Origin of the sequence: Ewingella americana ATCC 33852 (genome assembly GCF_000735345.1) — a bacterium.
Taxonomy (GTDB): Bacteria; Pseudomonadota; Gammaproteobacteria; order Enterobacterales; family Enterobacteriaceae; genus Ewingella; species Ewingella americana.
Genome location: NZ_JMPJ01000058.1, coordinates 1 through 41,606, shown reverse-complemented (window position 1 = coordinate 41,606; position 41,606 = coordinate 1). Strand labels below are relative to the sequence as shown.

Here is a 41,606-nt window from a genome sequence, read left to right as displayed (position 1 = left end):
CGTCCGTTCGGCGCTTTTTTTGTGTCTGGCAATCAACAAACTAAGCCAGATATTGCAAACTGTCGCATTAGAAACTGTAGTTGAAGTTAGCGCCGTACAGCATCGCGGTACCTTTGGCTTGGAACTCATAGTTCGGCACGCCGTCAGCCACTTTCTCGCTGATGTTAACCGTCTGGCCGTGCATGTAAGACACACCCAGGTCAACCGACGCATCTTTGTTAAACGCATAAGTGGTACCGGCGCTTATCCAGAAACGGTCTTGGTCAGGAATCGAGATGGTGCGGTTATCTGCTGGAACCGGGCTATCATCGAAGGCGATACCGGTACGGAAGGTCCAGTTATCGTCATAGTAATAGGTGGTACCCAGCGCGATGCGGTAAGCATCGTGATAGTTTTCATCTTTCTGGAACAGCGTCTGGCCGTTGCTACCGGTAGCTTTCAGCTCTTGGAATTCGCTCCAGCTGGTGTAAGCCAAGCTGTAGTGAATCGCCCATTTCGGTGCCACTTTGTTATAACCTGAGATTTCCCACATTTCTGGCAAGTTCAGCGTTAAAGAGCCCGGAATTGTGCTGCCGCCGGTGCCGCCTGCCTGAACTGGGACGCTGTTGCGGTAATCACCTTTAAAGTCGATATCCACTTTGGAGCGGTAGGTGAAACCGTAGCGGTTATTTTCATCCACTTCATACAGGATACCGGCATTCCAGCCGAAGCCCCATTCGTCACCCTTCAGGTGAGCAATCTCGGTCTTGGCTGGCAATTGGCCGCGTGATTGGATAGGGCCTAGCTCACCCGCCGTGCGGCTGATTTTCGCTTTTGCCCATACAGCATCGAAGCCTAAACCTAAGCTGAAGTGATCGTTAACACGATACGCCGCGCTCAAGTTGTTGTTGATGGTGATCAGGTCGGTTTTGCCGCCTAAAGGACCTGCCGCGTAGTTGTCGTTGAACTCGGTCGCCAGACCGTAGTTGGAGGTGGAAGATGCGCCCAAGGCCCACTTGTCATTCAACGGCAGAATGAAGTGCAGGTTCGGCACCCACTGGTTTGGCGCGATGTTATCGGCGTCAGTGCTGTTGCCCGTAATTGGCGAGCGACCCGTAATGTTGACGTCAGGCGCGACGTAAATCGCACCGCCGGAGAAAGAAGGGCGATCAAACATGGTCATGGTTGCCGGGTTTCGGCTGCCGGATGCTGCGGTATCAGCAATGGCCCCTTCACCTGAAAACGAACGACCAAGACCGGCTGCGGTGTATTCATTTAACTGAAAACCGGCCGCATACACGTTTGAGGAAACAATTGCCACTGCAGCTGCCAGAGCTGATCTTTTCAACAGGTTTTTCTGGTTCATGACCAAAACCTCAATTTTATGTTTTTATCAAACAATGTTACATCAAGTAACAATGAGCGCGGGATTGTAGGGTTCGTTCTCAGTCTGACAAATCAGACCAGTGAGCGAAGTATAGGTCCGACCTGTACACATGTTGCAATGATGTTTCATGGATATTTCCAATTTGATGCCAGAAATTAGATCCGCTTAACAAAAAACATACAGCTCCGGCGGAACTTAATAACTCGAGAGTTAAAACTTGGTGACATTTATAACCTTTTGAATTTATTTCTGTGATATTAGTCACTTAAAAGACACACAAAAAGTAAGTGCTAGGCGTTGTGGCCGAGCAGGCGTAAAATAGTGGTGGAAAATACAACTTTGAATGACTAACAGGGCCGAGCGCTAAGGCGAAAATTTGGCCCAGGAGAAGATTATGTCCGAAGCAACTTTGTCATCGAAATCCACCCAACCTCTGCACTCCATTAACAAATGCGGCGCGGAAGAAACGGCGGCCTGCTGTTGTGTTGATGTCGGTACTATCATGGACAACACCGACTGCACCGCCTCCTACAGTCACGTATTTGCCACCGAAGCTCAGGCAAATGAGATGCTAAACAGCCTGACCGCCAAAGCGCGCGCGGTTGAATCTGAGCCTTGCGTGATTGATAGCCGAATTGAAAAGGTTGAAGGCGGCGTTGAGCTGAATATCGACTTCACTTTCTCATGCCAAGCCGAAACCATGATCTTCCAACTAGGGTTGCGCTAAACCCAACCTGCAAAATTCTCTCAGTTCTCCAAGCCGCGACCCCTGTGTCGCGGTTTTTTTTGCAGTCGCTCGCAGTTCCCTCCTTTAGCTATTTGCTAAATGTAAACATATGGTTAAAACTGACTTATCAGGTCTGACCTCTTAAATTGGAGTCCGTATGAATAAGGTTATCCCGCTGGTGACGCGTGAAGGCGATCGCATCGCGATTGTCGATGGTTTACGCACGCCATTCGCCAAGCAGGCCACGGCGTACCACGGCATTCCGGCGGTTGATTTGGGTAAGATGGTGGTCAGTGAGCTGCTGGCGAAAAGCGGCATCGACCCAAAAATTATCGATCAGCTGGTGTTTGGGCAGGTAGTGCAAATGCCCGAAGCTCCCAATATCGCGCGCGAAATCGTGCTCGGCACCGGCATGAGTGTCTCGACAGATGCCTACAGCGTCTCCCGCGCCTGCGCCACCAGTTTTCAAGCCGTGGCGAACGTGGCGGAAAGTATCATTAGCGGGTCGGTCAGTATCGGCATCGCCGGGGGCGCGGATTCCTCTTCGGTCTTGCCGATTGGGGTTAGCAAACGGCTGGCGCGCACCCTGGTTGATGTCAACAAAGCCCGCACGCTGTCGCAGCGTCTGGCGCTATTTAGCAAATTGAAATTCCGCGACTTACTGCCGGTGCCGCCCGCCGTGGCCGAATATTCCACCGGCCTGCGCATGGGCGATACCGCCGAACAGATGGCGAAAACCCACGGTATTTCCCGCCAGCAGCAGGACGAATTGGCGCACCGTTCCCACACGTTAGCGACTCAGGCGTGGGAGAACGGCTATCTCGATTCGCAGGTGATGGCCGCCCAAGTGCCGCCGTACCGCGACGTGTTGCAGAAAGACAATAATATCCGCACCCAGTCTGAACTGAGCCAATACACCAAACTTCGCCCAGCCTTTGATCGCCGCCACGGCACGGTCACGGCGGCCACCAGTACGCCATTAACCGATGGCGCGGCGGCGGTACTGATGATGAGCGAATCCCGCGCGCGCGAACTCGGCCTAAAGCCGCTGGGTTATTTGAAAAGTTTCGCCTTCGCCGCCATCGACGTTTGGGAAGATATGCTGTTAGGCCCGGCTTACGCCACGCCAATTGCGCTGGACAGGGCAGGGCTGACGCTCAGCGATTTGGACTTAATTGAGATGCACGAGGCTTTCGCCGCACAAACGCTGGCAAACATCAAAATGTTCGCCAGTGAGACGTTTGCCCGCGAGAAGCTGGGGCGTGAGCAATCCATCGGCGAAATAGACTGGGAGAGATTCAACGTGCTAGGCGGCTCTCTAGCCTATGGCCATCCTTTTGCCGCCACCGGCGCGCGCATGATAACTCAAACATTACACGAGCTTCGCCGTCGCGGCGGGCGTTACGGGCTGACCACTGCCTGCGCGGCGGGTGGTTTAGGTGCCGCAATGATTCTGGAGGCAGCCGAATGACCGACGACCTGTTCTTGCTGGAGAACCAGCCGGATTCTGCATTCAAACTGACCTTTACCAACCAGCACGTTGGCATCATCACCATCGACGTGCCGAATGAAAAGGTGAATACCTTAAAGGCTGAATTTGTTGAACAAATCGGCACGATTTTGCAGAAAGCCCAGCAATACTCGCAGTTGAAAGGCTTGGTGCTGATTTCCGGTAAAACCGACTCCTTTATCGCCGGTGCCGATATCAGCATGATCAGTAGCTGCCAAACGGCGCGCGAAGCCAGTGAGCTAGCCACCAAAGGCCAGACAGTGATGTCGCATATCTCGGCATTTCCGGTGCCGGTGGTGGCCGCTATTCACGGAGCCTGCCTTGGCGGCGGGCTAGAGTTGGCGCTGGCTTGCCATTCGCGAATTTGCTCCCTCGACGATAAAACGCAGCTTGGGCTGCCTGAAGTGCAGCTTGGCCTGTTGCCGGGCTCTGGCGGCACCCAGAGGTTACCAAGGCTGATTGGCGCGCCGAAAGCGCTGGATATGATGCTCACCGGGCGCAGTATTCGCGCCAAACAGGCACAGCGAATGGGGCTGGTGGATGACGCCGTGCCGCAATCCATTTTGCTGCAAACTGCCATTGAGCGCGTGCTGCAAGGGCGCAAAAGCCGCGCTCCGCTGCCTTGGCAGGCGCGCTTGGCGGGCGGCCCCTTGGGCAAAGCAGTGCTGTTCTCGGTGGTTCGCAAAAAGACCCGAGCCAAAACTCACGGCAACTACCCGGCTACCGAAAAGATCATCGACGTGGTCAAGCAGGGGCTGGATAGCGGGCGCACCAGTGGTTATCAGGCTGAAGCCGAAGCCTTTGGCGAGCTAGTGATGACGCCACAGTCGGCGGCGCTGCGCGGTTTATTCTTCGCTTCTACGGCCTTGAAGAAAGAGCGTGGAGCCGACGCCGACCCGCTGCCACTGCGCAGAGTGGGCATTCTCGGCGGCGGGCTGATGGGGGGCGGCATCGCCAATGTCACCGCCACGCGCGCGGGCCTGCCGGTGAGGATCAAAGACATCAATCAGGAAGGCATTCGCCACGCGCTGAAATACAGCTGGGATCTGCTAGAGAAGCGCGTTCGCCGTGGTCGATTGAAAAAGGCCGAGCAGCAGCGCCAGATGATGCTGATTTCCGGCACCATCGATTACAGCGGTTTTGAGCGCGTCGATTTAGTGGTTGAAGCCGTGTTTGAGGATCTACAACTCAAGCAAAAGATGGTTTCTGAGATTGAGCAAAATGCCTCTGAGCATACGGTTTTTGCTTCAAACACCTCTTCTTTGCCGATTCACGACATTGCGGCCACTGCCAGCAGGCCGCAGAACGTGATTGGTCTGCACTATTTCAGCCCGGTGGACAAAATGCCGCTAGTTGAGGTTATCCCCCATGCAGGAACCAGCGAGCAGACTATTTCGACCACCGTGGCGCTGGCGAAGAAACAGGGCAAAACGGCGATTGTGGTGGGTGACAGCGCCGGGTTCTATGTAAACCGCATTCTTGCTCCTTATATTAATGAAGCGGCGCGCTGCTTATTAGAAGGGGAGCCGATTGAACATATTGATAAAGCGCTGGTTGATTTCGGTTTCCCGGTCGGGCCACTGCAATTGCTGGACGAGGTTGGTATCGACGTCGGCACCAAAATCATTCCGATTCTGGTCAATGCCTTGGGTCCGCGCTTTGCCGCGCCGCGTGCGTTGGATGCCGTGCTGCAAGATGACCGTAAAGGGCGCAAAAACGGCAAAGGCTTCTATCTCTACGAGGATAAAGGCCGCCCGGCGAAGAAGAAACAGGCTGACCCGGCGATTTACCGTTTGCTCAACCTGTCGCCAAAACAGCAGCAGGGCGGGGAGCTGATTGCTCGTCGCTGCGTGATGCTGATGCTCAACGAGGCGGTGCGCTGTCTGGACGAAAATGTCATCCGCAGCGCCCGCGATGGCGATATTGGTGCGGTGTTTGGCATCGGCTTCCCGCCGTTCCTCGGAGGGCCGTTCCGCTACATCGACCAACTCGGCGCGGCAGAAGTGCTGAAAACCTTGCAGGGCCTCCAGCAGCATTATGGCGAGCACTTCGCGCCATGCTCGGGCCTGATACGCCGGGCGCAGGAGGGCAGCCGCTTCTATTCATGAGGCTGTTGGCCATGATGCAGTTGACTTGAAAAAGCGGCGGATGATGAAAAGCTTTCATGCCGGGATTATTGCGGCGCGCATGAAAGCTCATCATCCTGTGACAACGATCACGGCTAAGGCAGCGTTTTCGCGGGAATCTGGCAAGGTCTGTTTCTAGATACTGTAATGAGTCAGATAATGCCTCTGTGCGAAAAGAAATATTGTGAGCTGCTTAGGCAGTGATGAGCTTTACAGCAAGCGTTTGAAATACATCCAATATGATTAATAAGTAGGCAAACTAGTTTACAAGTGGAATCAGTTGATGTAAAAAACAGCGTTTTCTTTACGTGAAGTTTCAGGCAAAATGCCCGGCCGCCATAGAGAGACGGCGCGTTAGGTGGCTGTGGTTTGCCCTTCAGGCTTTCAACGAAAGCATCGGGCAAAGGGTGATACAGCACGCAAGGCGTTTCTGTATAGCGCTATTTTTGTTAACAAAAGCGGTGCAATATGCAAGTTGTGATTATGCGTCACGGTGAGGCAGCTCTTGAAGCAGCCAGTGATTCGGCAAGACCTCTTACCGAGTGCGGATGTGACGAATCAGTACATATGGCGGCGTGGCTGAAAGGTCGCGCAATCAATATTCAGCGTGTTTTGGTTAGCCCGTATCTACGTGCGCAGCAGACGCTGGAAAAAGTGAAACAGGCAATCGGCTTGCCCGACGAGGTGGAAGTTCTGAAAGAACTGACTCCGGGTGGGGATCCGGCCATCGTCGCGCAAGAACTTCATGCGCTGGCGCTGGAGGGCGTGAGCAGCGTGCTGGTGGTCTCACACCTGCCGCTGGTGGGCTATCTGGTCGCCGAGTTGTGTCCGGGGGTTTGCCCGCCGATGTTCGCCACCTCAGCGATGGCCAGCGTAGAGTTAGACGCTGAAACCGGCAAAGGCACCTTCGACTGGCAGTTCAGCCCTTGTCAGGTGATGGCGAAAGTCTAAAACCTTGCTCCGCTAGAAATGAAAAAGCACAGCTCAGGCTGTGCTTTTTTGCTTTCTACTTTTGCCAATCGGCGGGCGAGTTACAGCTCTTGCTGCTTATCATCCAGCTCAATCAACACTAACAGCGCGGCAGTTCCGCCCAGCTCTTTGGGTGCTTGATGGAAGGCTAACACGTCAGGGTGCTGCGCCAGCCACAGCGGCGTCTGCTGCTTGAGAATGTGCTTGCCGTGACCGTGCATCACGCAGGCGCAGTGTACGTGCTCGCGGCGACAGGCGGCAATCAGCGCGCCCAGCTCCTGCTTGGCTTCGTGCTGAGTCAGGCCGTGCAAATCGAGGAACAGCTCCGGCGAGTAGTCGCCGCGGCGCAGCTTCTTTAACTCGAAATGGCTGACATCCGGGCGCACGTGGCGCACCGGGCCTTCTTCCTGCAACATCGGCTGGAATTCGTCGGAGAAGTAGTAAGTCGCATCCACCTGTTCTTGTAACAGCTTTTTCGGCGACACCTCGGTCACTTTTTTACGCACCGGACGATGAGTAATAGTGTCATTTTGCAGGCGTTTAATCCCCGGCACGGCTTCACGGAAAAGCAGCTTTTCCTCCGGGCTTAGCGCATGTTTTTTCTTCATGGATTCATCATCATTCTTAGTTCATTTTCACAGTGTACCTGCGCATTAGTCGAGGGTTAACTAAAACTCAGACTTAAATTCCCATCACTTCTCGCAACAACTGCCTATAGCTGCTGATTTGTCCCCGGCTTCGTGGCAAACTATGCGGCAAATTAGGTACTGTAAACCCACGGTTAAAGGGCTGTTAAAAGCCAGCCTGCCGTCAGGAGAGAAAATTGGACAAAATATTCGTAGATGAAGCCGTAGGCGAGCTTCACACCATTCAGGACATGCTGCGTTGGACAGTAAGCCGCCTGAACGCCGCTAATGTTTATTATGGCCATGGTACCGACAACCCGTGGGATGAAGCCGTGCAGCTGGTGCTGCCAAGCGTGTTCCTGCCGCTCGACATCCCAGAAGACATGCACACCGCACGCCTGACCTCAAGCGAGCGTCATCGCATCGTTGAGCGCGTGATCCGCCGCGTTAACGAGCGTGTGCCGGTCGCCTACCTGACTAACAAAGCCTGGTTCTGCGGCATGGAGTTCTACGTTGACGAACGCGTGCTGGTGCCGCGCTCACCGATTGGCGAACTGATCGACAATCGCTTCTCCGGCATCCTGCGCGACAAGCCGCAGCACATTCTCGACATGTGTACCGGTAGCGGCTGTATTGCCATCGCCTGTGCCTATGCTTTCCCGGAAACGGAAGTCGACGCGGTAGATATCTCTGCCGACGCGCTGGCGGTTGCCGAACGCAATATCGAAGCCCACGGCGTCGAGAACTGGGTCACTCCAATTCGCTCCGACCTGTTCCGCGAACTGGTGTCATTGCAGTACGACCTGATCGTCACTAACCCGCCATACGTTGACGAAGAAGATATGTCAGACCTGCCGCAGGAATATCGCCACGAGCCTGAGCTGGGCTTGGCTTCCGGCACCGACGGTCTGAAGCTGACTCGCCGCATTCTGGCCTGTGCGCCAGACTACCTGACCGAGCAGGGCGTGCTGATTTGTGAAGTGGGTAACAGCATGGTACATCTGATGGAACAGTACCCAGAGATTCCATTTACTTGGCTGGAATTCGAAAACGGCGGCGACGGCGTATTTATGCTTACTAAGCAGCAGTTGCTGGATTGCGCAGAGTATTTCACTGCTTACCGCGACTAAAAAATTTTGGGTGACGGGCCTCGCAGCCGGTCACCTCATCAAATAAACAACATAATGGTTAAGGAGCCGTGATGGCAGGGAACAGTATTGGGCAGTTTTTCCGCGTCACCACTTTTGGCGAATCCCACGGCGTGGCCTTGGGTTGCATCATCGACGGCGTGCCACCGGGCATTCCGCTGACCGAAGCCGATTTACAGCACGATCTTGATCGTCGTCGTCCGGGCACGTCGCGCTACACCACCCAGCGCCGCGAACCGGATCAGGTGAAGATCCTCTCCGGCGTGTTCGAAGGTGTCACTACCGGCACCAGCATCGGCCTGATCATTGAGAATACTGACCAGCGTTCTCAGGATTACAGCGCGATTAAAGACGTTTTCCGTCCGGGACACGCTGACTACACCTACGAGCAGAAATATGGCGTGCGCGACTATCGCGGCGGCGGCCGTTCTTCTGCCCGTGAAACCGCCATGCGCGTTGCCGCAGGTGCCGTCGCCAAGAAATATCTGGCGCAAAAATTTGGCGTAAAAGTCCGTGGCTATCTGGCACAGATTGGCGATGTCAGCTGTGAGTTGAAAGATTGGGACTTGGTAGAAACCAACCCCTTCTTCTGCCCGGATGAGTCCAAGCTGGAAGCATTGGACGAACTGATGCGCGAGCTGAAAAAGGCCGGTGACTCTATCGGCGCGAAAATTACCGTGATGGCGGAAAACCTGCCAGCGGGCCTCGGCGAGCCGGTCTTCGACCGTCTTGACGCTGATTTGGCTCACGCGCTGATGAGCATCAACGCGGTGAAAGGCGTGGAAATTGGCGACGGTTTTGCCGTAGTCACCAAGCGCGGCAGCGAAAACCGTGACGAAATCACACCAAACGGCTTTGAAAGCAACCACGCAGGCGGCATTCTCGGCGGTATCAGCAGCGGTCAGCCGGTTATCGCGCATATTGCGTTGAAACCGACCTCTAGCATCACCGTTCCGGGGCGCACCATTAACCGCGAAGGGGAGCAGGTGGAGATGATAACCAAAGGTCGCCACGACCCTTGCGTTGGTATCCGCGCCGTGCCAATCGCCGAAGCGATGATGGCTATCGTGCTGATGGACCACTTGCTGCGTCAACGTGCTCAAAACGGTGATGTGAACTCAAGCGTTCCGCGTTGGTGATTGGCTAATCAAAGGTGGTAAACCGATGAAACCTGCTTTCATGACGGCAAATCTGTTCAAAACGGCCTGCGCTGGCCTGCTGGCGCTGGCGTTTTGCGCGCCCGCTCTGGCGGTAACGCCTTGGCAAAAAATCACCCATCCGGTGGCGGGAACGCCGCAGGCTATCGGCGGTTTCGCCAATGGCTGCCAGATTGGTGCCCAGCCTCTGCCGCTGAATTCGCCAAATTATCAGGTGATGCGCACCGACCAGCGCCGCTATTTCGGCCAGCCTGACCTGCTGGCTTTTATCAAACGTCTGGGACTTCAGGCGACGGATAAAGGTCTTGGCACCATGCTGATTGGCGATATGGCGATGCCCGCCGGTGGTCGTTTTAGCAGTGGACATGCTAGCCACCAGTCGGGTTTGGATGTCGATATCTGGCTGCAACTGCCGCGTCAGCGCTGGAGCGAGCAGATGCTGCTCAAGCCGCAGCCGATTGATTTGGTTAATGCTGACGGCAAAACCGTAAACCAGAGACAGTGGCAACCGCGCATTGAAACGCTGATCAAGCTGGCCGCGCAGGACAACGACGTGACGCGCATCTTCGTCAATCCAGCCATTAAGCAGCAGCTGTGTGCTGATGCTGGAACGGATCGTGCTTGGCTGCACAAGGTTCGCCCATGGTTTGGTCATCGTGCGCATATGCACGTCCGTCTGCGTTGCCCTGCGGGCAGCCTAGAATGTGAAGATCAGGCTCCGCCTCCTCCGGGAGATGGTTGCGGTGCGGAACTGCAAAGTTGGTTCCTGCCACCTAAACCGGGCACGGGTACGCCAGTGAAAAAAGAGCCACCTCCGTTGCCGCCTTCTTGTCAGGCGCTGCTGGATAAACACGTGCTCTAATCGCTATTGAACATTCCCCGCTTTATAGAGCGAGACAAAAAGAAAAATGGATTGGTTGATTGTTGCCCCTTGGGTAGTAGGCGTTCTGTTTTTAGTGGCTGTTTTAGCGGGGTTTATTGATTCAATAGCCGGGGGCGGAGGTTTACTCAGCTTACCGGCACTGCTGGCGGCGGGGGTTTCTCCCGCTCAGGCAATTGCCACCAACAAGCTCTCGGCGGTCGGCGGCTCCTTCTCCGCCAGCCTGTACTTTGTGCGCCGTGGCGTGGTGAACCTAAACGACCAAAAGCTCAATATTGCCTGCACCTTTGTAGGCTCGGTATTGGGCGCGATTTTGATTCAGCACCTGCGGGCAGACATGCTCCGGCAGATCCTGCCGCTGCTGATCATCTGCATTGGTCTCTATTTTCTGCTGACGCCAAGATTGGGTGAAAGCGACCGCCAGCGCCGTTTGTCCGCGCTGCCTTATGCACTGGTCGGCGGTGGCTGCGTCGGCTTTTACGACGGCTTTTTCGGGCCGGGCGCGGGCTCTTTCTACGCGCTGGGCTTTGTGATGCTGTGCGGCTTTAACCTTGCCAAAGCCACGGCACACGCCAAAGTGCTGAACTTCACCTCTAACTTCGGCGGCCTGCTGTTCTTCATCATGGGCCATAAAGTGATTTGGAGTATTGGCTTGGTGATGCTGGCCGGGCAGTTTATCGGCGCGCGCCTCGGGGCTCGCATGGTGCTATCCAAAGGGCAGAAGATGATCCGCCCGATGGTGGTCTGCGTCTCGACGGTGATGAGCTGCAAGCTGATTTACGACAGCCACGGTGCTGAGATTTACCAGTGGCTCAGTTTGCACCTGTAGCAACAGGCTAGTCACTGAGGCAAATCACTGATCAATATCAGTAAAAACAATTTTTAAATAGGGGAGTATCTGCCCCTAATTTCACTTGATAGAGTTTTGCAGCAACTATGTCCGATTCAACAGAAACCCATAATTATCATCAATTAATCCAGATTTTTGATTCCTGCTTCTATGAGGAATTCAACACGCGGCTGATTAAAGGTGATGACGAGCCGATTTACCTGCCTGCCGACGAGCAGGAAGATTTCAACCGCATCGTTTTTGCGCATGGTTATTACGCCAGCGGATTGCATGAAATCTCCCACTGGTGTGTGGCCGGGGCCGAGCGCCGCAAGCTGGTGGATTTTGGTTACTGGTACTGCCCGGACGGCCGTGACGCGCAAACCCAAAGTGAATTTGAAAAGGTCGAAATTAAGCCTCAATCCTATGAGTGGCTATTTTGCGCCGCCGCCGGGTTCCGCTTTAACGTCAGTTGTGACAACCTGAGCGGCGATTGTGAACCGGACCGCGTGGCTTTCCACAATAAAGTCCGCGAAGAAGTGCTGCGAGTGTTGCAACAAGGCATTCCAGCCAGACCGGCACGCTTTATAAAAGCGTTACAATCGTTTTACAATACGGCACCTTTGACGGCGGCAGATTTCCCAGCGCTGCAACCGCTAGAATGAATTTCTGAATATTGAATAATTGAGGATGATTGATGATCGCAGAATTTGAAGCGCGTATTTTGACGCTGATTGACGACATGGTTGAAAGCGCCAGCGATGATGAGCTGTTCGCCAGTGGCTATCTGCGAGGCCATCTGACCGTGGCGGTTGCCGACGCGGAAGAGAACGGCGAACACACTGCCGAAGCATTGAAAGTACGGGTGCAACACAGCCTAGATAATGCCATCAAGGCCGGGGAACTCTCTCCGCGCGATCAGGTTCTGGTGCTCGGCATGTGGGAAAACCTCTATCAGGCGTCTCTGCCAGAAGCCAAATAATCAGTCATACCTTGTAAAAACAAAGGGCCATCAGGCCCTTTGTCAATTCTGTCAGTTCTCTTCGCTCACTACCGGTTTGCCCTTCAGCAGCTTTCTTACCCACATGCGATGCGGGTTAAGCGCCGCCAGCGTTTCGCTATCAAGCGGCATCGGCTCCTCCGAGATTTGCGCCGCCAGCACTTCCGCTACCAGCGGGGCTGAACTTAGCCCACGCGAACCCAGCGCCCCAAGCAGGAATAGATTGCGATGGTATGGCGCATCGGCCACCGGCTGGCCGCGTTTCACGGCGATATCCAGTTTGCTATAAGCCTCAAGCATGGCGTCATAATCGGCCACTGCACCCACCATCGGCAGGTGGTCGCGGGTCGCGCAGCGCACGCCATTTCGGGCTTCGCCGCTGCTCACGTCGACTTCTCGCGCCCAGTCGGCTTGCGGCAAGCAATCAATCAGCCGCTGGCGGTTCTGTTGCTGGTCATCTTCGCGATAAGCCGTCGATTTATCAGCCCGGTGATAGCTCGCGCCAATGCAATGGTGCTGATTCAGTGGGTTAACCGGCGTGAGGTAGCCGTCATAGCACAGCACTTGTTTAAGCTTTTGCAGTTCCGGCGTGGTGGGAATATGTGAAACCTGCCCGCCGACGGCGTACACCGGCAGCTTCTCGGTTTGCTGGAAATCAGTAATGTTCGCGCCATTCGCCAATACCAGACTCTCATGCTGCACGGTTTCGCCATCGGCGAAGGTCATCGCCCAGCCGCTGCCCGCCGTTTGTTGTAGCGCAGTGACCGGCCGGTTGAAGTGCGCCTTCAGGCCCAGAGTCTGCGCCAGCCGAATTAACTCAGTGGTCAGTTGAGCAGGGCAGAGCCAACCGCCCAGCGGATAGTTTATCCCGCCGTGATGACACTCCAACCCGCTGGCTTCTGTCAGCTGCTGCTGGGTGAGGGCGGCGGCGAGCTCGGCGGGCAGTTCTCCTGCGAGGATCTTATCAATCTTGCCTTGGCTTTTTACGTCATAGCCAATCTGGCTAACGCCGCACCACTGGTGGTCGAACGCGACGCCACTTGCCGCTAAAGCCTGATACTGGCGGCGTGCGAAGGTGAATGCGTGCGAGAAGAAGCGCTCCAGCGCGTCGCTTTTACCATTAAGCAGCGGATAAACCGCGCCCTGACGATTCCCCGAAGCACCCTGAGCCGGTTGGTCATCGGCACAATAAAGGGTGACGTTAAAGTCGCGACGCAGCAGCGCCAGCGCCAGCACGGCACTGGCGACGCCGCCGCCGATAATAGCAATGTCTTGTGTGTTTTCTGCCGCCGGGCGCTGATACCACGGGGCCGAATGGGGCAGATTCAGTGGATTATTCATCACGCCGCTAAGCATATGTTTCTTTTGACCGAACCCTTTTACTTTCCCGACGTCAAAGCCTGCATCGAGTAAACCGCGACGGACAAAACCAGCCACGGTAAAGGTTGCCAGCGTGCCTTGCGAGCGTGAAAGCCGCGCCATATTAGCGAACAGCTCTGGAGTCCACATATCGGGGTTTTTAGAAGGGGCAAAACCGTCTAAAAACCAGGCATCAACCTGCTGATTCATACTGCTGTCACAAGCAGGAAGCAGGGTAGTAACATCGCCGAACCACAGGTCGAGAGTGATGCGCCCGTTATCTAGCAACAGGCGGTGGCAGCCGGAAAAAGGCAGCGGCCACTGGGCGATAAGCTGGCTGGCATATTCAGAAAGTTCAGGCCACTGGGCTAACGCTGCTGTTAGATCATTTACGGAGAGTGGGAATTTCTCGAAGCTAATGAAATGCAGGCGTTTTAGCCGCGCTTCGGGCTGCTGCTGGCTAAAGTCATCAAAGGCTTGCCACAGAGTGAGAAAGTTCAGGCCGGTGCCGAACCCAGTTTCTGCAATGACGCAGACTGAGCGCGGATGTTCGGCAAAGCGTTGTGGGAATCCGTTACCGTTTAGAAAGACGTGGCGGGTTTCCAGCAGGCCGTTTTGGTTGGAAAAATAGACGTCATCAAAATGTCGGGAAACAGGTGTACCCTGTTCGTTCCAACTTAATTCGGCGGGCTGGATTGGGGTGTGGCTCACGTGAAACTCCCTCAGTTCAAGGCGATGCCGAAGTTTAACGGCCAGTTTGACCTCGCGCAAATTTACTGCGATTTACACAAGGAATTGCTGATCGGACTTGTTCGGCGTACAACTGTACGCTAGAGTGCGTCACGAAATCCCGAATAGTTAATAGTACAAGAGGTATTAAATGAAACGTGCAGTCATTACTGGCCTGGGTATCATCTCGAGCATCGGTAACAACAAGCAGGAAGTACTTAACTCCCTGCAAGAAGGGCGCTCAGGGATCACCTTCTCGCAAGAGTTGAAAGATGCCGGAATGCGTAGCCATGTCTGGGGTGATGTTAAGTTAGACACCGCAGGGCTTATCGATCGTAAGGTCGTGCGTTTCATGAGTGATGCTTCTATCTACGCTTATCTGTCCATGCAGCAGGCTATCGAAGATTCTGGTCTGACGCCTGAGATGGTTTCTAACGAGCGTACCGGCCTGATCGCAGGTTCCGGCGGCGGTTCACCACGTAACCAAGTTGCGGGTTCAGACGGCATGCGTGCTAAAGGTCTGCGCGGCGTGGGTCCTTATATGGTGACTAAGGCGATGGCTTCTGGCGTTTCTGCTTGCCTCGCGACTCCGTTCAAAATTCGTGGCGTTAACTATTCGATCAGCTCTGCTTGTGCGACCTCTGCTCACTGCATCGGTAACGCGGTAGAAATGATTCAGCTCGGTAAGCAAGACGTGGTCTTTGCCGGTGGCGGCGAAGAGCTGTGCTGGGAAATGGCCTGTGAGTTCGACGCCATGGGCGCACTCTCTACCAGCTACAACGACACTCCAGATAAAGCTTCCCGTACCTACGATAAAGCCCGTGACGGTTTCGTCATCGCTGGCGGCGGCGGTATGGTTGTTGTGGAAGAGCTGGAACACGCTCTGGCACGTGGCGCGCACATCTACGCAGAAATCGTTGGCTACGGCGCGACTTCTGACGGCGCAGACATGGTTGCTCCATCAGGCGAAGGCGCAGTACGTTGTATGAAGATGGCAATGCAGGGTGTTGATACCCCGATTGACTACGTCAACGTCCACGGCACTTCTACTCCAGTAGGCGACGTGAAAGAACTCGGCGCAATCCGCGAAGTGTTCGGCGCTACAACGCCAGCTCTGTCTTCTACCAAAGCGATGACAGGCCACTCTCTGGGTGCCGCTGGCGTGCAGGAAGCTATCTACACCTTACTGATGGCTGAAAATAACTTCATCGCACCAAGCATCAACATCGAAAACCTCGATGAGCAGGCTGAAGGCATGGACATCATCACTAAGCCAACTCAACGCGAGCTGACTACCGTGATGTCTAACAGCTTCGGCTTCGGCGGCACTAACGCCACGCTGGTAATGCGTAAGCTGAAAAACGACAAGTAATCTCGTCGTACTCTTTAAAAAACCCGCCATCGAGCGGGTTTTTTTATGCCCGTCGTCACACTCCCCAGCGCCTCAATAGCTACAAACTACTTAACTAATCAGGTACAATTCCGCCGCTTTCTTTTCACTCTGTAGATACTTTTATAACTAAGATGCAATGCTCTCACTTAGCCAGATAAAGCACAGGCACAGCCTTTTTCCTGCCTGGCTTGGGATTCTGGCCATCCTGATGTTATTTATCGCTCCGGTGGTGTCTAAATCACTGGTGACTGCTGGCATGTCGCATTCAATGATGCCCGGTATGTCGATGGCAGAAATGCCGATGGCAGCGATGGATATGTCAGAGATGACAGAGCCCGACATGCCAATGTCGCATGATGAAATGGCTGATACGGCGGCTCATCAAAATTCCATGCCCATGCACGATATGGGGCTGGGGATGATGATGCCCGGCGACATGAGTGGTGCAGCCTGTGGTTACTGCGTTCTTTTGGCCCACCTGCCGCTGCTACACATGTTGGCGCTGCCGATGCTATGGGTGTCTAGCACCTCCAGCCGAGCACCGCCGCGCCTTGCCGCCGTCCGCCTTGTTCCCACTGCTTTCTACCCTGATTCACAGCCCCGCGCTCCTCCTGCTTTCAAATAGCCTTTTTGTTTCTTCTATAAAACATCGACTGAACAGTGCCGATTTGGCGTAGCTGTTCTGTACCTGCTATTTGAACACTCAGGAAAAATTCTTGATGAGCCAGCCTGCAAGCTCTACCAAAATGACGGCAAAAGCCGCGTCCATTGCGTTGCTCAAACGCATCCATTTCTACATCGGTCTGTTTGTGGGACCTTTTATATTTGTCGCCGCGCTGACCGGCACGCTGTATGTGCTTACCCCGCAGCTTGAAAACCACCTGTACGCCAACGTGCTTTTCACTTCGTCGAAAGGCGACGCGCAGCCCATCTCTCGCCAAATTGAGGCTGCGCTGGCTGTCGCTGGCGATCAGGCCAAAATCGCTGCGATCCGCCCGGCCCCTGCGATGGGTGAAACCACACGAGTGATGCTGTCGGACCCAAGCCTCGGCGCATCCAAAAACAGAGCCATCTTTGTTGACCCAGTGACGCTGGATATCAAAGGTGAAGAGACCGTGTATGGCACCAGCGGTATTCTGCCTTTACGCACTTGGCTAGATGAGATGCATCGCGAGTTGCTGCTGGGCGATATTGGCCGCAATTACAGCGAGCTCGCCGCTTCTTGGCTGTGGGTAGCGGCACTGGGCGGCATTCTGCTATGGGCAACCAGCCGCCAGAAAACTCGGAGTAACCGTAAGCTCACCGGCACGGCGGCCAAGCAGCACACCAGCCGCCGCTGGCACACTGGGCTCGGTATCACGCTACTGGTCGGCATGCTGTTTCTGTCAGTCACCGGCCTAACATGGTCACAGTGGGCTGGCAGCAATATCAGCGTACTTCGCGCACACATGGGCTGGATGACGCCTGCAGTTTCAACCAGTCTGGTAGGCGAAAGCTCGGCTCCTGCCGATGAACATGCCGATCACCACATGACTGATATGAGTGACATGGGCGATATGAGCATGGCAGATATGCCTGACATGCCCGATATGGCTACTCACCACATGCCCACCAAAGCTGAGCAGGTTAATGTTCTGCCCATCACCTTCGATCAGGTCACCGCCGCCGCGCGCCATGCAGGGATCAGCGCCAACAAAATTGAAATTCGCCCGGCTTATACGGCGGATAAAGCTTGGACAGTGACGGAAGTGGACCGAAGCTGGCCGACGCAGGTTGATGCCGTTTCGGTGAACCCGCAGACGATGGCGATTATTGACCATACTGAGTTCGCCCATTTCCCGCTGCTGGCGAAGCTCACCCGCTGGGGTGTTGATGCTCATATGGGGATCCTGTTTGGCTTCTGGAATCAGGCCATTCTGGTGCTGTTCGGCATCGGGTTGTGCGTGATGATTGGCTGGGGCTACCGCATGTGGTGGCTGCGCCGCCCGGCGATGAACAGCGGCCCGCATCCTGTGGTTACCCTGATTCAAACGTGGCGTCATCTTCCAGCCAGCCTGCAATGGCCAATTGGGCTGATAGCATTGGCTCTCTCCATCAGCCTGCCGGTGATGGGGGGCAGCCTGCTTATCTTCTTGCTGATTGATGTGCTGCGTTGGTTGCGACATAGAAGCATTCTCCAGACTGCAACGGTGAATTAAACAGCGCCGACTTTATCTTGCGAAGTTCAAAAAACAAGCTGAAAAACCAGCGGAAATAAGGGATTGCGAGCCTTCTCGCAAATAATTGACGAGGCCCTAATCGGCCTCGTTTTTTATTACGAGCTTTGCTGGAAAACTCATTTTTGCAGTAGCGGGCCGCTACGTCTTCGGGTAACGTCAGCGCAATCGAAACGGTCACTCATTGCGGAAAATTATGCTGGCAACCTTGTCCACCACATTACTGAAACCCTTCTTACGTGACCGTTTTCTGCACGTCTTATTGCTATTAGGTCTGGTGCTGACTCTTTTCCAGCCGGAGAAAATCCATCAGTTTGCACAATTTGTGGATTGGTCAACGATAGTCACCCTGATAGGTCTGCTGATGCTGACCAAAGGCGTTGAGGTGAGCGGCTACTTTGATTTCGTTGGCCGTAAGATGATGAACAGCATCAACAATGAGCGCTATCTGGCGTTATTTTTGGTCTGTGCCGCCGCGCTGCTTTCTACATTTATGACTAATGACGTGGCACTGTTTATTGTCATTCCGCTCACGATCACGCTGAAAAAGCTCTCCACGCTACCCGTCACGCGGCTGATCATCTTTGAGGCGTTGGCGGTGAACGCGGGCTCTTTGCTTACCCCGATTGGGAATCCGCAAAATATCCTGTTGTGGAACAAATCAGGCATGACGTTTATGGGCTTTATCGCCCAAATGAGCCCGCTGGCGCTGGTCAGTTTTGTAGCTTTGTTAATCGTTACTTGGGTCAGTTTCCCCGCGACCAAGCTGAAGCGGTTGGAGAACAATCAGGGCTATCCATACCAGAAAAAGCTGCTGTTTAGCTGTCTGGTGATGTACGTGGTGTTTATTGGTTGCGTGGATTTCGGATTGGCGCTTTATGGCCTGATTGCCGTGCTGCTGTGCTTCTTGCTACTGGCCCGGCAGGTGCTATTGCGCATCGACTGGCCGCTGATTCTGGTGTTTATCGCCATGTTTATCGACGTGCGGCTGATTGTCGGTCTAGACGCAGTACAAGGTGCGGTAAATCAGATTGCTCATTTGAGTCCGGCGGGTGTATATGCCCTTGGCATTGGGTTGTCGCAGGTGATAAGCAACGTGCCAGCCACAATTCTGATGATTAACTATGTGCCACCTAACGCCTTGCTGGCTTACGCCGTTAACGCGGGCGGCTTTGGCCTCGCGATTGGCTCACTGGCGAACCTGATTGCCCTGCGCATGGCGAACGATCGCAAAATCTGGCTCAAGTTTCACTACTTCTCCTTCCCGTTCCTTATCTTGAGCGGCTTTGCGGGCTGGTTGTTATTGGCCTTGGTTTAAAGGCAGTTTGGCTAAGCGATTAACCGCCGCGGTTATCTCCCCTGGCGTTAACGCTGAGAAGCCGAGCAGCCATCCATCATTTATTTGCTCCGGCGCGCCAGCGTCTGGCAGCCACAGCGGCGAAAGGCGTGGCGTAGTTACACCCTGTTGCAGGGCCAGCTGAGTTAGCCTGTTTTCATAACCTGCGGGCAGGCGAGCTGCCAGCTGTAAGCCTCCGGCGGCGGGTAGTGGTATCAACCAGCTTGCGAGCTTTTGCTGGATCTCATCCAGCAAGTGATTGCGGCGGCTATGGTAAAGCTGGCGCGAAAAACGCAGGTGCGCGGCGAAATGGCCAGACTGAATAAAATCAGCCGTCACCGCCTGCATCAACTGCGACGAATGGCCGTCATACACCGTGCGCAGCGTGGTCATTGGCTCGACCAGCGCCTCGGGCAGCACCGCATAGGCCAGCCGTAAAGAAGGGAAGAGTACTTTGGAGAAGGTGCCGAGATAAATCACCTGGTGGTGTTTATCCAGCCCCTGCATGGCGGGTAGCGGGCGGCCGTCGTAATGCAGCTCGCTGTCGTAATCATCTTCGATGATCCACGACTGATGTTTCCGCGCCAGCTCCAGTAACGCCAGTCGGCGGGGCAGGCTGAGACTGACGCCGGAAGGGTAGTGGTGCGAAGGCGTAAGGTAGATAACTTTAGGCTGAACGGTCTGGCCGACGGGGTTCATGCCTTCTTCATCTACCGGGACTGGGCAAATTTCGCCCCCGGCGCTGGTAAAAGCGTTTCTTGCGCCAAGATAACCCGGCTGCTCCAGCCAGACGCTATCGCCCTGATCGAGCAGTAGCGTGGCCAATAGCTGCAAAGCCTGCTGGGAGCTGGTGGTTATCATGATTTGCTGCGGGCTGCACTGCACGCCGCGAGATTGCTGAAGGTAAGAGCAAATGGCGTCGCGTAGCGGAGCAAAACCTTGTGGATCGCCATAACCCAGCAGTTTTGTGCCGCCGATACGCAAATGCTTGTTGGTCAGCTGTTGCCAGATTTTTAGTGGGAAGGCGCGCAAGTCAGGGCTGCCCGCGGCGAAGGGCAGAGGTGACTGTGGATCCTGACAGCCGCCAGTCGCGACGATTTGCGTGCCACGGGCAGAAAGCGTGGTCAGCCTCGGCGACGCCTTTTGGCTCTTTTTATACGTGGGCTCTGATGGCACGGCAATACTGACAAAGGTGCCTTTGCCGATTTCACGGCGTAAGTAGCCTTCGGCTTCCAATTGCGCGTAGGCCGCCTCAGCCGTGATGCGTGAAACCTTCAAGTCGGCGGCGAGCTGGCGTGATGAAGGCAGGCGCTGCGCATTGCTCAGGGCACCGCTGTTAATTGCTCTGCGCAGCGTGGCGCAAAGCCTTTCGCGTAACCCAAGGCTTGGGTCGACGCTGTTCTCGAACAGAGTCAGTAAGGTGGCGGAACCGGAATAAGTGCGCATCAGTGGCCTTATTGGTTGAGGCTAATTGGCATTATGTATAAGACCAAAATAACGGATGATAGGGCCGTTGTCATGCGGCACTTGTTGTATGGCATTAGTTGTGCGGCGTTCCCATTTCACGATTAGAAGAGAGAGGCAAAATGAGTCAAACACAGCAAAGCAAGGCGTCAGCCGTATTACAGTTTGCGCCACCGGCTCCGGCGGTGAGCGAAGCCTATCTCTTCAATAAATTGAGTTTTTATACCGATGCCGCCGACGTGGCTGAAGATTTGAAAAACCGTATTTCAGGCATTGTGGTGCTGGACACCCGCGCCGAGGCGCATTACCAGCGCGGGCATATTCCGGGCGCAATTAGCTTTCCGCATCGTTTGATGACCGAAGAGTCAACGCGGCAGCTTAATAAAGAGCTGGTGTATGTGACTTATTGCGATGGCATTGGCTGCAACGGCTCGACCAATGGAGCCTATAAGCTGGCGAAGTTAGGGTTTCGCGTCAAAGAGTTGATAGGGGGATTGGATTTTTGGATTCGCGATCGCCATCCGCTGGCGACCGGCGCTGAAAGCGGCGAATACCCCGCCGACTTTAATGTAGAAGAGTGTGGTTGCAGCTAACTCTTGGGCTGCTTAAAACAGCAGCCACAGCAGAATGACCACCACCACAAAAGCGATGAAAGCCAGCGGCTTGCCGCCCATGGATTGCATCGACTGCGGTAGCATGGCGACGAACGGATTGATGATTGGCTGAGGCTCGGTGCGGGTCACCACCGTAAAGTCATCATCCACTTTTTCAGGGCGCGGTGAGCGATCAACGCGCTGGCTGAACAGCACGCCGACCAGATCGTTAAGCTGCGCGACATTCAGCGGCGTATTGGGCGTGGCGTTGAAACGGCTTTCGACATATTCGGTCAACTGCTGGACTTCAGGCAGCGTCGCCGGTTGTTTCAACACGCTGAGCAAGGTGGTCAGCGTCGGTGGCGCTGCGGGTTGGCTCAGTGCCGCCTTGACCTGCATAAACTGGCTTAACAGCTGGAAATGGCGCGCTGGAATTGGCTCGCCCACTTTCACGCCGACTAAGTTAAACAGTTCCTGCCACAGCTTGGCGGGCGCTTCGCCGGTGGCGGCGCTGAGTCGAGTCACCAACTGCTGCAAACTGTTATGTTCGGCGGGCAGCAGGGCGCGGTCGGTGATGGGTGTTTGCTGCGGCTTTGGAATGGTCATTTCGCCTGTCTGCACCAGCAAAAAGACCTGTTGCAGCTGCTCGTGAGTTAGCTGGCTGAGCACGGTATGGCCAAAATTTTGGCGAATAAAATCGCTGACCGCCTGACGGTTATTGCCCTGCGGCAATAATTCGGTGAGCTGCTGGAGCAACTGGCGCGTGGAGTGACTGTCCTGCGCCTGAGTCAGTTTGCCTTGCAGAATGCTTTCCGCGCGCGGGTAGATAGCGGCAGTCAGTTCAGCATCATGAGGCAGAGAGAGCTCGTGGCGTAGACCAGCCCAAATTTCGGCCGACTTCATTGGGGTCAGCGCCATTAATTTGACGATGAGTTTTTCGAGGGTGGTGCGCTGCGCAGGGGTAAGCTGCTGGTTGTCGCCAGAGCCCGCAGGAACTGAGTTATTCGGTTGCATCCTGTTGTCGCCAATTGGCGCGCCCGGGCCACTTAAAGGTTGCATATCACCAGTCCTTCGCTGCGAGTTAAAACGGCGCAAAGCGCGCAAGCGCAACATCATACCTGCAAACGAAATCAATCAACACCGTGAATGGGTATGGAAATAATATTCTTACTCTAATTTTTTGCAGAAAATGACGAGTGGGGCGCGAAAGCGATAAAAGGCGGGATAAATAATGCCGCCTGCGGAGCTACAGGCGGCGATAACATCATTAAACGGCGGGTTTATTTTCCGCCACTTCAGGCTTATTGCCAAAAAGCGGACGGCGCAGGCGCTGGGCCAGAATCACCCCGAGCAGTGTGATACCGCCCCCAATCAGGTGGTAGCTGTGTAACTGCTCGTGGAGGAAAATCACGGCAATCACGGCGGTGAAGATCGGTGCCAGATTCATGAAAATGGAGGTTTTGTTGGCCCCAAGCCGAATAACCCCCTGAATCCACAGGAAAGGCGCAAGGATTGATGCCGCAATTCCGGCAAACGCCACCAAGGGAATATTGTGTGCATTCAGCTGCACGTTGTCCGTCATCAGGAAGTTCGGTAACAGCAGCAGCACGCCAAACAGGATCTGCATGTAAAGCGACTGCCAGTTAGGCAGCGGGATCGCCCAGCGTTTGGTCAACACGCCGTACAGGGCGTAGGAGATTGAGGCGACAAACATCATGATTTCGCCGCTACCAATGCCGTGCTCCAGCAGCTGTGCCGGGTTGCCTGCGCTGACCAGCCAAATCAGCCCAATCAGCGACAGCACGCCGCCGAGCGCCAGACCCACGGTTGGCACCACGCTCAACACAAACAGGCTGATAAGCACGGTCAGCAAAGGAATGAATGAGGTGATGATGCCAATATACAGCGCGCTCACGGTATGGGCCGCGTAATAGGCCAGACTTTGGAACAGCACCATGCCCAGCAGGCCGAGGATCAGCAGTTTCCACCAATGCTGCTTAATCTCTTTGAAGTTGCGAATTACGCTCGGCAAGACAAAGGGCGTGAGAGTGATCAGCGCCAGAAACCAGCGGTAGAAAGAGATCGCCGCTGGATCGATGGCGGTGGCAGAGGCTTTGCTGACTACGGCGTTAATAGACCAGATCAACACAGCCAGTAATGGGAAGAGAGCATTCATTAAAAATACGTCCGTAGTTAAATCGTTGCGCTAGTGTACGTTTGTCTTGTTTGTTATATATAACGATAATCAGACAATGCTCTACGTAATTCGGACAACTTGATGCCGAATCTGTGATGACCACAATTGACAAAGGGTTTTATGCCGCAACCTCGATTTTATCCTCCGGTTCCTGAACAGTTCCCCAATACGCTGCTGTTTCGCGGAGAAACCATCCTGCCTAACTCGGAATATGTCTGCCATTCGCACCCGTGGAGCCAGCTTATTACCATCAAGTCGGGCGTGATGGCGATGAAGGTTGAGGGCGCGCGCTACCTCGCACCGCGCGAGTTTGCTATCTGGATACCGGCTGGCGTGAAGCACTCCAGCTACAACCGCCGGGCGACCCGCTTTTGCGCCATAGATATTGCGCCTGAGTGGGATGACGGCCTGCCACAAAAACCGTGCTTGCTGACTCTAACGCCGATTTTCAACGCCATCGCCAACGACTTCGCGCTGCGCAAGCTCGCGGAGCCGCAATCCGACCGCGACATGCGTATGGCATTGGTGCTGCTGGACCAAATCTGTCAGGCCCCGCGGCAAAACACCTATTTACCCACGTCCGACAACAAGCTGCTGTCTCAGGTGTTGAACGCGCTGGAGAAGAACCCGGCGGATAACACCTCGCTGGCGGAGTGGGCCGCGCGGGTGTATACCACCGAACGCACGCTGTCACGCCGCTGCCAGCAGGATTTGGGCATGGGCTTCGCCGAATGGCGTCAGCGCTTACGCTTCTTGCACTCGATTTCTCTGCTCGAGCAGGGCAAGACGGTGCAAGACGTGGCGCTGGAAGTTGGCTACAGTTCATCATCAGCGTTTATTGCCATGTTCCAGCAAATATCTGGGACCACGCCGCAACGTTTTCGTAATGAACGGTAAGCCATGACTCACTGGCATTGGGATCTGCCGCAGTTCGTGGCAAAATCTTTCTCCTCTTTATAGTCTGTTCTTTCTATGGCACTGCCTGCCGGAGACACACGTGAAAATCCTGGTTGATGAAAATATGCCTTATGCCGTCGAGCTGTTCAGCCGACTGGGCAATGTGCAGGCCGTTCCGGGCCGACCTATTCCGCAAGATGCACTCAATGACGCCGATGCCCTGATGGTGCGCTCGGTGACCAAAGTGAATGAGGCGCTGCTGGCAGGAAAGCCGGTGAAATTCGTGGGCACCGCGACGGCGGGCACTGACCACGTCGATGACGCTTGGCTGCAACAGCAGGGGATTGGCTTCTCCGCCGCGCCGGGCTGTAACGCCATTGCGGTAGTGGAATATGTGTTCTCTTCTTTACTGATTTTGGCCCAGCGCGATGGCTTCCAATTGCGCGACAAAACGGTCGGAATCGTTGGCGTCGGCAATGTGGGGTCGCGTTTGAATGCGCGCCTGCGCGCTCTGGGGATTCGCACCTTGCTGTGCGACCCGCCGCGTGCCGATCGTGGTGATGAAGAGACTTTCTCTTCGCTAGACCAGCTGGTGGCCGAAGCCGATATCTTGACCTTCCACACACCGTTGAACATGTCCGGGCCTTACAGCACGCACCATCTGGTAGACGCCGACCTGCTTGCACGTCTGCCTGCCGATCGTATTTTGATTAACGCCTGTCGTGGCGAAGTGGTGGATAACGCCGCGCTGCTCGACGCGTTGAATGGCTCGAAAAAACTCACCGCCGTGCTGGACGTGTGGGAGCCGGAGCCGGATCTCTCTCTGGCATTGCTAGATAAAGTGGCGATTGGCACGGCGCACATTGCCGGATACAGCCTCGAAGGCAAGGCGCGCGGCACCACTCAGGTGTTCGAAGCATTCAGCCAGTTTATCGGTCAGCCGCAAAAAGTGCCGTTGGAAGAGCTGCTGCCTGCGCCTGAGTTCCCGGTTGTCTCATTCTCCGGCGAACTGAACGAAGCCAGACTGCTGCGACTTATTCACTTAGTGTATGATGTGCGCCGCGATGACGCGCCTCTGCGCCGCGTGGCGGGTAAAGCGGGTGAGTTCGACAAGCTGCGTAAATTCTATGAAGAGCGCCGCGAGTGGTCATCGTTGAAAGTGATTTGCGATAATCCGGCGACCGTCGAGTTACTCAATAAACTCGGTTTTACCGCCGTTCAGGGCTAAGGCCCGGCGCAATTTTCGATTTGAGGGCGGTGAACTACCGCCCCTTTGTATTTCTGTACGATTCATTTTTTGGAGAAGACCAACATGTCTGATGGCTGGAATATTGCGCTGCTTGGCGCCACGGGCGCAGTCGGTGATGCGTTACTGGAGCTGCTGGCCGATCGCCAGTTCCCGGTTGGTGAACTCTTTCCCTTAGCCAGCGAACGCAGCGCGGGCCAAACCGTGCGCTTCAATGGCAAAAGCCTGCGCGTGCAAAACGTTGTCGAGTTTGACTGGTCGCAGGTGCAACTGGCTTTCTTTGTAGCGGGTCACGAAGCTTCGGCGCAGTTTGCCGAAGAAGCCGCCAATCAGGGTTGTCTGGTTATCGACAGCAGCGGCCTATTCGCCATGGAACACGACATTCCGCTGGTGGTGCCGGGGGTTAACCCTGACGCGCTGGCGCATTATCGCAACCGCAACATCGTGGCGGTCGCCGATAGCCTGACCAGCCAGCTGTTAACCGCCATCAAACCTTTGACCGATCAGGCTGGTTTGGCGCGTCTGCACGTTACCTCTCTGCTCTCCGTTTCTGCCTTGGGCAAAGCGGCGGTGGACGATTTGGCCGGGCAGAGCGCGCGCCTGCTCAACGGCATTCCTGCCGAAGAGGGCATCTTCAGCAAGCAGTTGGCTTTCAACCTGTTGCCGCTGTTGAGTGACGAAGAGGGCAGTGTGCGTGAAGAGCGCCGTTTAGTCGATCAAGTGCGCAAAGTGCTGCAAAACGACGGCTTGCCGATTTCCGTCAGTTGCGTCCAGTCGCCGGTGTTTTACGGCCACGCGCAGGTGGTGCATATGGAAGGCTTGCGCCCGCTGTCTGCCGAAGAAGCCCGCACCGAGCTTGAACGCATTGATGATATTAATCTCAGCGAAGAAGACGATTTCCCAACGCAGGTCAGCGACGCCTCTGGCAATGCCAACCTGAGCATCGGCTGTCTGCGCAATGACTACGGTATTCCTGAAGTGGTGCAGTTCTGGTCAGTGGCTGACAACGTGCGCTTCGGCGGCGCGTTGATGGCGGTGGAAACTGCCGAGAAGCTGATTGGGGAGTATTGGTATTAATGTCTGAATTGCCTGCTGCGCCCGTTGCCGGGCGCATTGCATTAGGAATTGAGTACGACGGTAGCGCCTATTATGGCTGGCAGCGCCAGCAAGAGGCGGCCAGCGTTCAGGCTTGTCTGGAAAAAGCCTTAAGCCGCGTGGCGGATGCGCCAATTGTGGTGTTCTGCGCGGGCCGTACTGACGCGGGCGTCAGCGCCACCGGGCAGGTGGTGCATTTCGAGACGCCGGTAATGCGCAAAGAGGCGGCGTGGACCATGGGCGTGAATACCCATTTGCCGAAAAACATCGCCGTACGCTGGATGCACGAGGTGCCGGAGGATTTCCACGCGCGCTTTAGCGCCACCGCGCGCCGCTATCGTTACGTTATCTATAATCATCGCTACCGTTCGGCCATTCTACACAGTGGCATAACTCACGTGCATATGCCGCTGGACGTCGACAAAATGCAGCGTGCCGGTCAGGCGCTGTTGGGTGAAAACGACTTCACGTCGTTTCGCGCCTCGCAGTGCCAGTCGCGCACGCCGTGGCGTTATATGATGCACCTGAACGTCACGCGCCACGGCAATTACGTGGTGGTGGATGTCAAAGCCAACGCCTTTGTTCACCATATGGTGCGTAATATTGTCGGCAGCTTGATTGATATCGGTGCCGGGATCCAGCCTGAAAGCTGGATGGGCGAGCTGTTAGCAGCCAAAGACCGCAATTTGGCGGCTGCTACCGCGCGAGCTGAGGGATTGTACTTAGTCTCAGTGGATTACCCGGAGAAGTTTGGCTTACCCAAAATGACTATGGGGCCGCTGTTCTTAGAAGACTGAAGACGGTTTTCTAGTGATTAACATTGCGCATCGGGCGCTTAAAAAAGGCGATAAATCAAATGGATTTCATCCACCTTGTTATTGATTTCATTTTACATATCGATGTGCACTTGGCCGAGCTGGTTGCTCAGTATGGTGTTTGGGTCTACGGTATCCTGTTCCTGATCTTATTCTGTGAGACAGGGCTGGTGGTCACGCCGTTCCTGCCGGGCGATTCATTACTGTTTGTGGCTGGTGCGCTGGCGGCCTTGCCGGGCAATGATCTGAATGTTCACCTGATGGTGTTCCTGATGGTAGTGGCGGCGATTCTGGGCGATGCGATTAACTATACGATTGGCCGCCTGTTTGGCGAACGTTTGTTCAGCAACCCGAATTCGAAGATTTTCCGCCGTAGTTATTTGGATCAAACACACAAGTTTTACGAGAAACATGGCGGCAAAACGATTATTCTTGCGCGCTTTGTCCCAATCGTACGAACTTTTGCACCCTTCGTTGCGGGTATGGGGCGCATGTCGTATCGCCACTTTGCGGCTTATAACGTGATTGGTGCGCTAGTTTGGGTGCTGTTATTTACCTATGCTGGCTACCTTTTCGGCAACGTGCCGGTGGTTCAGGAAAATCTGAAATTATTGATCGTGGCGATCATTGTGCTGTCGATTCTGCCGGGTGTGATTGAAATTTGGCGCCACAAACGTGCGGCAGCCAAGGAAAAGCGTCAGCAAGGCTAGCCTTAAGGCAGCAAAGCTGGGAAATATAAAGAGATTAAACCAGAGGGTTCGACCAGTTTTTTATCCACAGCGTCGGGCCGTTATGGTTTAATGAGCGACATTTATGGTCTGTTCCTGCGAACAACCCTTCCGTTTTGCATGGTGAATGCCACTGGGCATCAGTGCTGGCGGGTGATTTTGGGTAGGTTTCAGGGGACTTGTTACAGCATGAACAGCGGACTGGCTTCGGCCGGGTTCAAACAGAAAGGTTATCGATGAGCTGGATTGAACGAATTCTTAATAAGAGCAACGTCTCGCAAACCCGTAAGGCAAGCATTCCTGAGGGTGTCTGGACTAAGTGTGACAGCTGCGGTCAGGTACTTTACCGCGCCGAGTTGGAACGCAATCTCATGGTTTGCCCAAAGTGCGACCATCACATGCGCATGTCTGCGCGTATGCGCCTCTTCACCTTTATGGATGAAGGCAGCGAGGTTGAATTAGGCAGCGAGCTTGAGCCTAAAGATGTTCTGAAGTTTAAAGATTCCAAAAAATACAAAGACCGTCTGGTCGCAGCACAGAAAGAAACTGACGAAAAAGACGCCATGGTTGTCATGAAAGGCACCCTGTACGGCATGCCAATCGTCGTTGCGGCTTTTGAATTTGCCTTCATGGGCGGTTCAATGGCTTCTGTTGTTGGCGCGCGTTTCGTTCGTGCGGTAGAGCAGGCGTTGGAAGACAATTGCCCGCTGGTTTGTTTCTCAGCCAGTGGTGGTGCGCGTATGCAAGAAGCGCTGATGTCCCTGATGCAGATGGCGAAAACCAGTGCAGCTCTGGCGAAATTACAGGAACGCGGCCTGCCGTACATTTCTGTAATGACTGACCCAACCATGGGCGGCGTGTCGGCGAGTCTGGCAATGCTGGGCGATATCAACGTGGCTGAGCCAAAAGCGCTGATCGGCTTTGCTGGCCCACGCGTTATCGAACAAACCGTTCGTGAAAAACTGCCGCCGGGCTTCCAGCGCAGTGAGTTCCTGATTGAGAAGGGCGCTATCGACATGATCGTTCGCCGTCCTGATCTGCGACCTAAATTGGGCAGCGTGCTGGCCAAATTAACCGGTCAACCTGAGCCTAAAGTGGACGTGGTTCAGGCTGCTGTCAGCGGCAACGCGGCTGACAACCATCAGGATGCCTGATTAGTCTGAGATGAGGCCGGTCGGTCATTTCAAGCGTGCGGGAACACTCGCACGCTTTGCTCCACGGGCCGTGTCTCATCTGGTTTGTAGTCTTGCTGCAACTTCAATGACTTTGGGTATAGTGTCGAAGTGAACCTAACATTGGCTGAACGAGACTCATGCAGAATCAACCTATTCCCCAAGCCACGTCGCCTTTGGCCGCGTGGCTTTATTATCTCGAAAATCTCCATTCTCAAGTGATAGAGCTGGGTCTCAAGCGTGTCAAAGCGGTCGCCGCTAAGCTCGACTTGCTGCAACCCGCACCTTTTGTCATCACTGTCGCCGGCACCAATGGCAAGGGCACCACCTGCCGCACGCTGGAAGCTATCTTAATGGCTGCGGGTTTGCGCGTCGGCGTCTACAGTTCACCTCATTTGGTTCGCTACACCGAGCGGGTCAGAATTCAGGGTGAAGAGCTGCCAGAACAAGCACATTGCCAATCTTTTGCTACGCTTGAAGCCGGGCGAGGTGAGATTCCTCTGACCTATTTCGAGTACGGCACCGTCTCCGCTTTGCAGCTGTTTAAGAACGCCAAACTGGACGTGGTTATCCTCGAAGTGGGCCTTGGCGGGCGCCTTGACGCCACCAATATCGTCGATGCCAACGTGGCCGTGGTGACCAGCATCGCGCTGGACCACACTGACTGGTTAGGGTCAGACCGCGAAAGTATTGGCCGCGAAAAAGCCGGCGTGTTCCGGGGGCAAACGCCCGCCGTGGTTGGCGAGCCTGATATGCCACAGTCGATTGCTGACGTGGCCGCAGAGAAGGGTTCCGAGCTGTATCGCGTGGGTGAAAATTGGCGCTACGCTGTGCAAGGCGATAGCTGGAGCTGGCAGGCCGCCGAGGGCAAGCTGCTGGCTAATCTGCCGATGCCCAACGTTCCGCTCGCTAATGCCGCGACCGCGCTGGCGGCCTTGCATTTCAGTAAGTTAGAGGTTGCCGAAGAGGCGATTCGACGTGGCTTGCAGCAGGCACAGTTGCCAGGCCGTTTCCAGACGGTAAGCGAGTCGCCGCGTCTGATTTTGGATGTTGCGCATAATCCGCACGCCGCGGCTTATCTGGCTGGGCGTTTATCCGAATTGCCACGCAACGGCGGGAAAGTGCGCGCGGTAGTCGGTATGCTGCATGATAAAGATATTGCGGGTACTCTGGCTTGCCTTTCGCCACAAGTGGATTTTTGGTACTGCGCGCCGCTCGAAGGGCCGCGCGGTGCCAGTGTAGAAGAACTCTCTGTGCATCTGACGCAAGCGTATCAGTTCACGGATGTGGTTTGCGCCTGGCAGCAGGCGATGCAGGATGCTGATAGTCAGGATATTGTGATTGTCTGCGGATCATTTCATACCGTAGCGCACGTGATGGCTGCTTTAGACGCGGGGAAAACCAGTGGCTAGTAAGTTTCAAAATCGTCTGGTCGGAACGGTTATTTTGGTGGCGCTCGGCGTGATCATTTTACCCGGCCTGCTCGATGGCAAGAAAAAGCATTATGAAGATGAATTTGCTTCCATTCCGCTGGTTCCAAAGCCGGGTGACGCGCCAGAACAAGGGGACGTGCCGCCGCCGGTGACGCAATCTCTGCCAGCCCAGCCGCCGGAAGGCGCGAGCGATGCCGTGAAGGGGCAGGGGAATATCGCCTCACAGCCAGCCAATAGCGGCCAGGAATTGCCTGATGACACCGACGCACAGCCGGACGAGCCGGTCGTCGCGCCAGTCACCAAGCGCCCTGAGCAGCCGAAAGCGACGCAGCAGACGCACCAGACCCAAACCAAGCCGAAGGCCATTGAGTCTAAGCCAATGGTGGAAGCGAAACCGGTCGAGAAGCCAAAGCCGGTTGAAAAGCCGAAACCAAAACCGGTTGAAAGCAAACCTGTAGAGCAGCCGAAGGCGGTCGAGCAACCGAAAGCCGTTGAGCAGCCAAAAGCGGCGGAAACGCCGAAAGCTGAAAGCAAGCCGCAGGCGGAAGAGAAAGCGCCAAGTGGTCAGGCTTATATCGTCCAGCTCGGTGCGTTGAAGAATGCCGCCAAGGCCAGCGAGATTGTCGCGAACCTGCGCCTGTCGGGCTATCGCGCTTACACCGTGCCAAGTACGCCGGTGCAGGGGCAGATAACGCGCGTGTTCGTCGGCCCGGATGCTTCGAAGCAAAAACTCGAGGCTTCTCTGCCGCAGCTTAACCAGATCAGCGGGTTAAGCGGACAAGTGCGTTCTTACAGCGCAGGGAAGTAAACCTACATTGTTGGCACTCTGGTTGCGCCAATGACTGGGTTTAGATCTTGAGAAATAATCGGAAAGGGCACGCGTTTTGTGCCCTTTTTCTATAAGATTCTGAGGTCGGAATTTTATAGGTTTCTGCGATGATTGAGGTTTTTTTCATCGCTGTTAATAATTTTCCTAACCCGCAGATTTCCCCTACGCAAACGTTTTCTTTTTCTGTTAGAATTCGCCGCGAAATGGATAGGAGACGGGTTTTACTGGTCTACACATTGGAATACGTTAATGGTCTGGATTGATTACGTCATTATTGCGGTAATTGGGTTTTCTGCTTTAGTTAGCCTGATCCGGGGTTTTGTTCGCGAGGCCTTATCACTGGTAACTTGGGCTTGCGCCTTCTTCGTTGCCAGCCATTATTACCCCTATCTCGCCATCTATTTCACACGTTTCGAAGATGAATTAGTTCGAAACGGGATCGCAATTGCCATCTTGTTCATCGCGACGTTGATCGTAGGTGCAATTGTCAACTATGTGATTGGTTCACTGGTTGAGCGAACCGGGTTATCCGGCACAGACAGAGTGCTAGGCGTGTGTTTCGGCGCACTGCGTGGCGTACTGATTGTTTCCGCGATGTTGTTCTTCCTGGATACCTTTACCGGCTTTTCACAAAGTGAGGACTGGAAACAGTCTCAGTTGATCCCACAGTTCAGTTATATCATCAGGTGGTTCTTTGACTACCTACAGAGCACGTCGAGTTTCTTGCCAAAACATCTCTAGTTTTTGGCAGCGCTGATGAGGAAAAGACAACATGTGCGGTATTGTCGGTATCGCCGGTTTTGCGCCGGTAAACCAGTCGATTTATGATGCGTTAACGGTGTTACAACACCGTGGGCAAGATGCTGCGGGCATCGTCACCATTGATGCTAATAACAACTTCCGTTTACGGAAAGCCAATGGTCTGGTGAGAGATGTATTCGAAGCACGCCATATGCAACGCTTGCAGGGCAACATGGGTATTGGGCATGTTCGCTACCCTACGGCTGGCAGTTCTAGCGCTTCTGAAGCTCAACCTTTCTACGTCAACTCACCGTTCGGCATCACCTTGGCCCACAACGGTAACCTGACCAACGCTCACGAATTGAGAAGTAACCTGTTCGAAGGCCAACGCCGCCACGTTAACACCACTTCTGATTCTGAAATTCTGCTCAATATTCTGGCCAGTGAACTCGACCGTTTCCAGCACTACCCGCTGGAAGCTGATAACGTGTTTGCTGCCGTATCCGCCATGAACCTGAAAATCCGCGGTGCTTATGCATGCGTCGCGATGATCATCGGTCACGGCATGCTGGCGTTCCGCGACCCGCACGGGATCCGCCCGCTGGTTATCGGCAAACGCACTCTGGAAGATGGCCGCAATGAGTACATGGTGGCATCGGAGAGCGTGGCGCTCGACACCTTAGGTTTTGAGTTCCTGCGCGACGTCGCGCCGGGCGAAGCGGTGTACATCACCGAAAAAGGCCAGCTGTTCACCCGCCTGTGTGCTGAAAACCCTCAGTACAATCCATGTCTGTTCGAATACGTCTATTTCGCACGTCCGGACTCTTTCATTGACAAGATTTCCGTTTACAGCGCACGTGTTCGCATGGGCGAGAAGCTGGGCGCGAAAATTGCTCGTGAGTGGGAAGATTTGGATATCGACGTGGTCATTCCTATTCCGGAAACCTCTTGCGATATCGCGCTGGAAATCGCCCGTATCCTCGACAAGCCTTATCGTCAGGGCTTCGTGAAGAACCGCTACGTAGGCCGTACCTTTATCATGCCGGGCCAGCAGGAGCGCCGTAAGTCGGTGCGCCGCAAGCTCAACGCCAACCGTGCTGAGTTCCGCGATAAAAACGTGCTGCTGGTGGATGACTCCATCGTGCGCGGTACCACTTCGCAACAAATCGTTGAGATGGCGCGCGAAGCCGGGGCAAAACGTGTTTATCTGGCCTCTGCGGCTCCAGAAATTCGTTTCCCGAACGTTTACGGTATCGACATGCCAAGCGCCAACGAGCTGATTGCTCACGGTCGTGAAGTCAGTGAAATCAACCAGATGATTGGCGCCGACGCGTTGATCTTCCAAGACTTGAGCGACCTGATTGCGGCAGTAAAAGAAGATAACGTAGATATCGAGCAGTTCGAATGTTCGGTGTTTGATGGCGTTTACGTCACCAAAGATGTGGATCAGAACTACCTCGAATATCTCGAAGCCCTGCGCAACGATGATGCTCAGGCATTACGCGGCCAGCAGGAAGCTGAGAATCTGGAAATGCACAACGAAGGCTAAGTTTCGCCAAGGTAAGCTCTAACAGAGCCATGCCAAGTTGTCGCCGCTATCACGCACCCGTCCAATTCATCTTGGGCGGGTGCGTTTTTTTATGTCAGTATTGGCGCTGAATTCAGTGCAACTTTCCAGAGGCAGTCTCATGAAACGACTTATTGTCGGCATTTCCGGCGCGAGTGGCGCAATTTTTGGTGTTCGGCTTCTTCAGGTGCTGCAAAGCGTGCCGGAGATCGAAACCCATCTGGTGATGAGCAACGCCGCCCGCCAGACCTTAACGCTGGAAACCGATTTAACGCTGCGCGAAGTGCAGCAACTGGCCGACGTCGTCCATGATTCCCGTGATATTGCCGCCAGCATCTCTTCTGGCTCATTCCGCACCGGGGGGATGGTCATCCTGCCGTGCTCGATCAAAACCCTGTCTGGCATCGTCAATGGCTATACCGACGGCCTGCTGACCCGCGCCGCCGACGTGGTGCTGAAAGAGAGCCGCCGTCTGGTGCTGTGCGTGCGCGAAACCCCGCTGCACCTTGGGCATTTGCGCTTAATGACCCAAGCCGCCGAGCTTGGCGCGGTGATTATGCCGCCGGTTCCGGCGTTTTATCATCGGCCAACCAGCGTCGATGACATCATCAATCAGACCGTGAATCGGGTGATTGATCAATTTGACATAGAGCTGCCGGAAGATCTTTTTGTTCGATGGCAGGGCAGCCGCTAGTCGTTCTTCACCATTTACGCCCACCTTTTGCACAAATTGATAACATTGCACCAAAATCAAACATTGCCTGTTTCATTTTGGTGCATTTTTATTGCAATCTGTTCCTGTGCTTTATTCATCTTGCTGATTTCCAGAACTATCTTGATGCATTTTTAATCGCATCGGGCGAGCAATGACCGGTTAACCCATCCGGAACACAATCGGCATGAAAACTGCATAGTAAAATCAGGGGGATTCCTCTCTCCCGCCTGATAAATAAGCTGCAAACATAATAAAAAGACGTTCAATCACAACAGAAACGACCAACCACAACAGACGATTAATGACTGAGGGTAATGTATGAAAAAGTTGTTCAAGGTTCTTCCTCTGGTTTTGGTTTTAGCCAGCGCAAGTAGCGCTTTCGCAGCTGCTCCGACAGCAATCAAGATCGGCACAGACCCGACTTATGCCCCGTTTGAATCCAAAGACTCCAGCGGCAAACTGGTTGGCTTCGACATCGATTTAGCCAATGAGATGTGCAAACGCGCAGAAATCAAATGTACCTTCGTCGAAAGTGACTTTGATGCGCTGATCCCATCGCTGAAAGCCAAGAAAATCGACGCCATCATCTCCTCGCTGTCTATCACCGAGAAGCGCCAGCTGGAGATCGACTTCACTGAGAAACTCTACGCGGCTAACGCCCGTCTGATCGCGCCAAAAGGCACCAAACTGGTTCCTACTCTGGACGCGCTGAAAGGCAAAAACGTTGGCGTGCTGCAAGGTTCAACTCAGGAAGCTTATGCTAATGCCGAGTGGCAGCCAAAAGGCGTGAACGTGGTGGCTTACCAGAACCAAGACCTGATCTATGCAGACTTGGCTTCAGGCCGCCTTGACGCCGCCTTCCAAGACGAAGTCGCAGGCAGCGAAGGCTTCCTGAAACAGGCTCCGGGTAAAGATTACGTGTTCGCTGGCCCATCAGTGAAAGATGATAAATTCTTTGGCGTGGGTACCGGTATGGGCCTTCGTAAAGACGACGGCGACCTGAAAGCCGCGTTGAACAAAGCCTTTGACTCAATGCGTAAAGACGGGACTTACGACAAACTGGCGAAGAAATACTTCGACTTCAACGTCTACGGCGACTAACCCTTAGCCTGATGATGCTCGCGGCCTGCCGTCAGGGTAGGCCGCACTCAGCCATAAAATTGTATTTTGGTCTGTATAAAAGTTGTCTGTATCACAGTTGTCTGCGTAACAGTGTCAGCATAACGATAACCTGCGACAGATGTCGGTCAAAGACAGGAAAAAAGCATGCTATACGGGTATTCCCAAGTCATCATTCAGGGCACTTTAGTTACGCTTGAGCTGGCGATCTCCTCAGTTCTGCTGGCGGTGGTCATTGGCCTTATCGGGGCCGGTGGCAAGCTCTCAAAAAGTCGTCTTATTTCCGGGATCTTCGGCTGCTACACCACGCTCATCCGCGGTGTGCCGGACTTGGTTCTGATGTTATTAATCTTCTACGGGTTACAAATCGTCCTCAACAGCCTGACTGAGTCACTGGGCATGGCGCAGATTGATATCGATCCGCTCAGCGCCGGTATCATCACGCTCGGCTTTATCTATGGCGCTTACTTCACCGAAACCTTCCGTGGTGCCTTTATGGCCGTGCCTCGCGGGCAAATTGAAGCCGCCACCGCCTTTGGTTTCAGCGGCGGGCAGATTTTCCGCCGGATCCTGTTCCCCGCCATGATGCGCTTCGCCTTACCGGGCATTGGCAACAACTGGCAGGTTATCCTCAAGGCGACCGCGCTGGTCTCCCTGCTTGGCCTGAATGACGTGGTGAAAGCCACGGTGCTGGCGGGTAAGGGCACTTATCAACCTTTCTATTTCGCCATCGTTGCCGGGGTGATTTATCTGGTGTTTACCACGGTTTCTAACGGTGTGCTGCTCTGGCTTGAACGCCGCTATTCGCTGGGTGTGAAGAGGGCGGACCTATGATTGAGATCCTGCAACAATATGGCATGTCGCTGCTCTACAGCGATGGCTACCGTTTTACCGGGCTGGCGGTGACGCTGTGGCTGCTGATTAGCTCAGTGGTGATGGGCGGCCTGCTGGCGGTGCCGATGGCCGTCGGGCGCGTGTCGTCGAATAAATTTATTCGTCTGCCTATCTGGCTCTACACCTACGTGTTTCGCGGCACGCCGCTTTATGTGCAGCTGCTGGTGTTTTACTCCGGCATGTACAGTTTGGAGATCGTGCGCGGGACGGACTTCCTCAACGCCTTCTTCCGTAGCGGCCTGAACTGTACGATTTTGGCGCTGACACTCAACACCTGCGCGTACACCACCGAGATTTTCGCCGGTGCCATTCGCGCAGTGCCGCACGGCGAGATTGAGGCTGCCAACGCTTACGGTTTCTCACGCTTCAAGCTCTATACCTGCATCATTTTGCCTTCGGCGCTGCGCACGGCTCTGCCTGCTTACAGTAACGAAGTGATCCTGATGCTGCACTCCACGGCGCTGGCGTTTACCGCCACTGTCCCGGATGTCTTGAAGATTGCCCGTGACATTAACTCGGCGACCTATCAGCCGTTTTACGCCTTCGGCATCGCGGCGGTGATTTACCTGTGCATCTCCTTCGTATTGATTGGTCTGTTCCGTTTGGCGGAAAGACGCTGGCTGGCGCACGTTAAGCCTCAAGCTCACTAATAAGTATTATTTTGCGGATATAACACTATGCCAGACAACAAATTAGCGGTTATCGACCTGCACAAACGCTACGGCGAACATGAAGTTTTGAAAGGCGTGTCGCTCTCCGCCAACGCCGGTGACGTGATAAGCATTATTGGATCCTCTGGTTCGGGTAAAAGTACTTTCCTGCGCTGCATTAACTTCCTTGAGAAGCCGAGCGAAGGCTCGATCAGCGTCAATAATCAGGACATCCGGATGGTGCGCGACACCGACGGTCAGCTGAAAGTCTTCGACAAGAAGCAGCTTCAGCTGCTGCGCACCAAGCTGACCATGGTATTTCAGCACTTCAACCTGTGGAGCCACATGACAGTGCTGGAAAACGTCATGGAGGCGCCAATCCAAGTGCTAGGACTGAGCAAAGCCGAAGCCCGCGAGCGCGCGGTGAAGTATCTCGACAAAGTGGGTATCGACGCCCGCGCTCAGGGGAAATACCCGGTTAACCTTTCGGGCGGTCAGCAGCAGCGCGTGTCTATCGCCCGTGCGCTGGCGATGGAGCCTGAAGTGTTGCTGTTCGACGAGCCAACCTCGGCGCTGGACCCCGAGCTGGTGGGCGAAGTCTTGCGCATCATGCAGAAGCTGGCGGAAGAGGGCAAAACCATGGTGGTGGTGACGCACGAGATGGAGTTTGCTCGTCACGTTTCCAGCCACGTGATCTTCTTGCATCAGGGCGTGATTGAAGAGCAGGGCAATCCGGCAGATGTGTTCGGCAGCCCGAAATCTGCGCGTTTGCAGCAGTTCTTGTCAGGTGCTCTGAAGTAATAGCTGGAAGTAAGAAAGTAGAAGTAACAAAAGCGTCCTCCCCGGCTGAAGGGGAGGACCTTGCTGCATTAGCCTTTGGCGGCCAGCAGGCAGAGTTGCACGGTCAGTTCGTAAGACTTCACGAAGGAGCTGACGGGCAGGAACTCATACTTAGAGTGGAAGTTGTGCGCGCCGGTGAAGTAGTTTGGCGTCAGCAAGCCTTTCGCTGACAGCGCCGCGCCGTCGGTGCCGCCGCGCATTGGAATCACCTTCGGCTCCACGCCAATCTGTTGTAAACCGGCGAAAATCAGGTCGATAGCGCGACGGTCTTCGCCAATGGCGCTGCTGATATTGCTGTAGGTATCGCTGATTTCTACCGAGACTTTAGCCGTCGGGTATTTGGCCTGGATCTCTTTCGCCACTTGCTGAATTTTTACTTTTCGCGCCGCAAAGCTGTCGCTGTCGAAGTCGCGAATAGAGGCTTTAAGCTCCGCGCCTTGCTGGGTGGCGCTCATGCCGTTGAACCAGATATAGCCTTCGCGGCCTTCGGTGTTTTCCGGCGTTTCGGCACGGTCAAACTGGCTGATGAAGTCGTGAGCCATTAACAGTGGGTTGACCAGCACGCCTTTGGCGGACATTGGGTGGGCGGTCACGCCGGTGAAGCTGATGTCTACCGCCGCCGCGTTGAAGTTCTCATACACCACTTCGCCCAATTCGCAGCAGTCGATGGTGTAAGCGAAATCCACGTCGAAACGCGCCAGATCCAGCGCCTTCGCGCCGCGCAGGCCAATTTCTTCATCTGGCACGAAGGCCACGACGATATCGCCATACTGCTGGTCGTCACGCAGGTTTTCCAGCAGGGTCATTACCACGGTGACGGCGGCTTTATTGTCCGCGCCGAGCACGCTGGTGCCGTCGCTAAAAATAATCTCCTGACCTTTGTACGGCAAAATCTCCGGGCGCTCAGACGGGCGTAGCCAGATATCTTTTTCTTTATTCAGGCAGACGTCGTCGCCAGTGAAGGTCAGGGTTTGCGGGTGAATGTCCGGGCTGAGGCCGACGTCCACGGTATCAATATGGGTGATGAAGCCAATGCGCGGCCCGCCTTGCTTGGTGCCCGGCTTAACGGCGGTGACGGTGGCGTGTTCATCAATTTGAATATTTTGCAGGCCCAGCGTTTTGAGTTCGTCGGCGAGTAATTTCGCCAGTGTGTGCTGGCCCGGCGTGCTTGGAAGGGTAGTAGCGTGGGCATCACTTTGCGTGCTCACTGACAGGTAACGAAAGAAACGTTCGGTAAGCTGTTTTTCGATTGTTGTCGACATTATGACCCCTAAGTTTGCTTACATAGAAGATTTTCATATATAACAGAGAATTACTAGCTGTTGCCTGAATGTTAATCTGTTTTTAAAAGATGCACCACGAAGAATAAGCGTTATTAAACACAACGACAGGGAAAACCATGAAACACAACATCCTCAAAATAAGTGCCGGTTTACTGGCCTTGGCGGTGACGGGCGGCGTGTCCGCCAAGACCTTAGTCTATTGCTCAGAAGGCTCGCCAGAGCAGTTCAACCCACAGCTTTACACCTCGGGAACTTCGGTAGACGCCAGCGCGGTGCCTATCTATAACCGTCTGGTCGATTTCAAAGCCGGCACCACTGATTTAGTGCCGAGCCTTGCCGAAAGTTGGGACATCAGCCCGGACGGCAAAACCTACACTTTCCACCTGCGTAAAGGGGTGAAATTCCAGAGCAGCAAGATTTTCACGCCAACCCGTGACTTCAACGCTGACGATGTCATTTTCTCCTTCATGCGCCAGAAAGACGAAAATAACCCTTACCACAAGGTGTCGGGCGGGACTTATCTCAACTTCGACAGCCTGAAGATGGGTGACCTGATTGGCAGTATCGACAAGGTGGATGACTACACGGTTCGTTTCAATCTGACCCGCCCGGAAGCCCCGTTTGTGGCTGATTTGGCGTGGTATTTCGCCTCTATCCTCTCGGCGGAATATGCCGACCAGATGCTGAAAGCCGGTACGCCAGAAAAAGTCGACATGAACCCTATCGGCACCGGCCCGTTCGAACTGGTGCAGTACCAGAAAGACACTCGTCTGCTGTACAAAGCTTTCCCGGAATACTGGCAGGGCAAGTCGAAAATCGACCGTCTGGTTTACACCATCACGCCTGATGCCTCGATGCGTCTTGCCAAGCTGGAGAAGAATGAGTGTCAGGTGATGCCATTCCCCAATCCGGCTGATTTGGACCGGATGCGCGCCAACAAAGACATTAATCTGATGAGCAAGTCTGGGCTGAATACCGGCTTCCTGTCCTTCAATACCCAAAAGCCGCCGTTGGATAATGTGAAAGTGCGCCAGGCGCTGAGCATGGCGATCAACAAGCCGCAAATCATCGAAGCCGTGTTTCAGGGTACCGGGACAGTAGCTAAAACGCTGCTGCCGACCGGCGTCTGGGGCTATAACGATAAAGTGGCGGATTACGATTTCTCACCAGAGAAAGCCAAGGCGCTGTTAGCCGAAGCCGGTTTCCCGAATGGTTTTGATATCGACCTGTGGGCGATGCCGGTTCAGCGCCCATACAACCCAAATGCCCGCCGCATGGCCGAGATGATCCAGTCCGACTGGGCGAAGATTGGCGTGAAGGCGCACATCGTGAGCTACGAGTGGGGCGAGTATCAGACCCGCATCCGCAACGGCGAGCACATGGCCGCGCTGATGGGCTGGACCACCGCCAACGGCGACCCGGACAACTTCTTCGGCCCGCTGTACACCTGTAACGCTGCCAAAGGCGGTTCTAACTCGGCCAAGTGGTGCTATCCGCCATTCGATAAGTTAATCACCGAAGCCAAAGAGACCACCGATCACGACAAGCGCGTCGCGCTGTACGAAGAAGCCCAACAGATGATGCACGACCAAGCTCCAGCCGTGTTCATCGCCCACTCGACGATTTTCGAACCAGTTCGCAAAGAGGTGAGCGGGTACGAGGTCGACCCGTTTGGGAAACATATTTTCTATCAGACGGACATTAAGGAGTAGGAAAGAGGGCGGCTTTCGGGGCGCTAACTTTTGGGCTGCTGCCCTGACCTGCTTTTTAAATCTTTAAATTCAACTTCAAAACCGTGGGCGTCGGCCCACACCGACCAAGGGAGGCGTAAACGCGCCTCCCTTGGAACCCTGCGTTTTTTCTGCTGTGCGATCGAGGCTTCGCAGGGTTGGAACGGACGTGTTTCAGCGGCTTCAGCGCTCGTCGCGAAGTGCCGCCGCTTAGGCGGTTCCCTCGC

At 54.6% G+C, this 41,606-nt stretch carries 39 protein-coding genes; 31 read left to right on the top strand and 8 right to left on the bottom strand.

The window, feature by feature from the left end:
• Positions 1–67: 67 nt before the first annotated feature.
• Positions 68–1,345 carry a long-chain fatty acid transporter FadL gene (fadL, locus tag GEAM_RS12280; RefSeq protein ID WP_034791870.1) on the bottom strand — a complete coding sequence of 426 codons (1,278 nt, stop codon included), beginning with the start codon at positions 1,343–1,345 and terminating at the stop codon, positions 68–70.
• Positions 1,346–1,760: 415 nt separating this feature from the next.
• Between fadL and GEAM_RS12275 the strand changes: the two genes are divergently transcribed.
• The 4 genes from GEAM_RS12275 (at position 1,761) to sixA (ending at position 6,680) form a co-directional block, all read left to right on the top strand.
• Positions 1,761–2,093, top strand: a complete 333-nt coding sequence (locus GEAM_RS12275; protein WP_084674118.1) for a YfcZ/YiiS family protein — start codon at positions 1,761–1,763, stop codon at positions 2,091–2,093.
• A 157-nt stretch (positions 2,094–2,250) separates the two neighbouring features.
• Positions 2,251–3,564: an acetyl-CoA C-acyltransferase FadI gene (fadI, locus tag GEAM_RS12270; RefSeq protein ID WP_034791869.1), complete on the top strand. Its 1,314-nt coding sequence runs from the start codon at positions 2,251–2,253 to the stop codon at positions 3,562–3,564.
• Entirely contained in the window at positions 3,561–5,711 is a 2,151-nt protein-coding gene (fadJ, locus tag GEAM_RS12265; protein WP_034791868.1) for a fatty acid oxidation complex subunit alpha FadJ, read from the top strand. Before fadI ends, fadJ begins: the two co-directional genes overlap by 4 nt.
• A 486-nt stretch (positions 5,712–6,197) precedes the next feature.
• Complete coding sequence (gene sixA, locus GEAM_RS12260) at positions 6,198–6,680, top strand: phosphohistidine phosphatase SixA (protein WP_034791867.1); 483 nt, start codon at positions 6,198–6,200, stop codon at positions 6,678–6,680.
• 80 nt (positions 6,681–6,760) lie between these two features.
• Here sixA and smrB read toward each other — a convergent pair whose 3' ends face one another.
• On the bottom strand, positions 6,761–7,306 hold the full coding sequence (gene smrB / locus GEAM_RS12255) for an endonuclease SmrB (RefSeq protein WP_034791862.1): 546 nt from the start codon (positions 7,304–7,306) through the stop codon (positions 6,761–6,763).
• Positions 7,307–7,521: 215 nt separating this feature from the next.
• On the opposite strand from smrB, the gene prmB reads away from it, so the two are divergent.
• The 6 genes from prmB to GEAM_RS12225 all read left to right on the top strand — a co-directional run bounded on the left by prmB (position 7,522) and on the right by GEAM_RS12225 (position 12,320).
• Entirely contained in the window at positions 7,522–8,454 is a 933-nt protein-coding gene (gene prmB / locus GEAM_RS12250) for a 50S ribosomal protein L3 N(5)-glutamine methyltransferase (protein WP_034791861.1), read from the top strand.
• Between the two features lie 71 nt (positions 8,455–8,525).
• Positions 8,526–9,611, top strand: a complete 1,086-nt coding sequence (aroC, locus tag GEAM_RS12245) for a chorismate synthase (protein ID WP_034791860.1) — start codon at positions 8,526–8,528, stop codon at positions 9,609–9,611.
• 25 nt (positions 9,612–9,636) lie between these two features.
• Positions 9,637–10,491: a penicillin-insensitive murein endopeptidase gene (mepA, locus tag GEAM_RS12240; protein WP_051899496.1), complete on the top strand. Its 855-nt coding sequence runs from the start codon at positions 9,637–9,639 to the stop codon at positions 10,489–10,491.
• Between the two features lie 46 nt (positions 10,492–10,537).
• Positions 10,538–11,338, top strand: coding sequence for a sulfite exporter TauE/SafE family protein (locus GEAM_RS12235; protein WP_034791859.1), 801 nt, complete (start codon positions 10,538–10,540; stop codon positions 11,336–11,338).
• A 107-nt stretch (positions 11,339–11,445) separates the two neighbouring features.
• Entirely contained in the window at positions 11,446–12,003 is a 558-nt protein-coding gene (locus GEAM_RS12230) for an elongation factor P hydroxylase (RefSeq protein WP_034791858.1), read from the top strand.
• 32 nt (positions 12,004–12,035) lie between these two features.
• Positions 12,036–12,320, top strand: a complete 285-nt coding sequence (locus GEAM_RS12225; protein WP_034791857.1) for a YfcL family protein — start codon at positions 12,036–12,038, stop codon at positions 12,318–12,320.
• Between the two features lie 51 nt (positions 12,321–12,371).
• Here the strand turns inward: GEAM_RS12225 and mnmC are convergent, their stop codons facing one another.
• Entirely contained in the window at positions 12,372–14,408 is a 2,037-nt protein-coding gene (gene mnmC / locus GEAM_RS12220) for a bifunctional tRNA (5-methylaminomethyl-2-thiouridine)(34)-methyltransferase MnmC2/FAD-dependent 5-carboxymethylaminomethyl-2-thiouridine(34) oxidoreductase MnmC1 (protein ID WP_034791856.1), read from the bottom strand.
• Positions 14,409–14,577: 169 nt separating this feature from the next.
• Between mnmC and fabB the strand changes: the two genes are divergently transcribed.
• The 4 genes from fabB (at position 14,578) to GEAM_RS12200 (ending at position 19,353) form a co-directional block, all read left to right on the top strand.
• On the top strand, positions 14,578–15,798 hold the full coding sequence (fabB, locus tag GEAM_RS12215; RefSeq protein ID WP_034791854.1) for a beta-ketoacyl-ACP synthase I: 1,221 nt from the start codon (positions 14,578–14,580) through the stop codon (positions 15,796–15,798).
• Positions 15,799–15,955: 157 nt separating this feature from the next.
• Entirely contained in the window at positions 15,956–16,444 is a 489-nt protein-coding gene (locus GEAM_RS12210) for a DUF2946 domain-containing protein (RefSeq protein ID WP_034791851.1), read from the top strand.
• A gap of 94 nt (positions 16,445–16,538) precedes the next feature.
• Complete coding sequence (locus GEAM_RS12205) at positions 16,539–18,017, top strand: PepSY-associated TM helix domain-containing protein (protein ID WP_034791848.1); 1,479 nt, start codon at positions 16,539–16,541, stop codon at positions 18,015–18,017.
• A gap of 214 nt (positions 18,018–18,231) precedes the next feature.
• Positions 18,232–19,353: an SLC13 family permease gene (locus GEAM_RS12200; RefSeq protein WP_034791845.1), complete on the top strand. Its 1,122-nt coding sequence runs from the start codon at positions 18,232–18,234 to the stop codon at positions 19,351–19,353.
• Here the strand turns inward: GEAM_RS12200 and pdxR are convergent.
• Complete coding sequence (gene pdxR / locus GEAM_RS12195) at positions 19,336–20,817, bottom strand: MocR-like pyridoxine biosynthesis transcription factor PdxR (protein ID WP_034791843.1); 1,482 nt, start codon at positions 20,815–20,817, stop codon at positions 19,336–19,338. The genes GEAM_RS12200 and pdxR overlap by 18 nt on opposite strands.
• A 140-nt stretch (positions 20,818–20,957) precedes the next feature.
• On the opposite strand from pdxR, the gene GEAM_RS12190 reads away from it, so the two are divergent.
• Entirely contained in the window at positions 20,958–21,428 is a 471-nt protein-coding gene (locus GEAM_RS12190) for a rhodanese-like domain-containing protein (protein ID WP_034791841.1), read from the top strand.
• Between the two features lie 12 nt (positions 21,429–21,440).
• On the opposite strand, the gene flk is transcribed toward GEAM_RS12190, so the two are convergent.
• A complete protein-coding gene (gene flk, locus GEAM_RS12185) occupies positions 21,441–22,487 on the bottom strand; it encodes a flagella biosynthesis regulator Flk (protein WP_034791839.1) in 1,047 nt (348 codons plus the stop codon).
• 208 nt (positions 22,488–22,695) lie between these two features.
• Positions 22,696–23,604, bottom strand: a complete 909-nt coding sequence (locus tag GEAM_RS12180) for a DMT family transporter (protein WP_034791838.1) — start codon at positions 23,602–23,604, stop codon at positions 22,696–22,698.
• A 141-nt stretch (positions 23,605–23,745) separates the two neighbouring features.
• Here GEAM_RS12180 and GEAM_RS12175 point away from each other — a divergent pair, with 141 nt between their 5' ends.
• The 15 genes from GEAM_RS12175 (at position 23,746) to hisP (ending at position 38,327) form a co-directional block, all read left to right on the top strand.
• Positions 23,746–24,522, top strand: a complete 777-nt coding sequence (locus GEAM_RS12175) for an AraC family transcriptional regulator (RefSeq protein WP_034791836.1) — start codon at positions 23,746–23,748, stop codon at positions 24,520–24,522.
• Positions 24,523–24,622: 100 nt separating this feature from the next.
• Positions 24,623–25,750, top strand: a complete 1,128-nt coding sequence (pdxB, locus tag GEAM_RS12170) for a 4-phosphoerythronate dehydrogenase PdxB (RefSeq protein WP_034791834.1) — start codon at positions 24,623–24,625, stop codon at positions 25,748–25,750.
• An 84-nt stretch (positions 25,751–25,834) separates the two neighbouring features.
• On the top strand, positions 25,835–26,845 hold the full coding sequence (locus GEAM_RS12165; RefSeq protein ID WP_034791833.1) for an aspartate-semialdehyde dehydrogenase: 1,011 nt from the start codon (positions 25,835–25,837) through the stop codon (positions 26,843–26,845).
• The gene (gene truA, locus GEAM_RS12160; protein ID WP_034791831.1) at positions 26,845–27,660 is read left to right on the top strand and encodes a tRNA pseudouridine(38-40) synthase TruA; all 816 of its coding nucleotides are present in this window, start codon (positions 26,845–26,847) and stop codon (positions 27,658–27,660) included. The genes GEAM_RS12165 and truA overlap by 1 nt, the downstream gene beginning before the upstream one ends.
• Before the next feature lie 59 nt (positions 27,661–27,719).
• Complete coding sequence (locus GEAM_RS12155) at positions 27,720–28,388, top strand: DedA family protein (RefSeq protein ID WP_034791829.1); 669 nt, start codon at positions 27,720–27,722, stop codon at positions 28,386–28,388.
• Positions 28,389–28,642: 254 nt separating this feature from the next.
• A complete protein-coding gene (accD, locus tag GEAM_RS12150) occupies positions 28,643–29,560 on the top strand; it encodes an acetyl-CoA carboxylase, carboxyltransferase subunit beta (RefSeq protein ID WP_034791827.1) in 918 nt (305 codons plus the stop codon).
• 158 nt (positions 29,561–29,718) lie between these two features.
• Entirely contained in the window at positions 29,719–30,990 is a 1,272-nt protein-coding gene (gene folC, locus GEAM_RS12145) for a bifunctional tetrahydrofolate synthase/dihydrofolate synthase (protein WP_034791825.1), read from the top strand.
• Positions 30,983–31,819 carry a cell division protein DedD gene (gene dedD, locus GEAM_RS12140; protein WP_034791823.1) on the top strand — a complete coding sequence of 279 codons (837 nt, stop codon included), beginning with the start codon at positions 30,983–30,985 and terminating at the stop codon, positions 31,817–31,819. Before folC ends, dedD begins: the two co-directional genes overlap by 8 nt.
• Before the next feature lie 270 nt (positions 31,820–32,089).
• Positions 32,090–32,581 (top strand): colicin V production protein, encoded by a 492-nt coding sequence (cvpA, locus tag GEAM_RS12135; protein WP_034791821.1) that lies wholly within the window; start codon positions 32,090–32,092, stop codon positions 32,579–32,581.
• A gap of 31 nt (positions 32,582–32,612) precedes the next feature.
• Positions 32,613–34,130 carry an amidophosphoribosyltransferase gene (gene purF, locus GEAM_RS12130; RefSeq protein WP_034791819.1) on the top strand — a complete coding sequence of 506 codons (1,518 nt, stop codon included), beginning with the start codon at positions 32,613–32,615 and terminating at the stop codon, positions 34,128–34,130.
• 139 nt (positions 34,131–34,269) lie between these two features.
• Entirely contained in the window at positions 34,270–34,842 is a 573-nt protein-coding gene (locus GEAM_RS12125) for a UbiX family flavin prenyltransferase (protein ID WP_034791817.1), read from the top strand.
• A gap of 339 nt (positions 34,843–35,181) precedes the next feature.
• On the top strand, positions 35,182–35,964 hold the full coding sequence (argT, locus tag GEAM_RS12115) for a lysine/arginine/ornithine ABC transporter substrate-binding protein ArgT (RefSeq protein ID WP_034791813.1): 783 nt from the start codon (positions 35,182–35,184) through the stop codon (positions 35,962–35,964).
• Positions 35,965–36,129: 165 nt separating this feature from the next.
• Entirely contained in the window at positions 36,130–36,816 is a 687-nt protein-coding gene (locus GEAM_RS12110; RefSeq protein ID WP_034791811.1) for a histidine ABC transporter permease HisQ, read from the top strand.
• Entirely contained in the window at positions 36,813–37,526 is a 714-nt protein-coding gene (locus GEAM_RS12105) for an ABC transporter permease (RefSeq protein WP_034791809.1), read from the top strand. Before GEAM_RS12110 ends, GEAM_RS12105 begins: the two co-directional genes overlap by 4 nt.
• Before the next feature lie 27 nt (positions 37,527–37,553).
• Entirely contained in the window at positions 37,554–38,327 is a 774-nt protein-coding gene (gene hisP / locus GEAM_RS12100) for a histidine ABC transporter ATP-binding protein HisP (RefSeq protein WP_034791807.1), read from the top strand.
• A 68-nt stretch (positions 38,328–38,395) separates the two neighbouring features.
• On the opposite strand, the gene pepT is transcribed toward hisP, so the two are convergent.
• Positions 38,396–39,628 (bottom strand): peptidase T, encoded by a 1,233-nt coding sequence (pepT, locus tag GEAM_RS12095; RefSeq protein WP_034791805.1) that lies wholly within the window; start codon positions 39,626–39,628, stop codon positions 38,396–38,398.
• A gap of 137 nt (positions 39,629–39,765) precedes the next feature.
• Between pepT and GEAM_RS12090 the strand changes: the two genes are divergently transcribed.
• Positions 39,766–41,361, top strand: coding sequence for an ABC transporter substrate-binding protein (locus GEAM_RS12090; RefSeq protein ID WP_034791803.1), 1,596 nt, complete (start codon positions 39,766–39,768; stop codon positions 41,359–41,361).
• A 23-nt stretch (positions 41,362–41,384) separates the two neighbouring features.
• Here the strand turns inward: GEAM_RS12090 and GEAM_RS23370 are convergent.
• Positions 41,385–41,606 (bottom strand): hypothetical protein (locus tag GEAM_RS23370; protein ID WP_034791801.1); only part of this gene is annotated, 222 nt, incomplete at its 5' end.

Bases quoted from the DNA above. Each gene is read 5' to 3' on its own strand.
- smrB (WP_034791862.1), bottom strand. From the start codon at position 7,306: ATGAAGAAAAAACATGCGCTAAGCCCGGAGGAAAAGCTGCTTTTCCGT.
- purF (WP_034791819.1), top strand. From the start codon at position 32,613: ATGTGCGGTATTGTCGGTATCGCCGGTTTTGCGCCGGTAAACCAGTCG.
- accD (WP_034791827.1), top strand. From the start codon at position 28,643: ATGAGCTGGATTGAACGAATTCTTAATAAGAGCAACGTCTCGCAAACC.
- GEAM_RS12225 (WP_034791857.1), top strand. From the start codon at position 12,036: ATGATCGCAGAATTTGAAGCGCGTATTTTGACGCTGATTGACGACATG.
- GEAM_RS12155 (WP_034791829.1), top strand. From the start codon at position 27,720: ATGGATTTCATCCACCTTGTTATTGATTTCATTTTACATATCGATGTG.
- pepT (WP_034791805.1), bottom strand. From the start codon at position 39,628: ATGTCGACAACAATCGAAAAACAGCTTACCGAACGTTTCTTTCGTTAC.
- GEAM_RS12275 (WP_084674118.1), top strand. From the start codon at position 1,761: ATGTCCGAAGCAACTTTGTCATCGAAATCCACCCAACCTCTGCACTCC.
- flk (WP_034791839.1), bottom strand. From the start codon at position 22,487: ATGCAACCTTTAAGTGGCCCGGGCGCGCCAATTGGCGACAACAGGATG.
- fadL (WP_034791870.1), bottom strand. From the start codon at position 1,345: ATGAACCAGAAAAACCTGTTGAAAAGATCAGCTCTGGCAGCTGCAGTG.
- GEAM_RS12105 (WP_034791809.1), top strand. From the start codon at position 36,813: ATGATTGAGATCCTGCAACAATATGGCATGTCGCTGCTCTACAGCGAT.
- fadJ (WP_034791868.1), top strand. From the start codon at position 3,561: ATGACCGACGACCTGTTCTTGCTGGAGAACCAGCCGGATTCTGCATTC.
- GEAM_RS12190 (WP_034791841.1), top strand. From the start codon at position 20,958: ATGAGTCAAACACAGCAAAGCAAGGCGTCAGCCGTATTACAGTTTGCG.
- GEAM_RS12165 (WP_034791833.1), top strand. From the start codon at position 25,835: ATGTCTGATGGCTGGAATATTGCGCTGCTTGGCGCCACGGGCGCAGTC.
- GEAM_RS12230 (WP_034791858.1), top strand. From the start codon at position 11,446: ATGTCCGATTCAACAGAAACCCATAATTATCATCAATTAATCCAGATT.
- GEAM_RS12180 (WP_034791838.1), bottom strand. From the start codon at position 23,604: ATGAATGCTCTCTTCCCATTACTGGCTGTGTTGATCTGGTCTATTAAC.
- GEAM_RS12210 (WP_034791851.1), top strand. From the start codon at position 15,956: ATGCTCTCACTTAGCCAGATAAAGCACAGGCACAGCCTTTTTCCTGCC.
- truA (WP_034791831.1), top strand. From the start codon at position 26,845: ATGTCTGAATTGCCTGCTGCGCCCGTTGCCGGGCGCATTGCATTAGGA.
- folC (WP_034791825.1), top strand. From the start codon at position 29,719: ATGCAGAATCAACCTATTCCCCAAGCCACGTCGCCTTTGGCCGCGTGG.
- GEAM_RS12235 (WP_034791859.1), top strand. From the start codon at position 10,538: ATGGATTGGTTGATTGTTGCCCCTTGGGTAGTAGGCGTTCTGTTTTTA.
- GEAM_RS12110 (WP_034791811.1), top strand. From the start codon at position 36,130: ATGCTATACGGGTATTCCCAAGTCATCATTCAGGGCACTTTAGTTACG.
- hisP (WP_034791807.1), top strand. From the start codon at position 37,554: ATGCCAGACAACAAATTAGCGGTTATCGACCTGCACAAACGCTACGGC.
- GEAM_RS12175 (WP_034791836.1), top strand. From the start codon at position 23,746: ATGCCGCAACCTCGATTTTATCCTCCGGTTCCTGAACAGTTCCCCAAT.
- cvpA (WP_034791821.1), top strand. From the start codon at position 32,090: ATGGTCTGGATTGATTACGTCATTATTGCGGTAATTGGGTTTTCTGCT.
- fabB (WP_034791854.1), top strand. From the start codon at position 14,578: ATGAAACGTGCAGTCATTACTGGCCTGGGTATCATCTCGAGCATCGGT.
- GEAM_RS12125 (WP_034791817.1), top strand. From the start codon at position 34,270: ATGAAACGACTTATTGTCGGCATTTCCGGCGCGAGTGGCGCAATTTTT.
- aroC (WP_034791860.1), top strand. From the start codon at position 8,526: ATGGCAGGGAACAGTATTGGGCAGTTTTTCCGCGTCACCACTTTTGGC.
- pdxR (WP_034791843.1), bottom strand. From the start codon at position 20,817: ATGCGCACTTATTCCGGTTCCGCCACCTTACTGACTCTGTTCGAGAAC.
- fadI (WP_034791869.1), top strand. From the start codon at position 2,251: ATGAATAAGGTTATCCCGCTGGTGACGCGTGAAGGCGATCGCATCGCG.
- argT (WP_034791813.1), top strand. From the start codon at position 35,182: ATGAAAAAGTTGTTCAAGGTTCTTCCTCTGGTTTTGGTTTTAGCCAGC.
- GEAM_RS12205 (WP_034791848.1), top strand. From the start codon at position 16,539: ATGAGCCAGCCTGCAAGCTCTACCAAAATGACGGCAAAAGCCGCGTCC.
- GEAM_RS12090 (WP_034791803.1), top strand. From the start codon at position 39,766: ATGAAACACAACATCCTCAAAATAAGTGCCGGTTTACTGGCCTTGGCG.
- sixA (WP_034791867.1), top strand. From the start codon at position 6,198: ATGCAAGTTGTGATTATGCGTCACGGTGAGGCAGCTCTTGAAGCAGCC.
- mepA (WP_051899496.1), top strand. From the start codon at position 9,637: ATGAAACCTGCTTTCATGACGGCAAATCTGTTCAAAACGGCCTGCGCT.
- GEAM_RS12200 (WP_034791845.1), top strand. From the start codon at position 18,232: ATGCTGGCAACCTTGTCCACCACATTACTGAAACCCTTCTTACGTGAC.